We start from the raw sequence: 54,349 nt of genomic DNA, 5'->3' as shown, positions 1-54,349 counted from the left end.
TCGTACAACCTGGACGCGAAGATGAACGCCACCATGACCGAGCGCTTCAACGTCTCCGGCGCCCTGCTGGTCAAGCTCTTCGGCCGTCCCGACGCCGAGGCCGCGCGCTTCGGCGAGCGCGCCCAGCGGGTCCGCGACATCGGCGTGCAGCAGGCCATGTTCTCCCGCACCTTCTTCGTCGCCATGCTGCTGGTCGCCTCGCTGGCCCAGGCCCTGACCTACGGGCTCGGCGGCTGGCTCGCGGTCACCGGCAGCGTCACCGCCGGCACCGTGGTCACCCTGGCGTTGCTGCTGACCCGGCTCTACGGCCCGCTCACCGCGCTGAGCAACGTGCGGGTCGACGTGATGAGCGCGCTGGTCTCCTTCGACCGGGTCTTCGAGGTCCTCGACCTGAAGCCGGGCATCGAGGAGAAGCCGGACGCCGTCGCCATCCCGCCGGGCTCCGGCCGGCTGGAGTTCCGCGACGTGCACTTCCGCTACCCGAGCGCCGACGAGGTCTCCCTGGCGACGCTGGAGGACGTGGTCGCCCTCGACCGTACGGAGAACGCGCCGGTGCTGCGCGGCGTCGACTTCGTCGTCGAGCCCGGCCAGATGGTCGCCCTGGTGGGCCCGTCCGGCGCCGGCAAGTCCACCACGTCGATGCTGGTCTCCCGGGTCTACGACGTGACCGAGGGCGCGGTCCGCGTCGGCGGTGTCGACGTGCGCGACGCCACCCTGGAGTCGCTGCGCGACACCATCGGCGTCGTCACCCAGGACTCCCACCTGTTCCACGAGACGATCGCGGAGAACCTGCGCTACGCCCGGCCGGAGGCGACCGAGGAGGACATGTGGGAGGCCCTGCGCGGCGCCCAGGTCGCCGAGCTGGTCCGCTCACTGCCCGAGGGCCTGGACACGGTCGTCGGCGAACGCGGCTACCGCTTCTCCGGCGGGGAGAAGCAGCGCATCGCAATCGCCCGCCTGCTGCTCAAGCACCCGTCGATCGTGATCCTGGACGAAGCGACAGCCCACCTGGACAGCGAGTCCGAAGCCGCCGTGCAGCGAGCTCTGACCGTTGCCCTGGAAGGCCGGACGGCGCTGGTCATCGCGCACCGCCTGTCCACGGTCCGCGACGCCGACCAGATCCTGGTCCTGGACGACGGCCGCATCGTGGAACGTGGCAAGCACAGCGAGCTGGTCGCCGCGGGCGGTCTGTACGCGGAGCTGTACCGCACCCAGTTCGCGGTGGGCGACAGCCCGGCGCTGCCGTACGCGGAGGAGACCGAGCAGGTCATCGTGCAGGTCCCACACCCGATCGAGCCCTGAGCGCGCGGGCTCGCTTCAAGCGGGGGCTCGCTTTGGGTTCGCGTGCTCGTTTCGAGCGCCGGAGCTCGCCTGGAGTGCCGGGCCGGGCCCTGAGCACCCGGTTGGGACCTGGGAATTAAGCTGCGGTACCCGGCCGGGCTGTGACAGAACGATCCGATGGACCTACGCCCGGCCGGCCCGCCGGATGCCGCCCCGATCGCCGAGTTGCACGCCGCGAGCTGGCGGAGGCACTACCGGGGAGCCTTCGCCGACTCCTATCTCGACGGCGACGTCGTCACCGAACGCCGGACGGTGTGGTCGTCACGGCTGGCCGCTCCCGGAGCCGGCCTGACGCTGCTGGCGGAGGCCGGGGACGAGCTGATCGGCTTCCTCCACATCGTGATCGACCACGACGAACAATGGGGAAGCTTCATCGACAACCTGCACGTGCGCCACGGCCATCAACGCGCCGGGGTGGGCCGAGCACTGATGGCCCAGGCGGCGGAGGCTGTCGATCACCGTGCTCGCTATCTGTGGGTGCTGGAGCAGAACGTCACAGCCCAGGGTTTTTACCGGGCGCTCGGCGGACGGTGCGTGGAGAAGGCCGTGGTGTCGCCGCCCGGTGGAGTGGCGGGCCGATTGCACGGCACCCCGCACAAGCTCCGCTTCGTCTGGCCGTGACCTTCGACTGACGGTGACCCGCTGCCGCCCGCAGCAGGGTGGTTCGCCGGAGCCCCTACCCTCGCCGCCGAGATCCGATCGCCGCCCGCGCCGGGTCGCCCCGCGGCCATGGGTCAGGAGGCGCGCAGGAAGTTGATCAGCAGCGGGTTCACCACGTCGGGGCGTTCCAGGCTCGGCAGGTGGCCGGCCCAGTCCAGCTCGACATGGCCGGCCCCGGGGATCCGCTTCGCCAGCTCGGCCGACGTCTCCCGGAAGTCGATCACGTCGTGGGCGCCCGAGACGAGCAGCGTCCGGGCGGTGATGGCCGCGACCTCCGGCTCGGTGGCCGGCTGTGGGAACTCCTCAACCGCCGCCAGCTGCACCTCGAAGGCGTGACGCTGCATCTCGCGTACCTTGTCGCGGGTTGCCCGGTCCGCGGCCGGACCGACCCACATTTCCACATTGAGCTCGGTGGCCGCGGCCACGTCCCCGGCCTCCAGCAGCGCATCCTCGCGCGCACCGAAGGCCCGCACTACGGCGCTGTCCTCATGCCCCCACCACGCGGTGCAGAGCAGCGCCAGGGCGGTCACCCGCTCCGGCCGGCCGGCGGCGATCTCCAGCGCCACGCGGCCCCCGCCGGACGCCCCGATCACCGCCGCCTGCTGCGTGCCGAGCGAGTCCATCAGTTCGACGACGTCGTCGGCGTCGCTGTGGGGCCGGTCCGGGACCGGCGAGTCGCCGTACCCCCGGAAGTCGGCCCGGACCACCCGGTAGCCGGCCCCGACCAGCGCCGGGACCTGCGGGTCCCACATGCGCCGGTCGCACACCGTCGAATGCAGCAGGACCACCGTGGGGCCGTCGCCGGCCACGTCATGGGAGAGAGTCATCGGCGTCACCCTAGGCCGCCGGCCCGGCCGGCACATCGGTTTATCCGAGCAGAGCGGCCAGCGCGCCGGTGGGGATCGCGATCCAGCCCTCGGTCCGGGCCGCGGGCAGCTCCCGCTCATCGGGGCGACAAACCTGATCGCGTACGGCGGCCCGCGCGGTCAGTGCGGCGACGACGGCGTCCAGCGCATGATCGCTGTGCCGGCACAGCTCCTCGTGCCCGCCCAGGTCCAGCCAGGGCGCGGCCTGCTCGAGATGATCGACGACGACGCCGAGCGCGGCCTGGTTCCTGGCGGTCTTGTAGCCCCGCCACGGCAGACCCCACACCTTCAGCGACGCGGCGGGATAGACCTCGACGACCGCACCGGCCCCGCTGCGATCGACGCCGCATCCGGCCTGCGCCAGCCGCGTCTGCAGCGCCGCGCAGCGCATGGCCGTGTGCCCGATCCGGTCCGCTGAGACGCTCAACGGCACCAGACCGGTCATCCGGCGGGCCACCTCGTCGGTGTGCCGCCAGGCCAACCGGCGCCGCCACTGCCTGGCGTCCACACCGTCGGGGATCGGCACCCCGCCGCCACGGTGGGCGCCGACGAAGGCCACGAACGCATCCGGCCAGCCCAGCGGGCAGTCGATGCCGATCTTGCGAACCTGGCCGGCCAGCTCGACGATCGCCTGGTCGTCCGCGGGCACGGCCACCAGCCGCACCGTGGCTCCGGTGGCCGACCACTCGATGGACGCGACGGCGGTCCCGGCCGGATCGGCGGCGAGATCAACCCCGGCGGTCAGCACGCGCCGACCATACGCGCTTGTCGCGCCAGGCTGCCCGGCCGTCGCTGAGCCGTCGCAGACTCGCCGGGCCGTCGTCGGCGCGTCGCCAGCCTTCGCCGAGGCGTCGCCGGCCACGACGCGCAGCGCCGGACACCCGGCGATGACCGTCCGTGGCGGCTTGGCATGAATCCGTGAGCCGGACGGCCCCTCGACGTCGATACGGTGGGGCCTCGTCCAAGGGAAGACACGGGGAGAAATCGATGCGTCAGGTCAAGAACAAGCTCACTCTGCTGGCCCTCACCGCCTGCACCATCGCTGCCACGGCAGCCTGCTCTGCGCCGTCCGACAAGCCGTCCGATGCCCCGATCGCCGCACCGCCGGCGTCTTCGGGTGCCGGTTCCGCCGCGAGCCAGGCCGCCGGTCCCGCCCCGAGCCCCACGGTCAGCCCCACGGCGAAGGCCACGACCCGCCCGGCCGCACCGGCCGAGGAGCCGTCGGCCCCGTCCACCGGCCAGGGTGGACAGAGCACCGACACCGACTGGGCCAAGGCCGCCTTCCGGGCGCTGGGCTGCAAGCGTCACGCCGACCTGCCGAAGCGGGCTGAGCTGCAGCAGGTCGAGCACGCCGACCTCACCGGGGACGGCCGCCGGGACACGATCGTGGCGGGCTCCTGCCCGACGACCACCTCGACCAACGCGGTGCACGTCTTCGTCTTCGGCGCCGGCTCGGCCACCGGGCCGCTGCTGACCATCGGCAAGGACTCGTACCTGCGGACGGCCGACCTGCGGACGAAGGGACGGTCGCTGACCGTCGAGTCCGAGGCGCTCAGCGACGACGCCCCGCTGTGCTGCCCCGACCTGCGGATCACCCAGAGCTGGAAGTGGACCGGCTCGGCCTTCACCCGCACCGCGTTCAAGAGTTCGGCGCTCTGACGGCCGGTTCGTGCAACGAAACCGGGTCCGGCTTCGTCTTGGAGGTGGGGACCTGGGAAGCGGCCCCCGGATGCCGCCGGAGGTCAGGTCAGTGCCCCCGCTGACCTGGCTTTCGGCCGGGATCGCCGGGCTGAGCCGAGCGGAGGGACCCGCTACTCGGGTGGGATGGGCCGCAGCGCCGCCGGGTGAGCGGCGATCCGGGCCAGCAGCATCGGGATCCAGTGGTCGCCGTAGCGTTCCCGCAGGTCCGCTCGGCGCCAGTCGTCCCCGGTCACCGTGCCGCGGCACAGGGCCGTGCCGCAGCGGCACGGCATCGTGAACGCGGGCTCCGCCGTACTCGTGGCGTAGTCGTTGGTCAGCTCCTCGCCCGCGGCGATCGGGCGCCGGGTGGCCAGCTCGTACGGGCCCACCCACCACAGGTTCGGGTCGCAGCTGTGGTTGCCGTAGCCGTTCGGGCGGCGGGGCGGCAGGACCAGGTGTTCGGTCTCGCTCACGGTGATCGTGTCGACGTACGGCTGCTCCGGGTCGGCGATCAGCCGGCGCAGTTCCGCCCACGACACCAGCCGCCCACCGAGGCGCGAGACGACCGTCCCCGCCGGGTACGGCTGCCGGGCGAACAGCCCACGCCCCTCGATCGCCGACCCCCGCACCTCGATGCCGGGGTGCAGCCAGCAGTCAGGCGCGGGCGTCACCGCTGCGCCGCCTCCCGCAGCTCGGCGTACGCCGCCGCCAGAGTGTCCACCGTGTAGTGCGCGTTCAGGCCGCTCGGATTGGGCAGCACCCACACCGGCACCCCGCCGACCGTCTCGTCCTGCGGCCCGATTCGCGCTTTCGGCCGGCCGAACGCCGCGCGGTACGCGGTGACGCCCAGCACGGCGAGGTAGCGCGGCTGCCAGGTCCGGACCAGCTTCTCCAGCAGCCGGCCGCCGTCGACGAACTCGGCGGGGGAGAGCTCGTCGGCGCGGGCGGTCGCCCGGGCGACGACGTTGGTGATGCCCAGACCGAGTTCCGGCAGCTGCCACTGCACGGACGGGTGCAGCAGGGCCGGGGTGAAGCCGGCCCGGTGCAGCGCGGGCCAGAACCGGTTGCCGGGGCGGGCGAAGTGGTGCCCGGTGGCGGCCGAGTACAGGCTCGGGTTGATCCCGGAGAACAGCACCCGTAACCCGGGCCCGACCAGGTCGGCGAGGGTGCGGTCGCCGGCGGCGGCAACCTCGTCGGCCGTCGGCGGCCGGTACGCGGGCGGCGGTGCGGCGGACAGCATCGACCAAGCGTATCGACCGGAATGTGCGGTGCTCAGGCCCCCGCGGGGACGGCCAGCCACCGGGTCAGCTCGGTGCGCAGGGCCGCCGGGCCGGGTGTCATCAAGCCCACGTCGATCACGAAGGCACCGCGGCGCAGCCGGGGAGTGCGGCCCGTCGCCGGGGCGTAGGCGACCGCGTCCAGGCTGGTGGGCGTGACGACCAGCTGGGTGAACGGGCCGGCGAACCGCAGCCGCGCCGACGCGATGGCCGCCCCTGGCACGAAGGTCGCCCGGTGCCGGCTCGCCGCGAACTCCAGGCCGGCCGCGGACACCCGTACCCAGCCCGGGTTGGATTTCGCGCCGATCAGGGCACCCAGCCCGCCCGCTGCCGCCGTCACCAACGAGACGAGCACGGCTTCCACGTAGTCGCCGACGTCGAGCGAGGCGCCGGCCGCCACCGCCGCGACCATGGCCAGGCCGCGGATGAGCAGGACCGCCGGCGCGACGAGCAGCGCGACTCCCAGGTACAGCCGCCGCGGGAGCAGGCGGAAGACGACCGGCTCGGGGGCGCTCACAGCGTCCGTAGCGCACCGCCGTCGACGGGCAGGGTCAGTCCGGTCAGGTAGCTCGCCGCCGGGGACAGCACGAACGCCGCCACCTTGCCGAACTCGCCGGGCTCACCCAGCCGGCCGAGCGGGATCGCGGCAGCCGCCTGCGCGGCTGCCGCCTCGGCGTCGCCGGTGGCGTCGAAGAGCTCCTTGTTGCGGTCCGTCAGCAGCCGGCCGGGCAGCAGGCTCACCACGCGTACGCCGCGCGGGCCGTACTGGTCGGCCATGTCCTTCGCGGCGCCGGCCAGGCCGGGTCGCAGTCCGTTCGACAGGCCCAGGCCGGCGATCGGGGTGCGCGCCGACGTGGACAGCACCAGGGCGATCGCGCCACCCTCGGTCAGGGCCGCCGCGATCGTGCGCGCCGCGCGTACCGTGCCGAGAAAGACCGTCTCGAACGCCTCGCGCCACTGCTCGTCGGTCAGGTCCGCGGCCGTGCCGCGGGCCGGGCCGCCCACCGAGATCAGCGCGCCGTCGAGGCGGCCGAAGCGCTCCCGTGCCGTGCTGATCAGCAGCTCCGGCGTTCCGGCATCAGTCAGATCGGCCACCACGCCCGCCGCGCCGGCGCCGAGCCGGGCGACCGCCGCGTCGACCGCCTCCGGGGAGCGCGCGGACACGACGACTTTGGCGCCGTCGGCCACCAGGGCCTGGGCGGTGGCGAATCCGAGGCCGCGGGAGGCGCCGGTGAGGACGAAGACGCGGTCAGCGAGGCCGAGATCCATGCCGCAGATCCTGCCACCCGGGCCCCCGTCGCGCTGCCTCCCGGCGACCGAAGATCAACGGGCGCGCAGACAGGTGGCGGTGGCCGCGTCGGCCGGCAGGAACGATTCGATGGCCAGCTCGTCGAGGGTGACGTCGAGCGGGGTGCCGAGCACCGACGTGACACTGAAGAACGACAGCTCCCGGTCCGCCGCGGCGAAGCGCAGCGGCACCACCATGCCGTCCGGCCGGGCCGTGGCCTCGCCGCCGGGCAGTGCCAGCAGCTCGTCGTGCAGCGCGCGCAGCACCGGGTCGCCGGTCGCCAGCGCCTGGCGGTCCAGCCGGTGCAGAACGTGCGCCCGCCACTCGGGCAGGTTCCGGATCCGGGGTGCCATGCCGTCCGGGTGCAGCGAGAGCCGCAACACGTTCACCGGCGGTTCCAGCAGTTCGGGTGCGGCTCCGGCGGTCAGCAGCGGGACTGCCGCATTGCCGTCGACCATGGTCCAGTGCCGGTCGATCAGGACCGCCGGATACGGCTCGTGCCCGGCCAGCACGTCGCGCAGCGACGCCAGCACGGCGGCCAGGTCCGGCCCGCCGAGATCCCCTTCGGGATAGGCCGGCGCGAAACCGCCGGCCAGCAGCAGCGCATTGCGGGCCCGCAACGGTACGGCCAGCTCCTCGGCCAACCGCAGGATCATCTCCCGGGTCGGCCGGGACCGGCCGGTCTCCACGAACGACAGGTGCCGGGTCGACACCCCCGCCTGACCGGCGAGCTCGAGCTGGCTCAGCCGCCGGTTCCCCCGCCACTGGCGCAGCAGCACCCCCACGTCGCTCATGACCCCGATCGTGTCGCTCATGACCCCGATCGTAGGGAGGCCGCCGCGGCCCGCCGATTACCCACGAGGTAATCGACGGCACTACCGGCGCCCGGCGACGGTGGTCCGGCAACCAACCCGACCAGCCGAGGGAGAACCGGCATGAGTGACTTCGACACCGTGGTGCAGCGCTACCTGGCCGCCTGGAACGAGACGGACCCGCAGCGCCGCCGCGCCGCGATCGAGGAGGTCTGCGCGGCCGACGTCCGCTACGTCGACCCGCTGGCCGCGGTCGAGGGCCGCGCGGGGCTGGACGGCCTGATCGCCGCGGTGCAGGGCCAGTTCCCGGGGCTGGTCTTCACGCCCGGCGGGCCGGTCGACGCCCATCACGAGCAGGCCCGCTTCACCTGGCATCTCGGCCCGGCGGGGCAGGAACCGGTGGTGATCGGCTTCGACGTGGCGGAACTGGGCCCGGACGGCCGGATCCGCACGGTGCTGGGCTTCATCGACCGGGCTCCGGCAGGTCTCGGCTGACCCGGCGGCGGGGTCAGGTCCAGAACGTGTCGTGGCGCAGGAAGAACTCGGTGCGTTCCGTTTCCGACATCTGGGCGACCGTCGACACCCGCTCGAAGTAGTCCTCCCGGGGCGCCCCGGGGGCGAACAGGATCAGCATCGAGGCCGGCTCGCCCGACTCGTTGCGGAAGCCGTGCACGCCGCCCTCCGGCACGTACAGGAAGTCGCCGGGGTTGCCGTCCAGCCACTTGGTGCCGTTGTAGAGCCGGACCGTGCCGGAGAGGATGAAGAACGACTCCGAGATGGAGCGGTGGAAATGCGGATCGGGACCGCTGCGGGGACCCTTGAAGTCCCACCGGTAGAGGCCGAACTTGCCGTCCGTGCTCGCACCGGTGGCGAGGTAACTCGCGGTGGTCGCCGCTCCGTTCAGCTCCGGCTCGGCGCCGGCGAACCGCAGGGTCGCGGTCGCCTCGCCGCCGTCGCCGAGGTAACGGGCATCGGGATAGGACATGCCAGCGACCGTACGCGGAACCGCCCGGCCGCGCCTGCCGGTGCCCCGGACCGCCACAAGGGATCAGTCCATGGCGTGACCGCCGTTGACCGTGATGCGCTCGCCGGTGATGAACCGGGACGTCGACCGCGTCGATCACCGGCCGCAGGCCGGTGGCGTTGGGCACCAGCACGGCCACCGGGCCGAGCCGGGCCTCGACGGCCGCGACCACTGCGGTGACATCGGCCTCGTGCATCCTGCCCGCTGTCCGTGTCCCCGGGCCGGCCGCGGGATTCGAGGACGGTGGCGGGGTCCGGGGTCAGCCGTGGCGCAGGACGCGTACCCGGCCTGCGATCTGGATGACCAGGGAGCCGGCGGAGGCGCGCACAGCCGGCATCCGGCGGAAGCGCGGCACGTTTTCGCCGTCGTAGACCAGGGACGCCTCGCGGGCCGCGAGTTCCGCGCCGGCCGCGGCCGGCAGCTCCCCCCGCCCGGCCAGCTCCCGGGCCAGGTCCCAGCCGTCGCGCAGCGACCCCCGCGTCGGCCGCGTCGCCGCCCATGCCGACCACTGTCGGTACCAGCCGGTCCCCAGGGCGTGTACCAGATCCGGCCACTGCCGCGCGACCTCACCGGCCCGCTTGCGCAGCAGCGCGACCCGGGCGGCCTCGACCAGCCGGGCATCGAACCCCGGGGGTACGGCGGCCCCGGCGGTCAGCGCGGCCACCAGCTCGGCCTGCCGTTCGGCCAGCGATGTCATGTCACGGCCGGGTAGCCGGAGGCCGCCGCGATCGCGTCCAGCTCACCTCGAAGCTCTGCCGCCGACGGGTAGTCGCCGTCGCGTTCCAGCATCAGTGCCGGTGGCCGGTGCCGGGCGCACAGCTCGGTGATCAGGTCGAGCACCGGCTGGGGGACCGCGTCGGTGTGGGTGTCGTGGTAGATCCCGTCGTGTTCCGCGCCGCCGGCCACGTGCACGTACGCGATCCGTTCCAGCGGCAGCCGGTCGAGCAGGGCCAGCGGGTCCGTGCCTCGGTTCAGGGCGTTGGCGTAGACGTTGGCCACATCCAGCAGGAGCAGGGCGTCCGTGCGTTCCAGGATCTCGGTCAGGAACGCACCCTCGTCCAGCTCGTCGTCAGGCCAGTCGAACAGCGCGGCGATGGGTTCCAGGGCGATCGGCACGGACAGCTCCACCTGGGTGCGCTTCACGTTGGACACCACCGCGTCGACCGCCTCGCGGCTGCGGGGGATCGGCAGCAGGTGCCCGGCCTCCACGCCACCCGCCCGGACGAAGGCGATGTGCTCGCTGACCAGGGGCGCGCCCAGCCGTTCGGCCACCGCGGCGAGGTGGGTGACGCGGGCCGGCTCGACCGGCTCCGCGCCGCCCAGCGACAGCCGCACCCCGTGGGGCACGACGGCCACGCCGCGGTCGCGCAGCTCGGCCAGGCCCACCGGCAGGTCACCGTGCGCGTGGACGGACTCGGCGACCACCTCGGCGAACCTGAGGCCGGGGAGCTGGGCGACGAAGCCGCCGATCTCGGGCCGCCAGCCGATGCCCACCCCGTACGCGGTGGTCATCCGCCGCACCCGCCTCCGCCGCCGCACCCACCGCCGCCGCCTCCGCCGCCGCACGACGAGGAACTGCCCGAGTCGCCGCCGGAGCCGCTGCCGGAGGAGGCGTTCATGCGCTGGACCTCCGCGTCGGCGGCGAAGGCCGGGTCCATCGTGTAGAGCGTCGCGGTGCCCCAGAGGGCTACGCCCATCGCCGCGCCCGTCGCGCCGTAGGTGGCGTACGAGGGGGACTGGTGCGGTGCGAGGTAGGCGTGCTGCTGTCGCAGGGCGCGCAGGCCCTTGTCGGCTGCGCGCGTCGCGCGCCGGCTCCGGGTCAGCAGGATGATGGTCAGGACGACGGCGGCCCCGATGGCTATCACCAGGAAGCCGACGGGCTTGTCGTTCTGCAGGCCGTCGACGAGCCGGGCCACGCCGGCCAGCACGACCAGCGCGCCGACCAGGCCCCAGGCCCGGGCGGCCTTGAGCTTGGCCGGGGCGACGGCCAGGCCCTGCGCCTCCAGGCCGTCGCGCAGCTGGCGGACCGCCGCGACGACCCACTGGTCACCGGTGAGGTCGCGGGCCCGGATGCGCCGGCCCGCCGCGTTGTAGACCGCCGAGTCCAGCGGGGTGGCCCCGGCGGGCATCGGGCCCGACTGCTGCAGGGTCTTGCCGGGGCCGCCGGTGATGGCGCCGGCGCCGCGCAGTCCACCCAGCGAGGCGTAGACGGCGAGCTGGTCGCCGCCGTTGAGGTACGCGACCTGCTGCGGGCCGAGCCGGTCGACCGGGGCGCTGCGGTTGCCGGAGAACAGGACGCGCCGGTGGATCGCGGAGAGGATCAGCACCGCGACGATGGTGGCGAAGTAGAGAACGAGGAAAGCCGGTCCGGGGATGCCCCAGGTGTCGCCCTGCGCCGCGAGATTCATGTCCGACCTCCCGAACTCATCGAGTTGCTGGACCTCATTGTGCAGGTCAGTGCAACGTTCGGGTCACGGCCGGCGGACAGCTTCCTCCACGACGTCCAGGACCCGGCTCAGCTCGCCCGCCGGGCGCCCGGTGGCCAGGTGCAGGACCATCCCGTCGTACGCCAGCTCGAGGAACTGGGTCAGCACCTCCACGTTCACGTCGTCGCGCAGCACCCCGGCCTCGTGCTGGCGTTCCAGCCGCTCGCGGGTGGCCTCGGCGATCGCGGCGGAGCGTTCGGCCCAGCGCTTGGCGAAGGCGGGATCGGTGCGCAGCCGCCGGGAGACCTCGAGCTGGCTGCCGAGCCAGCCGGCGGTGTCGCCGTCGCTGGTGCGCGCCTGCTCGAGCAGGTCTCGCATCACCTGGACGAGGCCGTTACGGCGCACGGTGGCGACCATGGCGGCGGCGTCGTCCTCAGCGACGGCGAGGAACAGCGAGTCCTTGTCCCGGAAGTGGTGAAAAATCGCGCCACGTGAAAGGCCGGTGGCCTCCTCGAGGCGGCGCACCGTGGCGCCCTCGTACCCGAATCGGGCGAAGCACCCGCGCGCCGCCGCGAGGATCTCGTGGCGGCGGGCGTCGAGCTGGTCCTGGCTTACCCTGGGCACGCTGCGATCGTGTCACGTCGGTTCGGACGCTTGCAATCCGTACGTACGGCTTGCCAGCCCATCGAGATCGGTCTCGGATGGTGCCAAATCCGTCATCCGGCCTCGCCTTTGTTAACACTGTTGGACTGTCCGCGCCCGCATTCACTCACGTACAGTGCGCGGGTGCCTCTCGTCTTCCTCGCGCTGGATGACACCCTGCTTGACCGCAGCGGTGCGTTCCGACTGTGGGCGAAAGGTTTCCTCGACGAGATCGCGGCGCCGCAGGACGATCTCGACTGGTTACTGTCGGTCGACGCCGACGGCCTCACCTCCCGGTGGGACCTGGCCGATCTGATCCGCGACCGCTACCAGCTCGACATCCCCTCCATCGATCTGCTGGAGGAGCTGCACGAGGGCCCGCTGGCCTACGAGCGGCTCGACCCGCTGGTGGCCTGTGCGCTGCAGATCGCCGGGGACGCGGGGTGGGTCCCGGTGGTCGTCACGAACGGCCCGCACGAGCAGCAGGAGACCCGGATCCGGCGCACCGGGCTGGACCGGTACGTCGCCGACTGGGTCATCTCCGAGCAGGCCGGCGTCAGCAAGCCCAACCCGCGGATCTTCGCGCTGGCCGCCCAGCGGGTCCGGATGCGCCTCGGTGGCGCCTGGATCGTCGGGGACAGCCCGGAGGCGGACATCGGGGGCGCCGCCGCGATGGGACTACCCAGCGTGTGGTTGCACCGGGGCCGGGACTGGATCGACAACCGGTTCGCGCCGACCCGGGTGGTCGGCAATGTGATCCAGGGACTGTCCGCGGTGATGGCCGCCCGTTAATTCGGTTGCGCGACCGGGTGACGCCCGGGAGAGTGCATCGCGTACGCGCTCCGCAGGTTTCTCGAGAAGAAGGGGGTGAACCTCATGGCTGTCGTTGTCCTTCGCCATGCCCAGGTTCCAGTTCTTTCTTTCTTCTCCGAGGAGACCCTCCAGTGCGAGAGCACGACGCTTTCGGCCCGGCGACCATGCGCCGCGGCCGCCGCAAGTTCGACGACGACGACGCCGACTTCGTAAAGACGGGCAAGCTCGAGCCCGCTCTGGCCGAGGACCCCGACCTGCCCGAGACCGGTGACCGCTGGTCGACGTGGGACGGCGCCCTGCACGGCCCCCACCCGCGACCCGACTGGATCCGCACCGAGCACGCCGCGGTGGACACCGAGCTGGGCATGCTCAAGACCGGCAAGGAAGCGGACGTCTTCCTGGTCCGGCGGGCCGTGCCGGACACCGACCGGATCAGCATGATCGCGGCCAAGCGGTACCGCGACGGCGACCACCGCCTCTTCCACCGTGACGCGGGCTACCTCGAGGGCCGCCGGGTGCGCCGGTCCCGGGAGATGCGCGCGATGACCAACCGCACCGCCTTCGGCAAGGAGCTCATCGCCGGGCAGTGGGCGGCGGCCGAGTTCGGTGCGCTGTCCCGGCTCTGGCAGGTGGGTCAGGAGGGCGGCACGATCTCGGTGCCGTACCCGGTGCAGCTGCTCGGCACCGAGCTGATGCTGGAGTTCATCGGTGACTGGGAGACCGGGGAGGCCGCGCCGCGGCTGGCCCAGGTGCGCCCCGACCGCGACGGGCTCGAGGACCTGTGGCGGCAGATGACCGAGGCGCTCAGCGTGCTGGCCCGCACCCAGATCGCGCACGGCGACCTGTCGCCGTACAACACGCTGGTGCACCGGGGCCGGCTGGTGATCATCGACATGCCGCAGATCGTCGACCTGATCGCCAACCCGCAGGGCGCGGAGTTCCTGGCCCGTGACGTGCGCAACGTCGCGAGCTGGTTCACCGCACGCGGCCTGACGGTGGACGTCGATGCGCTGATCGAGAGCCTCAGTTACGAAGCGGGGCTGCTGTGACCGCCCGGGTGGGACCGCCCGGACCGCGGCCGCCGGACAAGCGGTGGCCGCGGCCGGGGCCGCGTCACTGGAGGTAGCCCTCGACCTCGCTGGTGCTGTGGGCCTTCTCGCTGTCCGGGTCGTTGCCGAACTCCCGGGCAGCGCGCCGCCGGCGCAGCAGGTCCCAGCACTGGTCCAGCGACTCCTCGAGCTCCTTGAGCTTGGCGTGCTCCTCGTCGCTGCTGATCTCGCCGCGGCTCAACTGCTGGCGGAGCTTGTGCTCCTCTTCGACCAGGCCGTTGATCCGGCCCAGCACAGTGTTGTCATCCATGACCTAGAGCCTCGCATACGGCTTTCACAGATCAAGCGGCACGCGCGGTGCGACCGGCTCGGCCCAGTCGCCACTGAGCATCCGGGGACTCTGCTGCGGCGGCAGCACCAGCTTGTAGCCGACCTGCCGGACCGTGCCGATCATGCATTCGTACTCGCTGCCGAGCTTGGCCCGCAGCCGGCGGACGTGCACGTCGACCGTGCGGTGGCCGCCGAAGTAGTCGAAGCCCCACACCTCGCGCAGCAGCTGGTCCCGGCTGAACACCCGGCCGGGGTGCTGGGCCAGGAACTTGAGCAGCTCGAACTCCTTGTAGGTGAGGTCGAGCTGACGGCCCTTGAGCCGGGCGGAGTAGGTCTGCGGGTCGATGGCCAGCTCGCCGGCGTTCACCGTGCTGCCGCTGCCGCCCGCGGTGCCGCCGGAGACGCGGCCGGTGGTCATCCGCAGCCGGGCCTCGACCTCGGCCGGTCCGGCCCCGGACAGCAGGACGTCGTCCAGTCCCCAGTCGGCGGCCATCGCGATCAGGCCGGCCTCCTCGACGACGGCCAGCAGTGGCACTCGCAGCCCGGTGGTGCGCAGCATCCGGCACAGGTCACGGGCCTCGAGCAGCTCACGGCGCGCGTCCACCAGGACGACGTCGGGGTCGGGGCCGGACAGTAGGGACTGGACGTCGTAGGTGCCGACCCGCAGCGAGTGCCGCAGCAGATCGAGCGCCGGCAGCGCGCGATCCTCCGCGGCAGCGCCGGGACGGGTGGCCAGCAGCAGGATCTCCATGAGGTCAGCGTGCAACACCCATGTTTCGAAACGTGTGCCGCATACGTCAGAACACCCCGCCATCCTCGGGGATGACGGGGTGTTCTTCAGCACATCCGGGTCGTCAGCTGGTCAGCATCTTGCGCAGGACGTACTGCAGGATGCCGCCGTGGCGGTAGTAGTCCGCCTCACCGGGGGTGTCGATCCGGACGTCGGCGTCGAACTCCACGCCGGTGTCGGTCAGCACCTTCACCGTCGACGGGATGCCGCCGTCGTTGAGCGCCTCGACGCCGGTGATCGTGAACGTCTCGGTGCCGGCCAGGCCCAGTGACTCCGCGTTGGTCTTGGGCGGGAACTGCAGCGGGAGCACGCCCATGCCGATCAGGTTCGAGCGGTGGATGCGCTCGTACGACTCCGCGATGACCGCGCGCACGCCCAGCAGCATCGTGCCCTTGGCCGCCCAGTCGCGCGACGAGCCCGAGCCGTACTCCTTGCCGGCCAGGATGACCAGCGGGACGCCGGCCTCCTTGTACGCCACCGAGGCGTCGTAGATGCTGCTCTGCTCGCCGGTCAGGTGGTTGACGGTGAAGCCACCCTCCACGCCCGGGACCAGCTGGTTGCGCAGCCGGATGTTGGCGAAGGTGCCGCGGATCATCACCTCGTGGTTGCCGCGCCGGGAGCCGTACGAGTTGAACTCGTGCTTGGGCACCCCGTGCTCGGCCAGGTACTTGCCCGCGGGGGAGTCCGCCTTGATCGAGCTGGCCGGCGAGATGTGGTCGGTGGTCACCGAGTCGCCGAGCTTGGCCAGCACCCGCGCGCCGGCGATGTTGGTCACCGGGGACGGGTCGGCCTGCATGCCCTCGAAGTACGGGGGCTTGCGCACGTAGGTCGACTCCGGCGCCCACTCGAAGGTCTTGCCCTCCGGCGTGGGCAGCGACTGCCACTGCTCGTCGCCGGCGAAGACGTCCGAGTAGGCCGTGCTGAACCCGATCGCGCCGATGGTGGCGGCGATGACCTCGTCGATCTCCTTGGCGCTGGGCCAGATGTCGGCCAGGTAGACCGGTTGGCCGTCCGAGCCGGTGCCCAGCGGCTCCGTCGTGATATCCAGGTCCATCGTGCCGGCCAACGCGTAGGCGACCACCAGCGGCGGCGAGGCCAGGTAGTTCATCTTGATGTCGGGGTTGATCCGGCCCTCGAAGTTGCGGTTGCCGGAGAGCACCGAGACCGCGGTGAGGTCGGCCTCGTTGACGGCCGCCGAGATGGCGTCGGGCAGCGGGCCGGAGTTGCCGATGCAGGTGGTGCAGCCGTAGCCGACGAGGTTGAAGCCGAGCTTGTCCAGATACGGCGTGAGCCCGGCCCGGTCGTAGTAGTCCATGACGACCTTGGACCCCGGCGCCAGCGTGGTCTTGACCCACGGCTTGCGGTTCAGGCCCTTCTCGACCGCGTTCCGGGCGAGCAGCGCGGCACCGATCATGACCTGCGGGTTGGAGGTGTTGGTGCAGGACGTGATCGCGGCGATGCCGACGAAGCCGTGGTCCAGCTCGAACTCGCTGCCGTCCTCGCCGACCACCCGGGTGGGCTTGGAGGGCCGCCCGGTGGCGCCGGCGGCGGCACTGAAGACGTGCGGCTTGTCGGCGTCCGAGTGCTCGTGGTTGGCCGGCGGGTCGCTGGCCGGGAAGGACTCCTCGCTGGCCTCGTCGGCCGGGCCGACGGCGCTGACGTAGTTGGCGAGCGCGTCGCGGAACATCGGCTTGGCGCGGTCCAGCGGGACGCGGTCCTGCGGGCGCTTGGGGCCGGCCAGCGAGGGCACGATGGTCGACAGGTCCAGCTCGAGGCGCTCGGAGTAGTTCGGCTCCCCGGCCGGGTCGTGCCACAGGCCCTGGCGCTTGGCGTACGCCTCGACCAGCGCGACCTGCTGCTCGGAGCGGCCGGTGAGCTTGAGGTACTTGATCGTCTCGTCGTCGATCGGGAAGATCGCCACGGTGGAGCCGTACTCGGGCGACATGTTGCCGATCGTGGCCCGGTTGGCCAGCGGCACGGCGCTGACGCCGGGGCCGTAGAACTCGACGAACTTGCTGACCACACCGTGCTCGCGGAGCATCTCGGTGATGGTCAGCACCAGGTCGGTGGCGGTGGTGCCGGCCGGCATCTCACCGTGCAGCTTGAAGCCGACGACCCGCGGGATCAGCATGCTGACCGGCTGGCCCAGCATGGCCGCCTCGGCCTCGATGCCGCCGACGCCCCAGCCCAGCACGCCTAGGCCGTTGACCATGGTGGTGTGCGAGTCGGTGCCGACGACGGTGTCCGGGTACGCCTGCATGACTCCAGACGATTCTGCCCGTGCCATGATCGTGCGGGCCAGGTATTCGATGTTGACCTGGTGCACGATGCCGGTGCCGGGCGGGACGACCTTGAACTCGTTGAACGCGGTCTGGCCCCAGCGCAGGAACTGGTAGCGCTCGCGGTTGCGCTGGTACTCCAGCTCGACGTTGCGGGCGAACGCGTCCTCGCGGCCGAACAGGTCGGCGATGACCGAGTGGTCGATGACCAGCTCGGCCGGCGCGAGGGGGTTGACCTTGGTCGGGTCGCCGCCCAGCTCCTTGACGGCCTCGCGCATGGTGGCGAGGTCGACGACGCAGGGCACGCCGGTGAAGTCCTGCATCAGCACCCGGGAGGGGGTGAACTGGATCTCCACGCTCGGATCGGCGGTGGGGTCCCAGCCGCCGAGGGCCCGGATGTGGTCGGCGGTGATGTTCGCGCCGTCCTCCGTGCGGAGCAGGTTCTCCAGCAGGATCTTCAGGGAGTACGGCAGGCGGTCATGCCCGTCGACCTTGTCGATCGTGAAAATCTCGTAGCTCGCGTCTGCGACGCGTAGCTCGCTCTTCGCACCAAAGGTGTCGAGGCTGGCCACGTCATCTCCTTCACACCCAGCGACCGTGAGTAGTCCTCATCAGTCTGTCCCACCGGTGACGGCCGCCCGCCGGTTAGGTTGTCCTAACTCAGGGTTCACGTCTTCCGTAAACCGTACGTCCGTCTTGTTATCCGGTGCAACCCGGGTCCGAGGTTTGATCCTCATGATCAACGGGAACTGCACGTCCCGTGCAGGCACCCACGGATCTGGAGCACCTGACGGACTTCTTCGACCGTTACGGCTCCGCCCTGACCAGGGGCGATGTGTCGGCGGTGGCCGGGTGTTACGCGCTGCCGGGCATGGTGGTCTCCGACTCGTACAGCTTCACCTTCGCCTCGCCGGCGGCGGTGGCCCTGTCGTTCCTCGGTGCCGCGCCGGCGTACAAGGAGCAGCAGATCGTCGCCGCGCACGCCCAGCTGCGCGATGTGCAGCGGCTCAGCCCGGCGCTGGCGATGGTCGCCGTCGAGTGGGAGTACCTCGACAGCCTCGGCAACGCGGTGCCCGGCGAGAGCTACCGCTACCTGATCCGCGTCGACGCGAGCGGCCCGCGGATCACCACGGTCATCGCGACGCACTGAAACTGACGTACCCCGGTGCCATCATGTCCGGGTGACCACGATCGAGATGGCCTCGCCTGAGGCACCGACCAAGCTCAGCAGGCCGCAATGGCTGGTCGTGCACTACCGGCGCGAGGACGAGGGCTACGGCGACTGGTCACTGCACGCCTGGGGCGACATCGCCGCGGACGCGATCACCGGCTTCCCGGGCGGGCACCCGTTCGCCGGCGAGGATTCCTACGGCCGCTTCGCCTGGGTGCGGCTGGCCGACACGGCCCGCGAGGTCGGCTTCCTGGTGGTCGACCACACCGGCGCCAAGGACGTGGCCGCCGACCGGCACGTCGACCCGGCTGTCACCCCGCAGATCTGGCTGCGCCCCGGCGACCCGGCGGTCTACTCCAGCGCCGCCGCGGCCGGACACACCACCGAGGTCCCCGCCGAGGACGACTTCGCGGTGATCCACTATCGGCGGGCCGACGGCGACTACGACGGCTGGGGCGTGCACGCCTGGGAGGGCACCCCGGCCAAGCCGCACTGGCACGCACCGCTGGGACCGGCCGCGTACGACGCCTTCGGTGCGGTGTTCCGGGTGCCGGTCCGGCCGGACGCCGCCGGGCTGCGCTTCGTGCTGCACCGGGGCGACGCCAAGGATCTCCCCGACGACCAACGGCTCGACCTGACCGCCGGGCGTGAGGTGTGGCTGCTCGCCGGCACCACGGCGCCGGTGCTGCCCGACGTACGCTCGCTCGGCCCGGAGCTGGACCCGGCCCGCGCCCTCGCGGTCTTCCTCGACCGCACCACGCTGGCCCTGCCGCCGCACCTCGCCGACCGGGCCGAGAGCTTCGCGCTGGTCGCGGCGCCGGACGGCGGCCTGCGCCGCGACGGCGACGAGCTGACCGGCGAGCGCACCATCCTGCCGCTGACCCCGCGCCCCGGCGGCCTGTTCCAGGCCCAGAGCCGGCACTTCCCGCATTTGCGGGCCTACCGCGCCTTCGCGGTGCCCGAGCTGGGCGACGCCGCGCTGGGCTATCTGCTGCGCGGGCAGCTGCTGGCGGTCGGCCGCGACCACGCCGGCCGGGTCACGGCCCTGACCGCGGTGCAGCTGCCCGGCGTGCTCGACGACCTGTACGCCGACGCCGCCGACGCCGAGCTCGGCGTGATCATGGACGAGGAGCGGCCGACCATCGCCGTATGGGCGCCCACCGCCCGCACCGTGGCTCTGGAGCTCTCCCGCACCCCGGGCGACGACGAGCCGAAGGTCCTGCCGATGGACCGCGACGCGCTGACCGGTGTCTGGTCGATCGCCGGCAAACGCAAGTGGCTCGGCCGCTACTACCGCTTCCGCGTCGAGGTGTGGCACCCGGCGGCCCAGCGCGTCGTGACCGGCACCGTCACCGATCCCTACTCGATCTCGCTGTCGGTCGACTCCACGCACAGCCAGCTCGTCGACCTCGACGACCCGGCGCTCATGCCGCCGGGCTGGACGAGTCTGGTCAAGCCGCCGGCTGTCGCCCCCGCCCGGATGCAGATCGCCGAGGTGCACGTCCGCGACTTCTCCATCGCCGACACCACCGTGCCGCCCGAGCAGCGCGGCACCTACCTGGCGTTCACCCGCGACGACTCGGCCGGGATGCGGCACCTGCGGATGCTGGCCGACGCCGGGCTCACCCACGTGCACCTGCTGCCCGCCTTCGACTACGCGACCGTGCCGGACCGCCGCGCCGACCAGTCGGTGCCCCGGTGCGACCTCGCCGCCCTCCCGCCGGACTCACCCGAGCAGCAGCGCGCCGTCCTGGCGGTCGCCGCCGAGGACGGCTTCAACTGGGGGTACGACCCGCTGCACTACACGACCCCGGAGGGCAGCTTCGCCGTCGAGCCGGCCGGCAGCGCCCGCATCCTGGAGTTCCGGGCCATGGTCGCCGCGCTCAACGCGGCCGGCCTGCGAGTGATCATGGACGTGGTCTACAACCACACGATGGCCGACGGGCTCGCGCCGTTCAGCGTGCTCGACCGGATCGTCCCCGGCTACTACCACCGGCTGCTCGACGACGGCACGGTCGCCGAGTCCACCTGCTGCTCCAACACCGCGCCCGAGCACATGATGATGGGCCGGCTGGTCGTCGACTCGATCGTCACCTGGGCCCGCGACCACAAAGTGGACGGCTTCCGCTTCGACCTGATGGGCCACCACCCGCGGGCCAACATCCTGGAGACCCGGGTCACCCTCGACCACATCGACCCCGACATCTACCTGTACGGCGAGGGCTGGAACTTCGGCGAGATCGCGTACGACGCCCGGTTCGTGCAGGCGACCCAGGTCAACATGGCGGGCACCGGGATCGGCACGTTCAACGACCGGTTGCGGGACGCGGTCCGCGGCGGCGGCTCCTTCGGCGACGACCCGTCGGAGCAGGGGTTCGCCACCGGGCTGGGCGCGGCCACCCCGCTGTCCGTGCACGACCGGATCAAGGTCGGCCTGTCGGGGGCCCTGGCGACGTACCGGTTCGTCACCCACACCGGCGCCGAGCACAGCGGGGCGCAGATCGACTACAACGGCTCACCCAGCGGGTATGCGGCCGCCCCGGGCGAATGCGTCACCTACGTGGACGCCCACGACAACGAGATCCTCTACGACGCGATGGCCTTCAAGCTGCCGCAGTCCCTGTCGATGATCGACCGCGCCCGCATGCAGGTGCTGGCCCTGTCCCTGGTGGTGCTCGGCCAGGGGGTCGGCTTCGTGGCGCTCGGCACGGAACGCCTGCGTTCCAAGTCGCTGGACCGCAACTCCTACGACTCCGGTGACTGGTTCAACCAGATCCGCTGGAACGGCGCCGACGGCAACGGTTTCGGCGTGGGCCTGCCCCCGGCGCCGGACAACGAGGACAAGTGGCCGTGGGCCCGCCCGCTGCTGGCGGACCCGGCGCTGGTCCCGTCGGCGGAGATCATGGACATGACCGCGGCCCGCTACGCCGAACTGCTGCGCATCCGCCGCTCGTCACCGGTGTTCGGCTTGCCCACGGCCGACGAGGTCCAGCGAAGGCTGACGTTCCCGCTGGGCGGGCCGCACGAGAGCCCCGGGGTGATCGTGATGTGTCTGGACGGGACCGGGTTGGATCAGCGCTGGAGGACCGTGGTGGCGGTCTTCAACGCGACCGGGGCGGCGACGACGCAGCACGTGCCCGCGTTGGTGGGTGTGCCGCTGGAGTTGCATCCGGAGTTGGTGGCTTCGGCGGATCCCGTGGTGCGGACGGCTACGGCTGAGGGGGGCACGCTGACGGTGCCGGCCCGCTCGGTCGCGGTCTTCGTCGCCGGCCTGACCTGAGTGCTCAACTGCCAACAATTCCAGCTTTCCACAAAGCGGCCGACACCTCCGGCACGTCGAGACGGCCCTCCGCAACCCCCATTACCAGGTTGAACGCGTCATCGTTGGTCATCTCCGGCTGGCCGCCCGTGTGCAAACCGCAGAACACCCACGCCGCCGCCAGGGCGATGCGCTTGTTGCCGTCCTGCAAGGGATGGTTCATGCACAACGCCACCAGCAGCGCCGCCGCCTTGTCCGCGACTGTCGGGTACGGCTCATGCCCGAACGCCCGCGTCTGTGGCCGGTGCGCCGACATCGACAACAGGCCCAGGTCGCGGATCACCACATCCTGCGGCGCCAGCACTGCCGCCGCGATATCGACGAGATCTTCCACGTCGAGATAGATCACGCGCCCTCGCCCAGACGCCGCAACGCATCGGCGAAGTTGGCCTGGACGACCTGAACCTCACGCGCAATCATCGCCTTCTTAGCGTGCCGGGCCAGGTAGTCCTCAGCCATCTTCACCAGCAGGGCCTGCACGCTGACGTGTTCTGCGTCAGCCTGGGCGCGCAGACGTTCGGCCAGCTGCTCCGGAGGTCGAAAGTTCATTGCCATGCGCGTAAAGGTACCAGAGTGGTACCAACTCGCTGACGGGCTTCCGCTGCTGACTATTCCCGCGGGCCCGACGGAGGTCGTTGTCAGGGCTCGGGCGGCGGACAGCTCGGCACGGTGACCGTGAAGGTGGTGCCGCCGTCCGGGCCTGCCGGTTCCGCCGAGAGGGTGCCGTGGTGGGCGTCGATGATGGCCTTGCTGATGGCCAGGCCCAGGCCGGTGCCCTTGATGCCCTGGGACACCGCGTTCGACGCGCGGAAGAACCGGTCGAACAGGTGGGGGCGTTGCTCGGCCGGGATGCCGATGCCGGTGTCGGTGACCCGCAGCGTCGTCGTCGCGGTGGTGTCGTCGTGGCGGCCGGTGATGGTCACGGTGCCGCCCTGCGGGGTGTACTTCACCGCGTTCGAGACCAGGTTGTCGAGGACCTGGCGCAGGCGTACCGGGTCGGCGTGGGCCGGCAGGTGCCGGGCCACGTCCACGTCGATGGTGATCTGCTTGGCCGTGGCGTCCGCGCGGCGGGCGTCGACGCTGTCCGCCACCAGCCGGATGAGGGAGAGCGGGCGCAGTTCCAGTTTCAGCTGGCCCGCGTCGATCTGGGCCGTGTCGAGCAGGTCGTCGACCAGGCCCTGCATGTGGGCGCTGTGCTTGTCGATGACCGAGGCCAGGTGGCGGTGGTCGCCGGTGAGGCCGGCGTCATCGAGCAGCATCTCGGTGTAGCCGCGGATGGTCGCCAGCGGGTTGCGCAGCTCGTGGCTGACCAGGGCGACCAGTTCGTCCTTGAGCCGGTCCAGCTCGCGCAGCCGGCGGTTCTGCTGCTGCTGGTCGTGCAGCACCTGCTCGCGACGGTCGGCCAGTTCCCGGCGTGCGGTGACGTCGGTGGCGATGCCGTCGATGTAGAAGCGGCCGCCCTCCGGGCGCGGCACGGAACGGATCCAGACCCAGCGGGTCACCCCGTCCAGGCCCCGCAGGCGCACCTCGGCGTCGGCGGGATCACCGCCGAAGACGGTGTCGCGCAGCCGGGCCATCGCGGGCCGGTCGTCCGGGTGCACGTTCTCGGCCATGGCCTTGGCGATGTCGGTGCCCAGGGGCAGCTGCCCGCCCAGGATGCCGTGGCTGTCGGGGCTGGCGTAGACGACGGCCGGCGTGCCGTCGCCCTCGATCGCGAAGGTCCACACGTAGTCGTTGACCTGGGCCACCACCCGGTCGAAGGCGCGCTGGGTGGCCGCCAGGGCCAGGGTGAGCTCCTCCGCGCGGCGGCGCTCCAGGTGCCGGCCGAGGTGGGCGCAGACGCCGTCGAGCATGGCCAGCAGTTCCGCGTCGGGCTCGTCCACCGTCGTACTCAGGAACAGCAGGACGCCCAGGATGCGGTCGTCGCTGCGGACCGGCAGACCGACCGCGGTGTGCAGGCCGGCGGCGCGGGCCTCGTCGCGGCGCGCAGCCGTACGGGGATCGTCGGCCAGCTCGGGCACCCACAGCTCGGCGCCGGTCTCCCAGACGATCCCGGCCAGCCCGGTGCCGCGCGGCATGACGAACGGCTTGTCGTTGGTCACGGCGGGCAGGGGATGGGCCGGATCGGTCCAGTGGCCGACGCGGCTGATCAGGCCGGTGTCGTCGTCGGTGCGCCAGAACTCCCCGCACGTCCAGCCCAGGGCGGTGGCGATGGCGGCCACGGTGCCGGTCGCGGCCTGCTCGGCGGTGGTGGCGTCGGCCAGGGCCCGGGCCACGGCGTGCTGGACCTGCTGCAGGGTCGCGGCCCGGTGCTGGTCGGTGATGTCGTGCAGGGCGGCGACCGCGCCGAGGTGCCGGCCGTCGACGGTGGTGATCGGGCGGGCGTTCGCGACGAACCGGCGGCGCCGGCCGTCAGCTGCCCGAACGGTGACGTCCTGCCCGTCGACGTGCTCGCCGGCGTACGCCCGGGCCAGCGGCACCTCGTCGGGGGCCAGGAGCCGCCGGCCGTCCGGGTCGTAGAGCCGGCCCGCCTCGGCCAGCGAGGCGACCATCGACGGTTCCTCACCGCATGCGTACAGGGCACGCAGGGCGCTGTTGCGCAGCACGAGCCGTCCCTCGGCGTCGCAGGCAGCCACCCCGGTGTCCAGGCTGTCGAGCAGGGTGTGCAGGAACGTCCGATCGTCGGCCGACTGCTGCTCGGCTGCTTTGCGGGCGGTGATGTCGTGCAGGAACGCGTGACAGATCAGGGTGTCGTTCTCGGCCACGACCTGCAGGGTCATCTCGATCGGGAACTCCCGGCCGGTGCGGTCCACCGCGGCCAGCTCGAGGCGCTGCCCGGACAGGTGCGAGACGCCGGTTTCGCGTACCCGGCGCAGCCCGGCGTCGTGGGCGGCCCGGAACCGGGCCGGCAGGATCAGGTCGCCGACCGGCCGGCCGATGGCCTCGGCCGCCGCGTAGCCGAAGAGCGCGGTCGCCGCGGTGTTCCAGGCCAGGATCACCCCGTCGGCGTCGGTGGAGACGAAGGCGTCGTTCGCGGTGTCCAGCACCCGGCGCATGCGCTCGGTGGCCAGCAGCAGGTCGCGGTTCGCGGTCCGCAGCGCGATCTCGGTCTCGGCGGCGGTGGCCAGGGCCTGCACGATCGCCAGTTCTTGCGCCGTCCAGGCGCGGGGCACGGTGTCGATCACGCAGAACGAGCCCAGCACCTCGCCGTCGGGGGCGTGCAGCGGGTAGCCGGCGTAGGCCGCCACCTGCAGATCCTCGATCGCCGGATTGTCCCGTAGCCGAGGGTCGGCGCGGGCGTCGGGCACGATCAGCGGGGCGTCGTCCACGACCACGTACTGGCAGAAGGAGTGCGACATCGGGGTCCCGCGCCGGGTCGCCCAGGGCTCGCCCAGCCCGACCTGGCTCGCGAAGACCTGGCGGTCCGCGTCGACCATCGAGACCAGCGCCACCGGGGCGCCGGCCTGCTGCGCCGCGGCGAACGCCAGCCGGTCGAGCGACGGATAGCAGCCGTCCTCGAGCAGGCCGGTCTCCCGCAGCCGGCGCAGGCGTACCGCGTCGATGAGCCGGCTCTGCTCGGCGGACACCGCAGCGCTGCCGTTCTCCACGTCTTACTCATCGACCGGTCGGCGCCCGGAATGAGCGTGTGGCGGGTCACCCGGGCCGGGGAACGTTGCGCCGATCTGGAAACATGGGCGCGGCCCGCCGGGTGGCGGGTCTTCTCGAACTCGGAGGTCACCGTGCGGTACGCCCGGGCAATGTGCGGCATCGCGCTCGTCGCGGCCCTGGCTGGTTGCACGGATGACAAGCCGGCCGCGGCGCCGCCCTCCTTCGTCGCCCCCGCCTCGGCGCCGGCCTGGACCGAGCCGGCGGACTACGCGTTCGTCGCCGACCGGCAGTGCGAGGGCGGGCCTTCCCTGGGCCGATATCGGGTGACGGTCACGGCCGGTGAGGTCGCCGGCGTCGAGCGGATCGACGGCAAGACCGCCTCCGGCGAGGAGGAGATCGAGGTGCCGTCGCTGGGCGGGCTGCTGGAGCTGGCCCAGACCGCGGCCGACGACGGCGGCGCGATGACGGTGAAGACGGACCCGGCGGACGGCCACCCGGTCGCGATCACCTTCGACGTCTCCGACGGCACCGACCCGGAAGCCGGCGGGGAAGGCCCCACCTGCTTCGTGATCTCCGACTACGCGCCGCGCGCCTAGAGCCCGCCGCCGGCCCGGTTACTCGGGCAGGCGGGGGCCGGCCTCACGCTGGGAGGCCAGCCAGGCCTCCACCTGGTCGGCCGAGCGGGGCAGGCCGGCCGACAGGTTGCGGCAGCCGTCGGCGGTGACCAGGACGTCGTCCTCGATGCGGATGCCGATGCCGCGCAGCTCCTCCGGGACCAGCTCGTCCTCGGGCTGGAAGTACAGGCCCGGCTCGACCGTCAGGACGTAGCCCTGGCCGAGCTCGCCGTCGCGGTAGGTCTCCTTGCGGGCCGCCGAGCAGTCGTGCACGTCGATGCCGAGCATGTGGCCGAAGCCGTGCAGGGTCCAGCGGCGGTACACCGTGGACTCCTCGGACATCGCCTCGTCCACGCTGACCGGCAGCAGGTCCAGGTCGTGCAGGCCCTCGGCGAGCACGCGCATGCAGGTCAGGTGCACGTCGCGGAACTTGACGCCGGGCCTGATCGCGTCCATGCCGGCCTGCTGGGAGGCGTGCACGATGTCGTAGACCTGGCGCTGCAGCGGGGTGAAGGTGCCCGAGACCGGCAGTGTGCGGGTCACGTCGGCGGTGTAGAACGTGCGGCCCTCGACGCCCATGTCCATCAGCAGCAACTCGCCCGGCTTGGTCACGCCGGTGTTGCGGACCCAGTGCAGGATCGTCGCGTGCGCGCCGGAGCCGACGATGCTGCCGTAGCCGACGTCGTTGCCGTCCGTGCGGGCGCGCAGCCCGAAGACGCCCTCCAGCAGGCGTTCCTTGACGCCGCGGTCGGCCGGCAGGACGCGGGCGACGTCCTCGAAGCCGCGCACGGTGGCGTCGATGGCGTCCTGCAGCTGGGCGATCTCCCACTCGTCCTTGACCAGCTTGAGCTCCGAGATCACCCCGGCCAGGGCGCGGTCGCGGCGGGCCCGCGGGTCCGGCTCGTACGCCAGGATCGCGCGGTCCACGTTGGCGTCGTGGCCACGCAGCACCCGGGTGCGGGCCGGCGCGCAGTCGGCCAGGGCCGGCCCGAGCTCGCCCCAGGGCGCCGTCTCGATGCCGAGCTCGGTCGACTTCTCCGCCAGGGTGTGCCGGCGGCCGACCCACAGCTCGCCGTCGCGGCTGCGGAAGAACTCGTCGGTCTCCTTGGAGGAGCGCTGGTGGCTGTAGAGCACGGCGTCGTGCCCGGAGCCGCTGGGACGCAGCACCAGCACGCTGCCCGGGTCGCTGTCGCCGGTCAGGTAGACGAAGTCGCTGCCCGGGCGGAACGGGTAGTCGGTGTCGTTGGCGCGGACCTTCTCGGCGCCGCTGGGGATGATCAGCGTCTCGCCCGGGAACGCGTCGGAGAGCGCGGCCCGGCGCTTGGCGTAGTTGGGAGATTCGGGCCGGGGCGTCACGCTCAGCGCGTCGTCCCGCCAGCCACCGCGCATGAACTGCAGGAACGCCTCCGGGAAGTCCGGGTCGTGCGACTCGGTCCTCGGTGTCGTGCCCTCGCTCTGCTCGGCCATGGCCGGCCCTCCCGTCATCCGCGCGGCGTCGCTCGTCCCGTCCTGACGTTACCGTCTCGCCAAGATCAAGAGCAGCCCGGCATCACCGGGTGGCCAGGGTGAGGCATGCCACCCGGGGTCCGGCCGTCCCGGCCTTGCCCGCGGCGGTACGGGTGTGCTCAGCGTGCACGATCAACGAGCGGGGCGGCTCCACCTCGTCGAACGTCCAGTTCTGGGTCGCGCTGACCGAGGCGGCGCCGCGGGTGTCGGCGGTGAAGTCCAGCCACACCTCGTTGCGCGGATTGGCGTAGGCCGGGTCGACCGAGGGCGGCGAGGCGGCGGCCTTGGGGTCGGGACGGTGCTGGTAGTGCGGCCCGGCGTCCTCCGGCGTCGCGGTGCACGGCCGGGTGTGCAGGTGGGCCCCGTACGCCCGGCGTGGCACCAGGCCGCGGGTGGTCAGCCGTACCGTCGTGCCGGCGGCCGTCCGGGACACGGTGAGCTCGGCCGTCGCGCCGGGCGGGACCACCTTGGGGTCGTAGGTGACGGCCCGGGCGCTCCGCGGGAACGGCAGGAAGGTGCCCGAGACCGTGCCCTCGGTCAGCGGCGCGGCCAGCCCGCCGGGGGAGGGGGCCGAGGACGGCAGGGCCGGGCTCGGTGCGCCGCTGACCAGCCAGGGCGTCGAGCCGGGCGGCGGTGACCCGGCGGATCCGGGCGCCTGGCCGGCCGGGCCGGCGCAACCGGTGAGGGCCGCGGTGAGCAGTAGGGGCAGGGCGTACGCGCGCGGATGCATGGCATGGATCATGTCAAACAACTACAAATCGGGCGAGCATCCGGGAGTGGCTGGCTTTCTCGCGTCCCGGGCGTAAGGCTGACGGCATCGGTTGCGGCGTTACGTGGAGGGGACTCGGATGGGCTACGCGGTGGTGCTCGGTGAGGCGTTGGTGGATCTGCTGGAGACCGAGCGCGACGGCGAGTTGATCTATCGGCAGGCGATCGGCGGCGCCCCGCTCAACGTCTCGGTCGGCGTCACCCGGCTCGGCGGCGAGGTGCAGTACTTCGGCTCGCTCGGCAACGACACCCTGGGAGACCGGATCGCCGCGTTCCTGCGCCTGACCGGGGTGGGCACGACCGGGCTGACCCGCGTACCGGTGCCGACCACGCTGGCCGTGACGACCTTCGAGGGCGCCGAGCCGACGTTCCAGTTCTACGGCGAGCCGCCCTCGTACGCGCTGCTGCGCCCGGAGGACGTCGACGAGAAGGTGGTCGCCGGGGCGGCGGTGCTCTACGCCGGGTCCATCAGCCTGATGCGCGAGCCGTTCCGGGCCGCGGCCCGCAAGGCCTGGGCGGTCCCCGGGCCCCTGAAGGTCTTCGACCCGAACGTGCGCCCGAAGCTGCTGCCCGACGCCGCCGCGGTGGCCGAGCTGCGCGACCTGGTCGACGAGTTCTTCGCCACCGCGGATCTGGTCAAGCTCAGCTCGGCCGACGCCGAGGTGCTCTGGGAGGGCGCGAGCCCGGCCGCCGCCGCGGAACGCATCCTCAAGACCGGCGCCAAGGCCGTCGTGGTGACCTGTGGCTCCCAGGGCGCGTACGTGGCCGCCGGGCAGAGCACGGTCATGCTGCCGGCGCCGACGGTCGACGCGGTGGACGCCACCGGCGCGGGTGACTCGGTGATGGGCGCCCTGGTCCGCCGCCTGCTGGCCGGCGGCGTGCCGGCCGGGCCCGAGGGCTGGCAGAGCTACGTGCGTTTCGCGCTGGCGGTGGCCGGCCTGGTCTGCGAACGCCCGGGCGGCGCGGTGGCGATGCCGACCGCCGAGGAGCTCACCGCCCGCTGGGGCGCGCTGCTGTAGCGCTGCCCGCGCCGGTCTGCGGCAGACCGGCCGCAGTGGCGATCAGGTCGACGGTCTCGTCCAGGGTCGAGGACTCCGGGACGACCTGTTCGCCGGGGCAGCCGAGCAGGTCACGCGGGACGTACCAGCCACGCATGTCGGCCGGGCTGAACTCGGTGGCCTGCGGTCTGGTGGTGTGCCGGCGCAGCGTCTCGGCCAGCGAGACGTCAAGGTAGAACACCGAGGTGCGACCGGGGTACGCCCGCAGCAGGGCGGCGAGCACCGGGCCGTACAGGTCCCGCAGCAGGATCCCCTCGAGCACCGCGTGGTAGTCGTGGTCGAGGGCGAACCGGACGGTCTGCTCGATCAGCGCCGGAGCGATACCGCCGGGCACGTCGCGTTCGCGGAGCACGATGCGGCGCAGGTAGTCCTGCTCGATGAGGGCGCAGCCGCGGCCGTACCCGCGCTGGAGGCGGCGGGCGACGGTGGACTTCCCGGAGCCCGAGTTGCCGCGGATGACGATGAGCTTCGTCGGCATCCGCTCATCCTGGGGTATCGGGAAGAAAGTTCGCCGGGTGCGATGAGTCGGCGGCGCGGCGGCAGTCACCACTGGGACAACGCACCCCGATCGTGCCCCCGGAGGACCTCGATGACCACGATTCCCGTCACCGCCCAGCACCTCGCCGTACCCGGCGCCCGGCTGCACTACGAGGTACGCGGCACCGGCCCACTCGTGCTGCTGGCCGGCGCGCCGATGGACGCCCGCTCGTTCGAGGCGCTCGCCGGCCTGCTGGCCCGCGACCACACCGTGCTGACCACCGACCCCCGCGGCATCAACCGCAGCTCGGTCGAGCACCCCGGCCGGGACTCCACCCCGCAGGAACGCGCCGACGACCTCGCCCGGCTGCTGACCCACCTGGACGCCGGACCGGCCGTGGCCCTCGGCTCCAGCGGTGGCGCGGTCAGCGTCCTGGCCCTGGCGCAGACCCGGCCCGAGCTGGTGCACACCGTGATCGCCCACGAGCCGCCGCTGCAGGAGCTGCTGCCGGACCGCGCCGAGCTGTACGCCGCCACCGAGGACATGGTCGCCACCTACCTCGCCGGTGACGTGCTCGGGGCCTGGGTCAGGTTCCTGCGGGCGGCCGACATCGACTTCCCGCCGGCGATGATCGAGCAGGTGTTCCTCAGCGACCGCTCGCCGCAGACCGTCGCCGACGAGCACTTCCAGTTCGCCCACATGCTGCGGGCCACCGCCCGGTGGGTGCCCGACCTCGACCGGCTGCGGGCGGTGCCCACCCGGATCGTGGTCGGCATCGGCGAGGACTCCACCGGGCAGCTGTGCGACCGGGCGTCCCGGGCCCTCGCCGCCGGCCTCGGCATCGCGCCGACGATGTTCCCCGGCGACCACATCGGCTTCGCCGAGGACCCGGCGGCGTTCGAGGTGCGCCTGCGGGCCGTCCTGGAAGGCTGACCATCGGGCACACTTCGTGGGGTGACCGACACCCGCGCCGACCCCGCCGACCTGGCCCGGGCCCGCAACGGCGACGACGAGGCGTTCAACCGCGTCGTCGGGCCGTTGCGCCGGGAGCTGCACGCGCACTGCTACCGGATGCTCGGCTCGACCCACGACGCCGACGACGCGCTGCAGGACGCGTTGCTGCGGGCGTGGCGCGGGCTGGCCGGCTTCGAGGGCCGCAGCTCGCTGCGCTCGTGGCTGTACACCGTGGCCACCCGAACCTGCCTGGACGCCGTCGAGGCGCGGGGACGTCGGGCCCTGCCCGTCGACGTCGGGCCGTCGAGTCCCCGGGCTGTGCTCGGTGATGTGCCGTCGCACGAGGTCGCGTGGCTGGGGCCGTACCCGGACGGGCAGCTGGGCCGCGCCCGGCCGGACGCGCGCTACGAGCAGCGCGAGGCGGTCGAGCTCGCGTTCGTCGCCGCCCTGCAGCACCTGCCGGGCAACCAGCGTGCCGCGCTGCTGCTCTTCGAGGTGCTGGGCTTCTCGGCGGCGGAGATCGCCGAGGTGATGGCCACCTCGACCGCGTCGGTGAACAGCGCGCTGCAGCGCGCCCGGGCGATGGTGGCGGCGAAGGTGCCGGCGCGCAGCCAGCAGCAGACCCTGCGCAAGCTCGGCGACGCGCGGCTGCGGGAGATCGTCACCGGCTACTCGGCGGCCCTGGAACGCGGCGACGTGGACGGGCTCGTCAATCTGCTGACCCAGGACGTGACCTGGTCGATGCCGCCGCTGCCGCACTGGTACGAGGGGCTGGCGGCCGTCACCGACTTCGCAGCCCGGGTACCGCTGAGCTCGTGCGGATCGTGGCACAACGTGCCGGTGACCGCGAACGGGCAGCCCGCGGTCGCGCAGTACCTCGACGGGCGGGCGTGGGCGATCTCCGTGCTGACCCTGCGTGACGACCGGATCGCGGAGATCACCTCGTTCCTGGGCGCGGAGCACTTCGCCGCTTTCGACCTGCCGGCCGCCCCCTCCCTCGGCCAAGATGGGGCGTGACGCGATACACGATCGACGCTCCGGCCGCGATCCGTCTCGTCCGTGAAGGCGTGACGGTGGCGGCGGAACACCAGCTCGTCGCGCCCAACGTGCTCCGTTCGCAGGCGCTCTCCCTGCTCTACCGGCAGACCCGGCAGGGCGAGATCGCCGCGGCGGACGCGCGGGTGCTGCTCGACGGGATCACCACGCTGAAGATCCGGCTGCTCGGTGACCGGGTCTCCCGGCAGACCGCGTGGCGGGTGGCCGAGCAGCTCGGCTGGGACGACACGGTCGCCGCGGAATACGTGGCTGTGGCGCAGTTGCAGGCTGACGCCCTCGGGACCCTCGACCCGGACCTGGCGCGGCAGGTCGAGGGCGCGGTGCCGCTGGCGCCGTTCGAGGCGCTGCTCGCCTAATCGCCCAGGGCTTTGGCGATGAAGCGCTGCCGGTCCAGGAGGACGCGCTCGACGCGGACCTCGGCCACCAGCTCCTCGCCGTCCCGGACAACCACGTCGAAGAGCAGCTTGCGGCCGTCCACCTTGGCCAGCGTGGCCAGCGCGGTGACCCGGTGCCCGACCGGGGTGGGCGCGCGGTGCTCGACCTCGGCGCGGACGCCGACCGTGGTGACCCCGCCGGGCAGCTGCCGGGCGGTCGCGGCGACCGTGGCGGCCTCGGCCAGCGCGAGCACCCTGGGCGTGCCCAGCACGGGCACGTCGCCCGAGCCGAGCGCCTGAGCGGTGTCCGCGTCCGTGACGGTCAGCTCCACCCGGGCGCTGAGCCCGGGGGAGAACTCCGGTAGCTCCATGCGGACAGCTTAGGGCTGCGGCGGCCGGCGCCAGTAAGCGTCATCCCCGGGCACCGATCCATCCGCGGACGCAGGCCCCGGACCTGCGGTCGGGCCGTCCGCGAACGCCGGACCTGGGGCCGGGCCGTCCGCGAACGCCGGACCTGGGGCCGGGCCGTCCGCGGGCATCGGGCTCTGCACGGCCGGTGCCGGAACCTGCTGCTGTGCGTCCGGCAGCTGAGACGTCGCCTCCCGGGCCCGGCGGGCGCGGATGGAGAGCTGCTCGGCGATCCACCAGGCCTCGGCGACGTCGCGGTCCTGGGCCACCCCGGACCGGCCGCCCGCGGTGTCGGCGTAGACCGTGGCCAGGCGCAACCACCGCTGCACCGGCCCCTGCACGACCCGCACGCTCTGCAGCCGCGCGTACGGGACCACGGTCAGCTCCTTGGTGAGCAGCCCGGACCGCGCCACGAACACCTCGGGTGTCAGCCCCGTGCCGAACGACCGCAGCGCGAACGGGTGCAGCCAGCGGGCCCGGTCCGGCGGTGGCAGGGTGGGCAGCGCGGCCAGGTCCACCCCCGGCAGCACCTCCCACACCAGCTGCCGGGCGGCCGGGAAGACGCCGACAGGCAGCAGCCGGTCCGAGCGTTTGTCGTCGTTCGACTGCGGGCCGGCGTACCCGGCGATGTCCAGGCGCATATGCAGCCAGTCCTTGGCCCGCCAGAGCAGCGGCCAGGTCACGCCGATCGACTGGACCCGGTTCAGCGGGACGATCTGGCTGCGGGTCTCCAGCAGCCCGTAGCGCACCGCGAGCCGTCCGTCGGGGTCGCGGGCCAGCCGGAAGTCCCAGTCCTGCAGCACCCGCCGGATCGGTTGCAGCAGCACACCGGCCATCGCGGTCATCGTGCTGGCGATGCCGACGAAGGTCCAGGACCCTTCGAGCACGAACTGCATGACCACGAAGGCGACGCCGACCGGCAGCAGGAAGGCCTGCGGGGTGAGCAGCTGGCTGATCAGCAGATCACGGTTACTGACCCGGAAGAGCGGCCGCTCGGGCGCGGCAGGCGCCGGCTCCGCGGCGCCAGGAGCAGCAACAACACCGGGGGTACGGCCGGCGAGGGCGAGCAACCGCTGCCGGAGCGCGGCGGCCTCCCGGACGCTCAGGTACGCCAGCGGCGCCTCGGTCTTGCCGCCGCCGACCACCTCGAGCCGCAGCTCGGCCAGCCCGGTGAGCTGGGCCAGCAACGGCCGCCGCATCTCGACGGCCTGCAACCGGTCGAGCGGGATGGCCCGGTTCCGCCGCCAGAGCAGCCCGTCCTGGATCCGCAGCTCCCGTCCGACGACGTGATAGCCGGTGTTCAGCCAGCCGACCACCGCGAAGATCACCACCCCGACCGCGACAACGGCCACGACCAGGGCGAACCGCTCGATCCCCACCTGCGACAACGTCTGCCAGCTGAGCGCGGCGACGATGACGGCGATGGACTTGGCCCCGCTGAGCAGCGGGCTGAGCGGATGCAACCGCCGCCGCGGCTCAGCGACGACCGCGTCCGCGGTCGGCGGCGAGCCGGCTTCGGTCGCCGCGCCGGTGACCAGGGAGGGCGCGGCGGAATCGAGCGGTCCGTCGGCAGCAGTCGGAGTGCTGGCCGAGGCCGGACCGCCGACATCGCCCGGGGCCGCGGCCATGGAGGGCTCGCCGTCGGGGCCGGGGTCCGGCTGGGGGCGGGAGTAGGCGGCGGTCACAGGCCTTCGGCCCGGTCCTCGCCCAGCGCCGTCAGCCTGTCGCGCAGGCGGGACGCTTCCTCCGGGAGGAGGCCGGGGATCTTGGCGTCGCTGGCCGCCGCGGCGGTGTGCAACTGGACGGTGGCCAGGTGGAAGGCGCGTTCCAGCGGGCCCGCCGTCACGTCGACGAACTGCATGCGGGCGTACGGGACGATCGACAGCCGGCGGATCACCAGGCCGTGGCGGACCAGCAGGTCGTTGTCGCGTTCCGCGTACCCCCAGGCTTTGACGGCCCGGACCGTCACCAGGGAGCGCCAGATCGCGGCGACCACGACCGCCGCCATCGCCGCCGGCCAGATCCAGTGGTCCGTCAGGACCACGCCGACCGTCAGGCCGGCCAGGACGACGACCACCCAGATCGCTCTGTTGATCAACTCCACAGTGATCAGGCTGCGGGAGACCGGCCGCCAGTCGACCGTGTCGGGCCACGGCTCGAGCGGGTCGGTCGGGGCGGGCGCCGTGGCGCTGGGCTCGGTCACGCTGAAAGCCTAAGCGGAGCCGTCGCGCTGCGGCGCCCGGAACGGGGTCACCTCGCGCAGGAATGCCCGCGCGGTCAGGAAATCGGTGAGGTATTCACGGTGGTCGTCGCAGGCCAGCCAGGTCTTGCGGTACGCCGGTTCGTGCAGCTTGGGGTTGTTCCACAGCAGCGACCAGGCGCCGGGCGCACGGCAGCCCTTGCGCGAACACTGGGGGGAAAGCTCCTCGACCACGGGAGAACAGTATCCGGTGGGAGGGATTAGAGCGCCGGGCGACCACGGGGGAAGTCGCCCGGCGACGGGCTGAATGTTACACGCTCACACGGGGCCCGCGTCTACCCACCGGAGGTGCCCGTTCGAGCGCATCGCGCAGAAAGATCGACATCCGCGCCCGCGTGACCGGCGCGTAATACGCCTCTGCCCGACGGCTCCCAGCGTGGTCGTGTAAGTCTTGAGCGTCGGCACCCGTGCCGGCGCGACCTGAGAACCGCAGAATCTCGATGGAGGACCGGTGGCCGAGCCGACCATGCCCGAGGGCACGAGCAGCGCCGATCCGGGCCGCGCCGATCAGGCCGGGCCGGAGACGGGCCGGCCGGAGCAGGGCAGGCTCGAGCAGGGCTGGCCGGCGCAGACGCGGCCCGAGCAGGGCCGGCCGGTGCCGCCCGCGCAGGACGCCACCCAGCTGGAACGGGCCATGTTCGAGGTCAAGCGGGTCATCGTCGGCCAGGACCGGATGGTCGAGCGGATGTTCGTCGCGCTGCTGGCCCGCGGCCACTGCCTGCTCGAAGGGGTGCCCGGCGTCGCCAAGACGCTGGCGGTCGAGACGCTGGCCCGGGTGGTCGGCGGCACGTTCTCGCGCATCCAGTTCACCCCCGACCTGGTCCCCGCCGACATCGTCGGCACCCGGATCTACCGGCAGTCGAGCGAGAAGTTCGATGTCGAGCTGGGCCCGGTCTTCGTCAACTTCCTGCTCGCCGACGAGATCAACCGCGCGCCCGCCAAGGTGCAGTCGGCGCTGCTCGAGGTCATGGCCGAGCACCAGGTGTCGATCGGTGGCGAAACGCATGCGGTGCCGGACCCGTTCCTGGTCATGGCGACCCAGAACCCGATCGAGCAGGAGGGCGTCTACCCGCTGCCCGAGGCCCAGCGCGACCGCTTCCTGATGAAGATCGTGGTCGGCTACCCCACCGACGCGGAGGAGCGGGAGATCGTCTACCGGATGGGCGTGAGCCCGCCGGAGCCCAAGACCATCTTCTCGTCCGAGGATCTGCTCGCCCTGCAGCGCCGCGCGGACCAGGTCTTCGTGCACAACGCGCTGGTCGACTACACGGTCCGGCTGGTGCTGGCCACCCGCGCGCCGGCCCAGCACGGCATGCCGGACGTCGCCCAGCTCATCCAGTACGGCGCCAGCCCGCGCGCCTCGCTCGGCATCGTCCGCGCCACCCGGGCCCTCGCCCTGCTCCGCGGCCGTGACTACGCGCTGCCGCAGGACGTGCAGGACATCGCGCCGGACATCCTGCGGCACCGGCTGGTGCTCAGCTACGACGCGCTCGCCGACGACATCCCCGCCGACCACATCGTCGCGCGGATCATGGCCAGCGTGCCGATGCCCTCGGTCGCCTCCCGGCAGGGCACCTCGCCCAACGGTCAGGCCGGCCACCCCAACGGTCACCCGGTGTCCGCGGTGCCGGCCCCGGCCAGCGGCGCTCCGGCGTTCGACGCGATGCCGCAGCAGCCGGCCTGGCCGGGACAGCAGTGACGGTCAGCCCGTGACGACCGCCGACCTGCCGAGCGTGGCGAAGGACGCGGCCACGACCCGCGCCGAGGCCGTGCTGTCGCGCCTGCAACTGCTGGTCACCCGCAAGCTGGACGGTCTGCTGCAGGGCGACTACGCGGGGCTGCTGCCGGGCCCGGGCAGCGAGGCGGGGGAGAGCCGCGAATACCGGCCCGGCGACGACGTGCGCCGGATGGACTGGCCGGTCACGGCCCGGACCACGCTTCCGCACGTACGGCGTACGGTCGCCGACCGTGAGCTCGAGACCTGGATGGCGATCGACCTGTCGGCCAGCCTCGACTTCGGCACGGCGACCATGCTCAAACGCGACCTGGTGCTCGCGGCCGCGACGGCGATGGCCCACCTGACCGTGCGCGGCGGAAACCGGATCGGTGCGGTCGTCGGCACCGGGTCGGGCCTGCCTGCCCCGGTGCGCAGCGGCTTCAGCTGGCGCCGGCGACGCGAGCCCAGCGCACCGGCGCCGCAGACCCAGCCGATGGTCCGGATGCCCGCCCGGCCCGGCCGCAAGGAGGCGCAGGGGCTGCTGCGCGCGATCGCCCGTACCCAGATCCGGCCCGGACGCACCGACCTGGGTGAGCTGATCGACATGCTGAACCGGCCGCCGCGCCGCCGGGGTGTCGCTGTGGTCATCTCGGACTTCCTGGCGCCGGTGGAAGGCTGGTCGCGGCCGATCCGCAAGCTCGGGGTCCGGCACGACGTGCTGGCGATCGAGGTGGTCGACCCGCGCGAGCTGGAGCTGCCGGACGTCGGCGTGCTGACCCTGGCCGACCCGGAGACCGGCGTGCTGCACGAGGTGCAGACGGCCGACCCGTCCCTGCGCGCCCGGTACGCCGAAGCGGCCGGCAATCAGCGCGGCGAGATCGCCCGGGCACTCCGGGCCGCCGGTGCCGCACACTTGAGGTTGCGCACCGACACCGACTGGCTGCTGGACGTCGTCCGTTTTGTGGCCGCCCAACGACACGCACGCACCCGGGGGACAACGCGATGATCCGTTTCCTGCAGCCGTGGTGGCTGCTCGCCGTCCTGTCCGTCCTGCTCGTGGCGGGCGCGTACATCCTGCGGCAGTTCCGCCGCCGCACGTACGCGATGAAGTTCACGAACGTGGAGCTGCTGCGGAGCCTGGCGCCCAAGGGCCTGGGCTGGCGCCGGCACGTGGCCGCGGGCGCCTTCCTGCTGAGCCTGCTGTCGCTGGCGTTCGCGATGGCCCGGCCGTCGATCGACCGCGAGGAGCCGCTGGAACGGGCGACCGTGATGCTGGCCATCGACGTGTCGCTGTCGATGGAGGCCGACGACGTCCAGCCGAACCGGATCGAGGCGGCCCAGGAGGCGGCCAAGGCGTTCGTGCAGGAGCTGCCGCCGACGTACAACCTGGGCCTGGTCTCGTTCGCGAAGGCGGCGAACGTGCTGGTCTCGCCGACCAAGGACCGCGCCGCTGTGCTGGCCGGCATCGACGGGCTGACGCTGGCCGAGGCGACCGCGACCGGCGAGGCGGTCTTCACCTCGCTGGACGCGATCCGCACGGTCCCGGCGGACGGTGCCGCCGGTGCGCCGCCGGCCCGCATCGTCCTGCTCTCGGACGGCTACCGCACCTCGGGCCGCTCGGTCGAGGACGCGGCCGCGGCGGCCGAGGCCGCCAACGTGCCGGTCTCGACGATCGCCTTCGGCACCGACACCGGTGTGGTCGACATCCGCGGCCAGCTGCAGCGGGTGCCGGTGGACCGGCTGTCCCTGCAGCAGCTGGCGGACAAGACCAAGGGCTACTTCTACGAGGCGGCGTCGGTTTCCGAGCTCAAGCAGGTGTACGAGGACATGGGCAGCTCGATCGGCCACCGGGTCGAGCCGCGCGAGGTCACCCAGTGGTACGCGGGAGTGGCCCTGCTGCTCGGACTCCTGGCCGGCGGGATGAGTCTGCTGTGGACCTCGCGCCTGCCGTAACGGGTCAGGGCGCGCTGTGCACGAGGACGAAGAGGACGACCACCCAGGCGGCGGCGATGGTGAAGGTCAGGGGAGCGACGAACTTGCCCATGGCTGTGACTTTCCGGTTGGGAGACCGACAGGAAAAGTGCGCACACAGATTCATCGCGGCCGGCATCCGGCTCCCGTCGCGGCGCGGCACGACACCACCGGGCTCTGGCAGACAGACAGAGCCACACAAGGGTGGTCGGAGCGGGATGGGTGCTGCGTCAGCGGGTCAGGCTCGGGACCGCGGCCGGTGAGGGCGCGCGGCGGTCGAGGTCAGAGCGGCTGACGAACGGCCCGGCCACGACTGGGAGGATCGCTATCTCGCACAGCGATCACCTCCGTTTGTAGTCCGGGCTCGGGAACCGTCGAAGAGCGTACCTCTTAAGCGGGGCCTAAGGTAATCGGGCTCGCCGTGGTGTCGGCCACGGGCCGCAACCGCGAGAACGATGGCGAGCACGGGCAGCCAGGCGAGGCGCTGCCCGGCCCAGCCGGCGCTGTCCGGAGCGGTCAGCAGGCCGGGCATCGCGGGGTTGAGCAGGGCCGCGGCGCCGGCCACGACGAGCAGCACGCTCTGGTGGCCGAGATACACCGGCACGGCCACCCGGTTGAGCGCGGTCACCGGTCGCCGGACCCGGTCGTGGCGCAGCAGCCGGGCGAGGGGTCCGCGGAGCATCAGGAAGACACCGATCTGGGTGACGGCCAGGGCGACGGCGGCCAGGGTGGGCGGGTCCAGATTGGAACGGGTGCCGCCGGGGACGCCGACCGCGCTGGCCGGGTAGCCGGCGATCAGGATCAGCGCGGCTAGGGCTGCGGCGCCGTTGCAGGCGAGCGCGGCGCCGATCCACGGGCCTGCGCCGGGTTGTGGTTGGTCGCCTGTCCCCGGGTTGGCGCCTATTCCTGGGCCGGCGCCCCCGGGGCCGGCGCCCCCGGGGCTGGCGCCGACGCCCGGGCCGGCGCCGGGGTGCGGCGCGCCGTCGCGTGGAGCGGTGGCGGCCGGGGCGCGGTGGCGGTCGCTGCCGGCCAGCATCATGCCGAGCAGCCAGGGGATGGACCACGCCGCGGGGATCACCACGAGGTCCGGCAGGAACCCGAGATCGCCGGCCGCGACGGCCACGAGCGGCGGCAGGACGGCCGCCACCCCGAACCGGCGGACGACCCGGCGCAGCGGACCGGTGGCGGCGCGCAGGACGAGATAGGGCAGCAGGAACCACAGCGGGCTCACGACCAGGCCGGCGATCGTGCGCAGCGTCGCGGTGGGAGTGCCGAGCGCTGCCCCCGCGAAGAGGACCAGCGCCCACCCGGCCAGCAGGAAGGTCGCCGGGCGCAGCAACCGGGCGAGCGCGCCGCGGGGCCTGCCGATCGGCCCGGCGGTGGTGGCGGGCCGGCGTGTGCGGGCCGAGCGGACGGCGGCATATCCGCCGGCGAAGAAGAGCAGGCCCAGGGTCTGCAGCAGCCAGGTAGCCGGGGCCGCGCCGGGCATCGCGGCGAGCGGGCTCGCGGTCGTCATTCCGTCCGGACCCGGGACCAGCCCGGTGACCAGCCAGTGCCCGGCGACCACCCCGGCGATCGCGTAGGCCCGGACCGCGTCGATGGTCCGGTCACGCGTTGCCGCGCTCATGCGGCGTCCGCGGTGGCGGACTGCGGGGAAGGGTTGAGGATGACCGCCGCCACCGCGCTCAATGTCGCCGAGCCGGGGCACAGATATCCGTCGTGGCCGGTCACTCCGGTGGTCGGCAGCGGCAGTGCGCCGAACGCGGGCGACGACGGCCGCCGGCCGTGGCCGAGGTGTCCCACCCGCAGCTGCGGGATGCGCCGGATCCAGTCGTCGGCTGCCAGCGCCGACCACACCCGGGCGCCGCCCAGGCCGGCCGCCGTGCTCGCACCCATGCCGGGCGCGCCCAGCGCGACGACGTCGGTGACGCGCGGCAGCTGCGGCGCGGCCAGGCCGACGACCAGCGCCCCGTAACTGTGGCCGATGAGGGTCACCGCGGCCCGGGCGGGCAGGGTGCGTACGAACGTGGTCAGCTCGGCCGCGCCGGTGCGGGCGCGCAGGTCCCGCGCGGAGTCCAGGGACAGTCCCTCCGGCGGGTCGTAGCCGAGCCAGGCCACGACGGCCACCCGTGCGCCGGGATCAGCCGCGTGCAGTTCGGCGTAGACCGCGCGGGCCTGGACGGCTGGTGCCCGGCGGGAGACGCCGCCGAGGCCGCGGTCGAAGTCCCGCAGCCGGGTGTCGACGCCGGGCACCAGCACCGCGATGCGTTCCGCGCTCGCCAGGTCGCCGAGCACCTCGACGGCCCGTCCGTCGCCGCGCGGGTCGAGGGTGAGGAACTGGCGTCCGGAGCGGGCCCAGGACGCGTACGGCTCACCGGCACGGACGGGTGCGGGAGCCGGCGGTGCCGCCTGCAGGGGCAGGGCCAGGGACAACAGCAGGAGAGTCAGGGAGATCCGCATGGCCTGCACCTTGCGGCGGGGACACCGCCGGGGGCGTCACCCCGGGGAGCTCACTGCGCGGCCCTACCGGGGTATCACTCGCCCGCGGCTATGAGACCCGACTCGTACGCGAAGACGACCGCCTGGGCCCGGTCCCGCAGGGTCAGCTTGGCCAGGATGCGGCCCACGTGGGTCTTCACCGTCTGCTCGGCGACCACCAGCTCGGCCGCTATCTCCTGGTTGGACCGGCCGCGGGCGATCAGCCGCAGCACGTCGGTCTCGCGCGGGGTCAGACCGTGCGCCGCCGTGGGCCGCGGGGGCCGGCTGCGGGGCCGCGCGGCGAACTCCGCGATGAGCCGGCGGGTCACCGACGGCGCCAGCAGGGCCTCACCGGCGGCGACGACCCGGACCGCGTGCACCAGGTCCGCCGCGGGCGCGTCCTTGAGCAGGAAGCCGCTGGCCCCGGCGCGCAGGGCCTCGTACACGTAGTCGTCGAGGTCGAAGGTCGTCAGGATCAGCACCCGGACCGACGCGCCCGGGGTCAGCAACCGGCGGGTCGCCTCCAGGCCGTCCATGACCGGCATGCGCACGTCCATCAGCACCACGTCCGGGTCGAGCCGGCGGGCGGCCGCGATGGCCGCGGCGCCGTCCGGGGCGCTGCCGACCACGAGCAGGTCGGGCTGGGCGGCCAGCAGCGCGCCGAAACCCTCGCGGACCATGGCCTGGTCGTCGGCGATGAGTACCCGGATCATCGGACCTCCGTCAAGGGCAGCCGGGCCGCGACCCGGTAGCCGCCGTCCGGCCCGGGGCCGGCCTCGAGGGTGCCGCCGAGCAGGGCGGACCGTTCGCGCATCCCGACCAGCCCGTGCCCGGGGCCGTCGGCCGCGGTGGTGGGTGCGCCGGCTTCGTTGCCGACCTCCACCAACAGCGCCTCGGCGCTGCCGCGGACCGAGACCCGGACCGGGCCGCCGGGCGCGTGCCGGGCCGCGTTGGCCAGGGCTTCCTGCACGATCCGGTACGCCGCCAGCCCGACCGCCTCCGGCACCTCGGCGACGTCGTCCTCGGCCAGGGTGACCTCGACCCCGGCCCGCTGCGCCGTCTCGACCAGCGCCGCCACGTCGGACAGCCCCGGCTGCGGCGTACGCAACGACTCGTCGGTCTCCGCGCGCAGCACGCCCAGCAGCCGCCGCATGTCGCCCAGCGCCTCCCGGGCGCCCGCCGCGATGGTGCCGAACTCGGCCAGCGCCGGCGCCGGCAGGCCGGTGATCCGGTACGGCGCCGTTTCCGCCTGCACGGCGATCATCGACATGTGGTGGGCCACCACGTCGTGCATCTCGCGGGCGATCCGGGCGCGTTCCTCCAGCACCGCCCGCCGGGCCTGCTCCAGCTCGGTCAGCTCGGCCTGGCGGGTCAGCTCCGCGCGGCTGCGCCGGCGCCGGGACACCAGGTCACCCGCGAGCCCCATCGCCACCAGCAGCATCACGACGCTCCACACGTTCTCGCGCGGGGCGAACGCCAGCACCGGCACGATGGTCAGCGCGGTCACCCAGGCGATGACGGCGGACTCCTCCTGCCGGACCAGCGCGGCCAGCACGAACAGGAAGCCGAAGATCTGCACCGGGGGCCAGGGCCAGGGCTCTTCCGAGGCCGCGCCGAGGATGCCGAGGAACAGCAGGGGATAGGCCAGGCGCCAGGCCAGCAACGGCCGGCGCACGGCGACCAGCACCGGCAGCACCGCCCAGAGCGCCAGGGCACCGGCGACGAACCGGTTGAGGTCCCGGTTGTCGAGCAGGTAGGTGGCGTCTACCAGGGCCAGGCCGACCAGCGCGAGCAGGGCCACCGGGACGCCGTACAGCCGGATCCGGGCCCAGCGGCGGGTCCGGGCCGGCGGCTGCCGGCGGTCCGGGCCCAGCAGCACGCGGCGCAGGGGACCGGTCAGCTCCATCCCGGCAGGCTACGGTGACCGGCCCCGGCCCGTCGTGCCCCCGCGGGATGATCTCTGTGCCCTACTCGGGTATGACAAGGGGTGGGCTTCGTCCTACCAGCAGGTAACGCCTAGTCTTCGAGCGGTCTGTTCCTCGAGCGAAGGAGTACGCGTGGCCCGCACCGTGTTGGTGACCGGAGGTAACCGCGGCATCGGCCTGGCCATCGCGCGGGCCTTCGCCGAGCAGGGCGACCGGGTCGCCGTCACGCACCGTGGCAGCGGCGCGCCCGAGGGTCTGTTCGGCGTCCAGTGCGACATCACCGACTCGGCCGCCGTCGACGCCGCCTTCACCACCGTGGAGCAGGAGCTGGGCCCGGTCGAGGTGGTGGTGGCCAACGCCGGTATCACCGACGACACGCTGCTGCTGCGGATGACCGAGGAGCAGTTCAGCCGGGTGCTGGACACCAACCTGACCGGCTCGTTCCGGGTCGCCAAGCGGGCCAGCAGCAAGATGCTGCGGGCCAAGTGGGGCCGGATCATCTTCATCTCCTCGGTCGTCGGCCTGTACGGCGGGCCGGGCCAGGTCAACTACGCGGCCAGCAAGGCCGGGCTGGTCGGCATGGCCCGCTCGATCACCCGTGAGCTGGGCAGCCGTAACATCACGGCGAACGTGGTCGCGCCGGGCTTCATCGACACCGAGATGACCGACGTGCTGTCCGAGGCCCGCAAGGCGGAGATCCTCAAGGCGATCCCCGCCGGGCGGCTGGCGGCGCCGGACGAGGTGGCCCGGGCGGTGACGTTCCTCGCCGGGGACGGTGCGGCGTACATCTCGGGCGCGGTCATCCCGGTCGACGGCGGCCTCGGCATGGGTCACTGAACCCCGCCCAACCCCACCAGCCCTGCGAAAACGGAGAAACGAAGTGTCTGGACTGCTCGCCGGCAAGCGGCTGCTCATCACCGGCATCATCACCGACGCGTCGATCGCGTTCTCGGTGGCGAAGATCGCCCAGGAGAACGGCGCGACGGTCGTGCTGACCGGCTTCGGCCGGATGTCGCTCGTGGAGCGGATCGCCAAGCGGCTGCCGGAGCCGGCTCCGGTCATCGAGCTGGACGTGACCAACCCGGAGCAGCTCGCCGGCATCGCCGACAAGGTGCGCGAGCACGTGGACGGGCTCGACGGCGTGGTGCACTCGATCGGTTTCGCCCCGCAGAGCTGCCTCGGTGGCGGTTTCCTGGACGCCCCCTGGGAGGACGTCGCCACGGCGCTGCAGGTGTCGACGTACTCGTACAAGTCGCTGGCCACCGCCTGCCTGCCGCTGATGGGCCCGGGCGGCAGCATCGTCGGCCTGACCTTCGACGCGACCAAGGCGTGGCCGGTCTACGACTGGATGGGCGTGGCCAAGGCGGGCCTGGAATCGGCCTCCCGCTACCTCGCGCTGCACCTGGGCAAGCAGGGCATCCGCAGCAACCTGGTGTCCGCCGGGCCGCTGCGCACGATGGCCGCCAAGTCGATCCCGGGCTTCGAGCAGTTCGAGGAGGCCTGGGCGGAACGCGCGCCGCTGGGCTGGGACCTGAGCGACCAGGAGCCGGCCGCGCGGGCGGTCTGTGCCCTGCTGTCCGACTGGTTCCCGGCCACCACGGGCGAGATCGTGCACGTCGACGGCGGGTACCACGCTCTCGGCGCCTGAACACCTGGCGGGGGTGGCTGTGGGCCACCCCGCCGGGCGAGGGAGGATGGGGTGGTGGCGTACGACGCGTTCCTCCTGCTGTCCTTCGGTGGCCCCGAGCACCCCGACGATGTGATGCCGTTCCTGCGCAACGTGACGCGCGGGCGGGGCATCCCCGAGGAACGTCTGGCCGAGGTGGCCGAGCACTACTACCACTTCGGCGGCGTCTCCCCGATCAACCAGCAGTGCCGTGACCTGCTGGCGGCGGTGACGGCGGACTTCCGCGCGCACGGCATCACGCTGCCCACGTACTGGGGCAACCGCAACTGGCAGCCGATGCTCGCCGACACCATGGCGCAGATGCGCGACGACGGCATCACCTCGGCGCTCGGCTTCGCCACCAGCGCGTACGGCGGCTACTCCTCCTGCAAGCAGTACTGGGAGGACATCGCCCAGGCCCGCGCGAAGGTCGGTCCGAGCGCGCCGGCCGTGGCCAAGCTGCGCCAGTTCCACGACCACCCCGGCTTCGTCGCCCCGCACGCCGACGCGGTCACCGCTGCCCTGGCCCAGCTGGACCCGGCCCGCCGGGCCAGCACCCGGCTGGTCTTCACCGCACACTCCATCCCGGTGTCGATGGCCAGGACTGCCGGCCCCGACGGCGGCCGTTACGAGGCCCAGCTGCACGAGACCGCCGCGCTGGTGCACGCCGCCGCCGCACCCGACCTGCCCTGGGACCTGGTCTGGCAGAGCCGGTCCGGCCCGCCGCAGGTGCCGTGGCTGGAGCCGGACATCAACGACCACCTGACCGCGCTGGCCTCCAAGGACGTCACCGACGTGGTGGTCAGCCCGATCGGCTTCGTCTCGGACCACCTGGAAGTGCTCTGGGACCTGGACAACGAGGCCCGGGACACCGCCGCGGAGCTCGGCCTGGGCTACGCCCGCGCGGGCACCCCCGGCACCGACCCCCGGTTCGTCACGATGGTGCGTGAGCTGGTCGAGGAGCGGACGAACGGCGTCGCCCGGGAACGGCTCGGTACGCTGCCGGTCTGGGACCAGTGCCCCGCCAACTGCTGCCCGCCCCCGCAACGCCGAGGAGCCTGATGACCGAGCGCAAGGCTGTCGAGAGCTGGCTCACCGACATGGACGGGGTCCTCGTCCACGAGGGCGAGCCGGTCCCGGGTGCGCCCGAGTTCGTCAACCGGATGAAGCAGTCCGGCAAGCCCTTCCTCATCCTCACCAACAACTCCATCTACACCCCTCGCGACCTGCAGGCCCGGCTGGCCCGGATGGGCTTCGACGTGCCCGAGCAGTCGATCTGGACGGCGGCCCTGGCGACCGCGCAGTTCCTGGCCGACCAGCGCCCGGGCGGCACCGCGTACGTGATCGGCGAGGCCGGCCTGACCACGGCGATGCACGCGGTCGGTTACGTGCTGACCGACTACGCGCCGGACTACGTGGTGCTCGGCGAGACCCGCACGTACAGCTTCGAGGCGATCACCAAGGCGGTCCGCCTGATCAACGACGGCGCCCGCTTCATCTGTACGAACCCGGACCCGACCGGCCCCTCCAACGAGGGCGCGCTGCCGGCGGCCGGCTCGGTGGCGGCGATGATCTCGAAGGCGACCGGTGTCGACCCGTACTTCGTGGGCAAGCCGAACCCGATGATGATGCGCTCGGCGCTGAACGTGATCGGCGGGCACAGCGAGAGCACGGCGATGATCGGCGACCGGATGGACACCGACGTGCTGTGCGGCCTGGAGGCGGGGCTGGAGACGATCCTGGTGCTGACCGGGATCAGCACGCGGGCGGAGAGCGAGCGGTATCCGTACCGGCCGTCGCGCATCGTGGACAGCGTCGCGGACCTGATCGCGGAGATCTGAGGCACGCCGGGGTCGCTACCTCCTCACCGAGCCCGGCATCGGCTACCGCTTCACCACCTGAGCGCCGCCGAAATCCGACTCCGGCGGTCCTGGGCTTCCCGGCCTCCGATGGGCACAATGCGGGCATGGTTTTGACTGTCGGTAGTGGACCTGTTCACGTTCTGGCGTTGCACGGCTGGTTCGGCTCGGCGCGGGGGTGGGGTGGCCTGCCCGGGCTGATCGACGGCTCGCGCTTCACGTACGCCTTTCCCGACCTGCGCGGCTACGGCGAGCGCCGGGACGTCCCGGGCGCGTACACGATCGCGGAGGCCGCCGCCGACATGCTGGCGGTGGCCGACGAGCTCGGCTGGGAGCGGTTCTCGCTGGTCGGCCACTCGATGGGCGGCATCGTGGCGCAGCGGGTGCTGGCTGACGCCCCGGAGCGCGTCGAACGGCTGGTGGGCATCAGCCCGGTGCCCGCGAGCGGCGTGCCCTTCGACGAGCAGGGCTGGGCGCTGTTCAGCGGGGCCGCCGAGTCGCCGGCCAACCGGCGGGCCATCATCGATCTCACCACCGGCAACCGGCTCGCCGGCAGCTGGCTGGACCGGATGGTGCGGGCGTCGCTGGACGGTTCCGACGCCAAGGCGTTCGCCGCGTACCTGCCGGCCTGGGCGCGGACCGACTTCAGCGCCGAGATCGCCGGCAACCCGGTGCCGGTGCTGGTGATCGCGGGCGAGCACGACCCGGCCCTGGGCGAGGCGGCGATGCGGGGGAGCTGGCTGGCCCACTACCCGGACGCCCGCCTGGAGGTGCTGGCCAACGCCGGGCACTACGCCATGGACGAGACCCCGGTGCGCCTGGTCACGCTGCTGGACGCATTCCTGTCAGCAGAGCGGTGAGCACCCGGCCGTACCCGGCGGAGCTGCCGGTACCGGCGGGCAGCTGAGCGCCGGCGGCGGTCTGGCAGGGTGGTCGCATGGCACTGTCCTGGGACGAGTCCTACTTCGGGCAACTGCGGGCCCTGGCCGGCAGCGGCCGCACGTTGATCAGCGTCGGCTCCCGCTGTGTGCTGCGCGACGACACCGGCCGGGTGCTGCTGGTCCGCCGCTCCGACAACGCGACGTGGGCGCTGCCCGCCGGGATGATGGAGCTCGGCGAGTCGCTGCGCGACTGCGCGGTGCGCGAGGTCCGCGAGGAGACCGGCCTCGAGGTCCGCGAGCTGACCACCTTCGCGATCTACACCCGTTCCCCGGACCGGGGACCCGACATGTACGGCCACACGTACCAGCACATCACCATGACGGCGCGGATCGACGCGTACGAGGGGGAGCTGCTGCGCGCCACGGACGAGACCACGGACGCCGGGTGGTTCGCGCCCGGCGCCCTGCCCGAGCCGTTGCGCGAGGGCGTCCGGCGTACCCTGACCGACCTAGCGGCGTTCGAGACCGCGGGCACCTTCACCCTGGAGTGACGACAGTGGGACTGTCCTGGGAAGAGTCGTACATCGGCGGCCTGCGGACGCTCGCCGGTGACGACCGCGTGCTCATCTCCGTCGGCGCGCACGGCGTCGTCCGCGACCCGGACGGCCGGATCCTGCTGATCCAGCGCTCCGACGACCGGACCTGGGCTCTGCCCGGCGGCACGATGGAGCTGGGCGAGACCTTGCGCGAGTGCGCGATCCGGGAGGTACGCGAGGAAGCCGGCCTGGTGGCGCGCGACGTCACCCCGTTCGGCCTCTACACCCGGGCCCGGGACTGGTTCCCGAACCCGTACGGCCACAGCTACCAGTACATCTCGCTGATGTGCCGGGTCGACGGCTACGACGGCGAGCTGGAACGGGTCACCGACGAGAGCGTGGACGCGGGCTGGTTCGCCCCGGACGCGTTGCCTGAGGGCTCGGGCGGCCTGGTGCTGCGGGCCCTGGAGGACCTGGCGGCGTTCGAGGCGAAGGGCACCTTCGCGCTGGACTGAGCCCGGTGCCTACATGCCCGCGGCGACCTGGGCGAAGTAGTGGTTGGCCACCCGGGTGTGCAGGTCGAAGCCCAGCGCCTGCGGAGCGTGCAGCACCTCCCAGCCCAGGGCCTCCTCGTTGGGCACCACGGGCGGCAGGTCGTCCGGCGAGGACAGCGCCGGCAGCAGGCCGAAGATCAGCAGGGTGCCGTCCGGGGCGCTGATCGTGTCGTACAGGCGTACCGTCTCGGGGTCGGTCCGCAGGCCGACCTCCTCGCCCAGCTCGCGCGACGCCGCCTGCTGCCAGGTCTCGCCCGTCTCGATGAAGCCGCCCGGCAGGGCCAGGGTGTCGCGGGCCGGCGGGATGCCGCGGCGCACGACCAGCAGGCCACCGCCGACCGGCTGCACCGCGACGGCGACGGGTTTCGGGTTCAGGTAGCTGGTCTCGCCGCAGGCGCCGCAGCGGCGCGGCCAGGGCTGTCCGGGCACGAAGCGCGCGCCGCAGAAGGTGCAGTGCGCGTACCGGTCAGGCATGCAGCGGGGCGTTGCAGGCCGCGACCAGCGCCTGCCGGCAGGCCGTGGTCAGCGGGCGCAGCGCCGCGTCGCGCTGCTGCGCCTCGTAGCCGTTCACCGCGCCGCCGGGGGCGTTGTGCTCGGCCAGCACCAGGACCTGGTCGAGGATGCTGGCCCGGGCGAACAGCCGGCGCGAGCGCGGGTCGAAGCCCGGCGGCAGCGTCGCGGTGCTCTCCGGGCGGCGCAGCGCCTGCAGGGCGCCGGCCAGCTCGGGGCGCCACTGTGCGACGTCCAGGCGGGTCAGCTGGGTCGTGGCCTCGGTCAGCGCCGTGGTCAGCTCGATCTCGGCCTCGGCCGAGCCCATCTGGAACGTCGGCTTGAACGCCGGCACCGGATAGAAGCGCCACAGCACGGTCTCGAACTCCACGCCCGAGCCGGAGGTGTGCCGGCGGAGCTCGGGGACCACCCCGAACGACGGCGTCACCACGGCCTCGCCGGCCAGCAGTGCCGCGCCGGTGAGCTCACCCGGGCCGGGCAGCCCGCGCGGGTCGCCGGGGGCCGGCAGCACCAGCCGGATGTCGTCGGGGTGCAGCTTGGCGAACGCGGGCAGCGCGCTGCTCAGCGGCACGTCGGTCCACGTGCCGGGGGCATCGGCGACGAGGTGCTCCTCGTCGCCGGCGATCTCGTCGGCCAGCTCGTCGAACGGGACGAGGCCGGCCCGCCAGGCGCGTACCCACGCCACGAACCGGGTGGACCGGCGTGCCGTGAGTGTCGCCGCATCTGCTGCGGGGGACATGCGAGCAAGGGTACGTGGCGCGCGCCGGGCTTGTCTCGGTCGGAGCGTCGGAAGCCGCGTGTCCGTCTGGAGGGTTTAACGTGCTCGACATGTATGGGGAGGATGTGCTCTCGGGGAACTGGCGGCGCCGCAAGGTGATACCCGAGGTGGACGCCGAGCCGGACCTGGTCGTCGAGGACGTGGATTCGGGTTTCTGCGGTGCGGTCGTCGGCTTCGAGCTGGGTGCGGTCGTGCTGGAGGACCGGCGTGGCAAGCGTCGCAATTTTCCGCTGGAGCCGGCCGCGTTCCTGTTGGAGGGTCAGGTCGTGACCCTGCGCCGGCCGGTGGCCCGGCCGGCTGCCCCGGCCCGGCAGCGGACCGCCTCCGGGTCGGTCGCGGTCGCGGGGGTACGCGCCCAGGTCGCCAAGGCCAGCCGGATCTGGGTCGAGGGGGTGCACGACGCCGCCCTGGTCGAGCGGATCTGGGGCGACGACCTGCGCATCGAGGGCGTGGTGGTCGAGCCCCTGGACGGCATCGACGACCTGGCCGGTGCCGTGCGTGAGTTCCGGCCGGCCCGCGAACGCCGGGTCGGCGTGCTGGTCGACCACCTCGTCGCCGGGTCCAAGGAGAGCCGGATCGTGGCCGCGGTCACCGACCCGAACGTGCTGATCACCGGGCATCCGTACATCGACGTGTGGCAGGCGGTGAAGCCGGAGCGGGTCGGGCTGAAGGCGTGGCCGGTGATCCCGCCCGGGCAGCCGTGGAAGGAGGGCGTCTGCCGGGCCGTCGGCATCGCCGAACCGTACGAGATGTGGCGGCGCATCCTCGGCAGCGTGAACAGCTACAAGGACGTCGAGACGCCGCTGATCAACGCGATGGAACGGCTCATCGACTTCGTCACCGAGCCGAGCTGAGCAGCGCCTCCGCGAGCGCCGTCCGCACGTTGAGCACGCTGCGGCCCTGCCGGTGCGCGGCGACTAGCCCGGCCGCCCGCAGAGCGCTCAGGTGCTGGGACACGCCACCGGCGGTCATGCCGGTGCGCCGGGCCAGCTCGGTGGTGGAGCTGGGCGCGTCCAGCTCGATCAGCAGCCGGGTGCGGCCCCGGCCGAGCACCGCGCCGAGCGCGTCCGTGCTCTCCCGCCGTGGCTCCCACAGCGTGGCGACACCCCGGGCCGGATAGGCCAGCTGCGGCACGTCACCGGCGAAGATGCTCAGCACCGCCGGCCAGACGAACACCGACGGCACCAGGACCAGGCCGGTGCCGTCACTGACGTCCTCGGCGGTGCAGTAACGCTGGCTGATCGACAGCGTGCCGGCCTCCCAGCGGACTCTCTCGTGCAGGTCGTTGAGCAGGCCGGCGGCGCCGTTGCCGGCCAGGGCCCGGGCGCGGGCGAAGATCTCGGCGTCCAGCAGCAGCTGGATCCGGGGCCAGTCGGCGGCGATTGCGGTGTGCCAGAACGCCTCGATCTCGGTGCTCAGGCGGGCCAGGCCGGTGGCGGGGTCGGCGTACAGCTCGCGGACGGCGGGGGTGCGGTGGCCGTACAGGTCGAGGTGCCCGCGGACCACCGCGGCGGGCGTCGCCCGCAGCCGGGCGAGCTCCACGCCCAGCTCGGGGGTCAGGCCGGTCGGCGGGGGAGTCAGAAAATCCGGCAGGTACGCCGGTTCGCGCGGCACCAGTTCCCAGAGCAGAGTGTCGTGCGGCACAGCGACCCGGCGCACCCAGGGCAGGTGGACCGCGTGGCTCCCCGGATCGCGCAGCACCCGGACCGCGGCCACGACCTCCCACAGACAGGACACGGCGAAGCGGATGCGCGCCACGGCCCCGGCCGACAGCCCGATCGCCACCATGCCGACCCCCGACGTTTCAGCTCCAGCTGAATCATTATCGCGACCGGTCCGCCCGCGCCGACACTGGCCGCATGACCGACTTCCGTGACCTGCACGTGCCCGGCAAACCGCTGATCCTCGTCAACGCCTGGGACGCCGCGAGTGCCCGCCTCGTCGAGGCCGCCGGCGCGGCGGCCGTCGCCACCACCAGCGCCGGGGTGGCCTGGAGCCTGGGCGCGCCGGACGGCGACGCCCTGGACGTGTCCGCCGCCGTCGCGGCGGTCGCGCGGATCACCGCGGTGGTGTCGGTGCCGGTGACCGCCGACATCGAGAAGGGGTACGGCGACGTGGCGCGAACCGTCCGTGCCGTCCACGCGGCGGGCGCCGTGGGCGTCAACATCGAGGACGGCGCCACCGCTGAGCCGGACCGGATCGCCACCGCCCGGGCCGCCGCGCCGGGGCTGTTCCTGAACGCACGCATCGACACGTTCCTGGCCGGGGTGGGCGGGCTCGACGAGACGGTCGAGCGGGCCACGGCGTACCTCGCGGCGGGTGCGGACGGCATCTTCGTGCCCGGAGTCACCGATCCGGTGACCGTCGCCGCCCTGGTCGACCGGATCGATGCCCCGCTGAACGTCATGGCCGGACCCGGCGCGCCCGGCCTCGCCGAGCTGGCCGCGCTGGGCGTGGCCCGGATCAGCCTGGGCTCGTCGGTCGCCCAGGCCGCGTACGGACTGGTGGCGCGGGTCGCGGCGGCGGCGCTGGGCGACGGCGGCTACGGCGAGCTGACCGGCGCGGCCGACTACGGGACGCTCAACGCCCTGCTCACGCCAGGTGCATCGGGTCGCGGCTGAACACGAAGGTGGCGATGTCGAGCCGCTCGACCGCGCCGTCCGGGCCGCGCAGCACGCTCAGCACCTCGCCGGCGTTCATGCCGGCCGTGCCCCGCCAGCGGTCCCGCGACTCCCGGACGAACCGCCACGGCGGCTTCCCCGGCGCCGTCACCTGGCGCATGACCAGGCCCGGGCCGTCGGCGAGCACTTCGTACTCGCGGCCCATCCACCACCAGCGGCCGCACACCTGGGCGACGTCCGCGTCCGCCGGCGGTGCGGGACGCCATGGTTCGGCCGGCGCCGGCTCGTGGTCCAGCACCGTGGTCAGCACCTCCAGGGCCAGCGACCGGACGCTGGTGCCGCGCAGGCTGTACGAGTTGGCGAAGGCGATCACGCCGGTGCGGCTGGGCCGGTGCACGGCCAGCTGGGAGTTGTAGCCGGGCATCGAGCCGCCGTGGCCGACGTACACCCGCTCGCCGACGCGCATCAGCTCCGGGCCCAGGCCGTGCCCGGCGGTCCAGGCCTCGTCCTGGATGACCACCGGGGTGCACATCTCGTCGACGGTCTCCCGGCTGAGCACGGCCGGCGCCGGATCGGCCAGGAACGCCGCCCACTTCGCCATGTCGGTGACCGTCGACCAGAGCTGCCCGGCCGGGGCCATCGCGCCGGTGTCCGGCCGGGGCTCCTCGTGCAGACTGTCGTCCAGCTCGTGCACGACGTACCCGCGGGCGTACGGCTCGACCGGCGCGTACGTGGTGCGCTTCATGCCCAGCGGGTCGAGCACCCGCTTGCCGACCAGGTCGGTCCAGGACTCCCCGGTGACGCGCTGCAGCACCGCCCCGAGCAGCCCGTAGGCCAGGTTGGAGTAGTGGTAGGTCCGGAACGGCGGCCCGGCGATCTTGTCGGCCAGCTCGGCCAGCAGCTGGTCGACGTCGCCGCCGGTGCTGCGCTCCCACCACGGGCCGTCCGGCTCGCGCTGCAGCCCGGAGACATGCCCGAGCAGCTGGCGCAGCGTCAGTCCGCCGACCGAGGTGCCCGGCAGGTGCCGGTAGAGCAGGTCATCCAGGGCGAAGAAGCCCTCGTCGCGCAGCTGCATCACCATGGTCGCGGTCAGTGTCTTGGTGATCGAGCCGAGCCGGTACTGGGTCTTGGGGTCGGGCGGCGGGGTCTCCCCGGCGCCGGTGAAATGCAGCAGCGAGCGGTCGCGCACGACCGCCAGCGCCAGGGACGGCGCGCGGCCCGTGGACTGCGCGCGGGCGACGATCCCGGTGACGCGTCGGCCGGTTTCCGGCAGCAGGGACACGGTGAGCCTCTCTCGGGCGGGGACGGTCCAAGGTTTAACTGAGCGGCGCCGATCTGGCTACGGAAGAACCTGAGGTGACAGGACGTCGCCGTGCGAGCGCGAACGTGTCACGATCTGAGTATGGAAAGCGTTCTCTGGATCGTCCTCGCCATCGCCCTCGCGATCGCCGAGGCCTTCACCGCGTCTTTCCTCGTCATCTTCTTCGCCGTCGGCGCCCTCGCGGCGGCCGGTGCGGCGGCTCTGGGCGCGCCCGTGCTGCTGCAGGCCATCGTCTTCGCCATCGTCTCCGGTCTCTCCGTCGCCGCGATCCGGCCCATCATCATGCGGCACGCGAAATCCGCCGCCGAGACCGGCGACACGCCTTTCGGCATCGAGGCCATCGAGGGTTCGCAGGCGACGGTGCTCGAGGAGGTCACCGCCGACCACGGCCTCGTGAAGATCGACGGTGAGCTCTGGACGGCCCGCTCCTTCGACGGCGAAGAGAAGTACGCGCCGGGCGACCGGGTCCGGGTCATCAAGGTGAAGGGCGCCACGGCGATCGTGTGGCGCGACGACCATCCGAATCTCTGAGCCACGTCACATACAAGAGAAAAGAGGACGCCATGGAAGTTGCTGTCGGTGTACTCATCTTCGTGATCGCCCTTTTTGCGGTTATCACGCTGGTTCGGTCGGTCCGCATCGTCCCGCAGCAGCGGCACGATGTGGTGGAGCGGCTGGGT

59 protein-coding genes (1 of these 59 cut by a window edge) are annotated in these 54,349 nt (G+C 72.8%); 26 read left to right on the top strand and 33 right to left on the bottom strand.

What is annotated here, in order from left to right:
* A protein-coding gene (locus Aau02nite_RS35640; protein ID WP_212993029.1) for an ABC transporter ATP-binding protein crosses the window boundary here: on the top strand, positions 1-1,302 show its 3' portion. The gene continues 648 nt to the left of window position 1, outside the view; the window shows 1,302 of its 1,950 coding nt (coding positions 649-1,950); the start codon falls outside the window, past its left edge; it ends in the stop codon at positions 1,300-1,302.
* Positions 1,303-1,458: 156 nt separating this feature from the next.
* A complete protein-coding gene (locus tag Aau02nite_RS35635) occupies positions 1,459-1,962 on the top strand; it encodes a GNAT family N-acetyltransferase (protein WP_212993028.1) in 504 nt (167 codons plus the stop codon).
* A gap of 113 nt (positions 1,963-2,075) precedes the next feature.
* On the opposite strand, the gene Aau02nite_RS35630 is transcribed toward Aau02nite_RS35635, so the two are convergent.
* Both Aau02nite_RS35630 and Aau02nite_RS35625 read right to left on the bottom strand, forming a co-directional pair.
* The gene (locus Aau02nite_RS35630) at positions 2,076-2,828 is read right to left on the bottom strand and encodes an alpha/beta fold hydrolase (RefSeq protein WP_212993027.1); all 753 of its coding nucleotides are present in this window, start codon (positions 2,826-2,828) and stop codon (positions 2,076-2,078) included.
* Between the two features lie 40 nt (positions 2,829-2,868).
* Positions 2,869-3,615, bottom strand: a complete 747-nt coding sequence (locus Aau02nite_RS35625; RefSeq protein WP_212993026.1) for a DUF429 domain-containing protein — start codon at positions 3,613-3,615, stop codon at positions 2,869-2,871.
* 239 nt (positions 3,616-3,854) lie between these two features.
* Between Aau02nite_RS35625 and Aau02nite_RS35620 the strand changes: the two genes are divergently transcribed.
* Complete coding sequence (locus Aau02nite_RS35620) at positions 3,855-4,526, top strand: hypothetical protein (protein WP_212993025.1); 672 nt, start codon at positions 3,855-3,857, stop codon at positions 4,524-4,526.
* Between the two features lie 152 nt (positions 4,527-4,678).
* Here the strand turns inward: Aau02nite_RS35620 and Aau02nite_RS35615 are convergent, their stop codons facing one another.
* Genes Aau02nite_RS35615 through Aau02nite_RS35595 form a run of 5 tightly spaced genes read right to left on the bottom strand, consistent with a single transcriptional unit; the run spans position 4,679 to position 7,927 of the window.
* Positions 4,679-5,218: an SET domain-containing protein gene (locus Aau02nite_RS35615; RefSeq protein WP_212993024.1), complete on the bottom strand. Its 540-nt coding sequence runs from the start codon at positions 5,216-5,218 to the stop codon at positions 4,679-4,681.
* Positions 5,215-5,787: a G/U mismatch-specific DNA glycosylase gene (mug, locus tag Aau02nite_RS35610; RefSeq protein ID WP_212993023.1), complete on the bottom strand. Its 573-nt coding sequence runs from the start codon at positions 5,785-5,787 to the stop codon at positions 5,215-5,217. The genes Aau02nite_RS35615 and mug overlap by 4 nt, the downstream gene beginning before the upstream one ends.
* 32 nt (positions 5,788-5,819) lie before the next feature.
* Entirely contained in the window at positions 5,820-6,341 is a 522-nt protein-coding gene (locus Aau02nite_RS35605; protein ID WP_212993022.1) for a hypothetical protein, read from the bottom strand.
* Positions 6,338-7,093, bottom strand: a complete 756-nt coding sequence (locus Aau02nite_RS35600) for an SDR family oxidoreductase (protein ID WP_212993021.1) — start codon at positions 7,091-7,093, stop codon at positions 6,338-6,340. The genes Aau02nite_RS35605 and Aau02nite_RS35600 overlap by 4 nt, the downstream gene beginning before the upstream one ends.
* 54 nt (positions 7,094-7,147) lie before the next feature.
* Positions 7,148-7,927, bottom strand: a complete 780-nt coding sequence (locus Aau02nite_RS35595) for a helix-turn-helix domain-containing protein (RefSeq protein ID WP_246595679.1) — start codon at positions 7,925-7,927, stop codon at positions 7,148-7,150.
* A 120-nt stretch (positions 7,928-8,047) separates the two neighbouring features.
* Here Aau02nite_RS35595 and Aau02nite_RS35590 point away from each other — a divergent pair, with 120 nt between their 5' ends.
* Positions 8,048-8,419: a nuclear transport factor 2 family protein gene (locus tag Aau02nite_RS35590; RefSeq protein ID WP_212993020.1), complete on the top strand. Its 372-nt coding sequence runs from the start codon at positions 8,048-8,050 to the stop codon at positions 8,417-8,419.
* A gap of 13 nt (positions 8,420-8,432) precedes the next feature.
* On the opposite strand, the gene Aau02nite_RS35585 is transcribed toward Aau02nite_RS35590, so the two are convergent.
* From Aau02nite_RS35585 to Aau02nite_RS35565, 5 genes are all read right to left on the bottom strand, one after another.
* The gene (locus Aau02nite_RS35585) at positions 8,433-8,909 is read right to left on the bottom strand and encodes a cupin domain-containing protein (RefSeq protein WP_212993019.1); all 477 of its coding nucleotides are present in this window, start codon (positions 8,907-8,909) and stop codon (positions 8,433-8,435) included.
* A gap of 298 nt (positions 8,910-9,207) precedes the next feature.
* On the bottom strand, positions 9,208-9,645 hold the full coding sequence (locus tag Aau02nite_RS35580; protein ID WP_212993018.1) for an SCO6045 C-terminal-like domain-containing protein: 438 nt from the start codon (positions 9,643-9,645) through the stop codon (positions 9,208-9,210).
* Complete coding sequence (locus tag Aau02nite_RS35575) at positions 9,642-10,460, bottom strand: MbnB/TglH/ChrH family RiPP precursor modification enzyme (protein WP_212993017.1); 819 nt, start codon at positions 10,458-10,460, stop codon at positions 9,642-9,644. Before Aau02nite_RS35575 ends, Aau02nite_RS35580 begins: the two co-directional genes overlap by 4 nt.
* Positions 10,457-11,356, bottom strand: coding sequence for a TIGR04222 domain-containing membrane protein (locus Aau02nite_RS35570; protein ID WP_212993016.1), 900 nt, complete (start codon positions 11,354-11,356; stop codon positions 10,457-10,459). The genes Aau02nite_RS35575 and Aau02nite_RS35570 overlap by 4 nt, the downstream gene beginning before the upstream one ends.
* 63 nt (positions 11,357-11,419) lie before the next feature.
* Entirely contained in the window at positions 11,420-11,998 is a 579-nt protein-coding gene (locus Aau02nite_RS35565; protein WP_212993015.1) for a TetR/AcrR family transcriptional regulator, read from the bottom strand.
* Positions 11,999-12,160: 162 nt separating this feature from the next.
* Between Aau02nite_RS35565 and Aau02nite_RS35560 the strand changes: the two genes are divergently transcribed.
* Together Aau02nite_RS35560 and Aau02nite_RS35555 are read left to right on the top strand one after the other, a co-directional pair.
* Complete coding sequence (locus Aau02nite_RS35560; protein ID WP_212993014.1) at positions 12,161-12,808, top strand: HAD family hydrolase; 648 nt, start codon at positions 12,161-12,163, stop codon at positions 12,806-12,808.
* Positions 12,809-12,960: 152 nt separating this feature from the next.
* Positions 12,961-13,878, top strand: a complete 918-nt coding sequence (locus Aau02nite_RS35555; protein ID WP_438841205.1) for a serine protein kinase RIO — start codon at positions 12,961-12,963, stop codon at positions 13,876-13,878.
* 64 nt (positions 13,879-13,942) lie between these two features.
* On the opposite strand, the gene Aau02nite_RS35550 is transcribed toward Aau02nite_RS35555, so the two are convergent.
* From Aau02nite_RS35550 to acnA, 3 genes are all read right to left on the bottom strand, one after another.
* A complete protein-coding gene (locus Aau02nite_RS35550) occupies positions 13,943-14,188 on the bottom strand; it encodes a DUF2630 family protein (protein ID WP_212993013.1) in 246 nt (81 codons plus the stop codon).
* 24 nt (positions 14,189-14,212) lie between these two features.
* Positions 14,213-14,959: a winged helix-turn-helix transcriptional regulator gene (locus Aau02nite_RS35545; protein WP_212993012.1), complete on the bottom strand. Its 747-nt coding sequence runs from the start codon at positions 14,957-14,959 to the stop codon at positions 14,213-14,215.
* A 103-nt stretch (positions 14,960-15,062) separates the two neighbouring features.
* Positions 15,063-17,849 (bottom strand): aconitate hydratase AcnA, encoded by a 2,787-nt coding sequence (gene acnA / locus Aau02nite_RS35540; RefSeq protein WP_212993011.1) that lies wholly within the window; start codon positions 17,847-17,849, stop codon positions 15,063-15,065.
* Between the two features lie 188 nt (positions 17,850-18,037).
* Between acnA and Aau02nite_RS35535 the strand changes: the two genes are divergently transcribed.
* Entirely contained in the window at positions 18,038-18,427 is a 390-nt protein-coding gene (locus Aau02nite_RS35535; protein ID WP_212993010.1) for a DUF6841 family protein, read from the top strand.
* A 31-nt stretch (positions 18,428-18,458) separates the two neighbouring features.
* Positions 18,459-21,728 carry a pullulanase-type alpha-1,6-glucosidase gene (pulA, locus tag Aau02nite_RS35530; RefSeq protein WP_246595678.1) on the top strand — a complete coding sequence of 1,090 codons (3,270 nt, stop codon included), beginning with the start codon at positions 18,459-18,461 and terminating at the stop codon, positions 21,726-21,728.
* Between the two features lie 4 nt (positions 21,729-21,732).
* Here the strand turns inward: pulA and Aau02nite_RS35525 are convergent, their stop codons facing one another.
* The 3 genes from Aau02nite_RS35525 to Aau02nite_RS35515 form a co-directional block, all read right to left on the bottom strand.
* Positions 21,733-22,116: a type II toxin-antitoxin system death-on-curing family toxin gene (locus tag Aau02nite_RS35525; protein WP_212993009.1), complete on the bottom strand. Its 384-nt coding sequence runs from the start codon at positions 22,114-22,116 to the stop codon at positions 21,733-21,735.
* Entirely contained in the window at positions 22,113-22,322 is a 210-nt protein-coding gene (locus tag Aau02nite_RS35520) for a hypothetical protein (protein WP_212993008.1), read from the bottom strand. The genes Aau02nite_RS35525 and Aau02nite_RS35520 overlap by 4 nt, the downstream gene beginning before the upstream one ends.
* An 83-nt stretch (positions 22,323-22,405) precedes the next feature.
* Positions 22,406-25,375 (bottom strand): PAS domain-containing sensor histidine kinase, encoded by a 2,970-nt coding sequence (locus Aau02nite_RS35515; protein ID WP_212993007.1) that lies wholly within the window; start codon positions 25,373-25,375, stop codon positions 22,406-22,408.
* 30 nt (positions 25,376-25,405) lie between these two features.
* Between Aau02nite_RS35515 and Aau02nite_RS35510 the strand changes: the two genes are divergently transcribed.
* A complete protein-coding gene (locus tag Aau02nite_RS35510; protein ID WP_212993006.1) occupies positions 25,406-25,972 on the top strand; it encodes a DUF6174 domain-containing protein in 567 nt (188 codons plus the stop codon).
* Between the two features lie 18 nt (positions 25,973-25,990).
* Here the strand turns inward: Aau02nite_RS35510 and Aau02nite_RS35505 are convergent, their stop codons facing one another.
* Together Aau02nite_RS35505 and Aau02nite_RS35500 are read right to left on the bottom strand one after the other, a co-directional pair.
* Positions 25,991-27,457, bottom strand: a complete 1,467-nt coding sequence (locus Aau02nite_RS35505) for an aminopeptidase P family protein (protein ID WP_212993005.1) — start codon at positions 27,455-27,457, stop codon at positions 25,991-25,993.
* Positions 27,458-27,539: 82 nt separating this feature from the next.
* A complete protein-coding gene (locus Aau02nite_RS35500; protein WP_212993004.1) occupies positions 27,540-28,226 on the bottom strand; it encodes a superoxide dismutase family protein in 687 nt (228 codons plus the stop codon).
* A gap of 118 nt (positions 28,227-28,344) precedes the next feature.
* Between Aau02nite_RS35500 and Aau02nite_RS35495 the strand changes: the two genes are divergently transcribed.
* Entirely contained in the window at positions 28,345-29,283 is a 939-nt protein-coding gene (locus Aau02nite_RS35495; RefSeq protein WP_212993003.1) for a carbohydrate kinase family protein, read from the top strand.
* Here Aau02nite_RS35495 and Aau02nite_RS35490 read toward each other — a convergent pair.
* Positions 29,255-29,800, bottom strand: a complete 546-nt coding sequence (locus tag Aau02nite_RS35490) for a kinase (protein ID WP_212993002.1) — start codon at positions 29,798-29,800, stop codon at positions 29,255-29,257. The two genes, Aau02nite_RS35495 and Aau02nite_RS35490, sit on opposite strands and share 29 nt — an antisense overlap.
* A 111-nt stretch (positions 29,801-29,911) precedes the next feature.
* Here Aau02nite_RS35490 and Aau02nite_RS35485 point away from each other — a divergent pair, with 111 nt between their 5' ends.
* The 3 genes from Aau02nite_RS35485 to Aau02nite_RS35475 are packed head-to-tail and all read left to right on the top strand — an operon-like array spanning position 29,912 to position 32,166.
* The gene (locus Aau02nite_RS35485; protein WP_212993001.1) at positions 29,912-30,733 is read left to right on the top strand and encodes an alpha/beta fold hydrolase; all 822 of its coding nucleotides are present in this window, start codon (positions 29,912-29,914) and stop codon (positions 30,731-30,733) included.
* Positions 30,734-30,754: 21 nt separating this feature from the next.
* Complete coding sequence (locus Aau02nite_RS35480) at positions 30,755-31,771, top strand: sigma-70 family RNA polymerase sigma factor (RefSeq protein ID WP_246595677.1); 1,017 nt, start codon at positions 30,755-30,757, stop codon at positions 31,769-31,771.
* Complete coding sequence (locus tag Aau02nite_RS35475; protein WP_212993000.1) at positions 31,768-32,166, top strand: PIN domain-containing protein; 399 nt, start codon at positions 31,768-31,770, stop codon at positions 32,164-32,166. Before Aau02nite_RS35480 ends, Aau02nite_RS35475 begins: the two co-directional genes overlap by 4 nt.
* Here the strand turns inward: Aau02nite_RS35475 and Aau02nite_RS35470 are convergent.
* From Aau02nite_RS35470 to Aau02nite_RS35455, 4 genes are read right to left on the bottom strand one after another with little or no spacing between them, the layout of a single operon-like run.
* The gene (locus Aau02nite_RS35470) at positions 32,163-32,555 is read right to left on the bottom strand and encodes a thioesterase family protein (protein WP_212992999.1); all 393 of its coding nucleotides are present in this window, start codon (positions 32,553-32,555) and stop codon (positions 32,163-32,165) included. The genes Aau02nite_RS35475 and Aau02nite_RS35470 overlap by 4 nt on opposite strands.
* Positions 32,556-32,564: 9 nt before the next feature.
* A complete protein-coding gene (locus Aau02nite_RS35465; protein WP_438841207.1) occupies positions 32,565-34,220 on the bottom strand; it encodes a PH domain-containing protein in 1,656 nt (551 codons plus the stop codon).
* A gap of 53 nt (positions 34,221-34,273) precedes the next feature.
* Positions 34,274-34,795, bottom strand: a complete 522-nt coding sequence (locus tag Aau02nite_RS35460; protein ID WP_212992998.1) for a PH domain-containing protein — start codon at positions 34,793-34,795, stop codon at positions 34,274-34,276.
* Between the two features lie 9 nt (positions 34,796-34,804).
* Complete coding sequence (locus Aau02nite_RS35455) at positions 34,805-35,026, bottom strand: hypothetical protein (RefSeq protein ID WP_212992997.1); 222 nt, start codon at positions 35,024-35,026, stop codon at positions 34,805-34,807.
* Between the two features lie 277 nt (positions 35,027-35,303).
* Between Aau02nite_RS35455 and Aau02nite_RS35450 the strand changes: the two genes are divergently transcribed.
* Genes Aau02nite_RS35450 through Aau02nite_RS35440 form a run of 3 tightly spaced genes read left to right on the top strand, consistent with a single transcriptional unit; the run spans position 35,304 to position 38,522 of the window.
* Entirely contained in the window at positions 35,304-36,551 is a 1,248-nt protein-coding gene (locus Aau02nite_RS35450) for an AAA family ATPase (RefSeq protein WP_246595675.1), read from the top strand.
* A 10-nt stretch (positions 36,552-36,561) separates the two neighbouring features.
* The gene (locus Aau02nite_RS35445) at positions 36,562-37,575 is read left to right on the top strand and encodes a DUF58 domain-containing protein (protein ID WP_212992996.1); all 1,014 of its coding nucleotides are present in this window, start codon (positions 36,562-36,564) and stop codon (positions 37,573-37,575) included.
* Positions 37,572-38,522: a VWA domain-containing protein gene (locus Aau02nite_RS35440; protein ID WP_212992995.1), complete on the top strand. Its 951-nt coding sequence runs from the start codon at positions 37,572-37,574 to the stop codon at positions 38,520-38,522. Before Aau02nite_RS35445 ends, Aau02nite_RS35440 begins: the two co-directional genes overlap by 4 nt.
* Positions 38,523-38,865: 343 nt before the next feature.
* On the opposite strand, the gene Aau02nite_RS35435 is transcribed toward Aau02nite_RS35440, so the two are convergent.
* The 4 genes from Aau02nite_RS35435 to Aau02nite_RS35420 all read right to left on the bottom strand — a co-directional run bounded on the left by Aau02nite_RS35435 (position 38,866) and on the right by Aau02nite_RS35420 (position 42,924).
* Positions 38,866-40,167 (bottom strand): acyltransferase family protein, encoded by a 1,302-nt coding sequence (locus Aau02nite_RS35435; RefSeq protein ID WP_212992994.1) that lies wholly within the window; start codon positions 40,165-40,167, stop codon positions 38,866-38,868.
* Positions 40,164-41,000, bottom strand: coding sequence for an alpha/beta hydrolase (locus tag Aau02nite_RS35430; RefSeq protein ID WP_246595674.1), 837 nt, complete (start codon positions 40,998-41,000; stop codon positions 40,164-40,166). The genes Aau02nite_RS35435 and Aau02nite_RS35430 overlap by 4 nt, the downstream gene beginning before the upstream one ends.
* A gap of 74 nt (positions 41,001-41,074) precedes the next feature.
* Complete coding sequence (locus Aau02nite_RS35425) at positions 41,075-41,731, bottom strand: response regulator (RefSeq protein ID WP_212992993.1); 657 nt, start codon at positions 41,729-41,731, stop codon at positions 41,075-41,077.
* A complete protein-coding gene (locus tag Aau02nite_RS35420) occupies positions 41,728-42,924 on the bottom strand; it encodes a sensor histidine kinase (protein ID WP_212992992.1) in 1,197 nt (398 codons plus the stop codon). The genes Aau02nite_RS35425 and Aau02nite_RS35420 overlap by 4 nt, the downstream gene beginning before the upstream one ends.
* A gap of 151 nt (positions 42,925-43,075) precedes the next feature.
* Here Aau02nite_RS35420 and Aau02nite_RS35415 point away from each other — a divergent pair, with 151 nt between their 5' ends.
* The 7 genes from Aau02nite_RS35415 to Aau02nite_RS35385 all read left to right on the top strand — a co-directional run bounded on the left by Aau02nite_RS35415 (position 43,076) and on the right by Aau02nite_RS35385 (position 48,400).
* A complete protein-coding gene (locus Aau02nite_RS35415) occupies positions 43,076-43,780 on the top strand; it encodes a beta-ketoacyl-ACP reductase (protein ID WP_212992991.1) in 705 nt (234 codons plus the stop codon).
* Between the two features lie 43 nt (positions 43,781-43,823).
* A complete protein-coding gene (gene fabI / locus Aau02nite_RS35410) occupies positions 43,824-44,591 on the top strand; it encodes an enoyl-ACP reductase FabI (protein WP_212992990.1) in 768 nt (255 codons plus the stop codon).
* Positions 44,592-44,645: 54 nt separating this feature from the next.
* Entirely contained in the window at positions 44,646-45,671 is a 1,026-nt protein-coding gene (locus Aau02nite_RS35405; RefSeq protein WP_212993098.1) for a ferrochelatase, read from the top strand.
* Positions 45,671-46,450: an HAD-IIA family hydrolase gene (locus Aau02nite_RS35400; RefSeq protein WP_212992989.1), complete on the top strand. Its 780-nt coding sequence runs from the start codon at positions 45,671-45,673 to the stop codon at positions 46,448-46,450. Before Aau02nite_RS35405 ends, Aau02nite_RS35400 begins: the two co-directional genes overlap by 1 nt.
* A 125-nt stretch (positions 46,451-46,575) precedes the next feature.
* On the top strand, positions 46,576-47,328 hold the full coding sequence (locus Aau02nite_RS35395; RefSeq protein ID WP_212992988.1) for an alpha/beta fold hydrolase: 753 nt from the start codon (positions 46,576-46,578) through the stop codon (positions 47,326-47,328).
* Between the two features lie 77 nt (positions 47,329-47,405).
* Entirely contained in the window at positions 47,406-47,900 is a 495-nt protein-coding gene (locus Aau02nite_RS35390; RefSeq protein WP_212992987.1) for an NUDIX domain-containing protein, read from the top strand.
* A 5-nt stretch (positions 47,901-47,905) separates the two neighbouring features.
* The gene (locus tag Aau02nite_RS35385; protein WP_246595673.1) at positions 47,906-48,400 is read left to right on the top strand and encodes an NUDIX domain-containing protein; all 495 of its coding nucleotides are present in this window, start codon (positions 47,906-47,908) and stop codon (positions 48,398-48,400) included.
* Between the two features lie 9 nt (positions 48,401-48,409).
* Here Aau02nite_RS35385 and Aau02nite_RS35380 read toward each other — a convergent pair whose 3' ends face one another.
* The gene (locus Aau02nite_RS35380; protein WP_212992985.1) at positions 48,410-48,913 is read right to left on the bottom strand and encodes an NUDIX domain-containing protein; all 504 of its coding nucleotides are present in this window, start codon (positions 48,911-48,913) and stop codon (positions 48,410-48,412) included.
* Positions 48,906-49,688 carry an Rv1486c family protein gene (locus Aau02nite_RS35375; RefSeq protein WP_212992984.1) on the bottom strand — a complete coding sequence of 261 codons (783 nt, stop codon included), beginning with the start codon at positions 49,686-49,688 and terminating at the stop codon, positions 48,906-48,908. Before Aau02nite_RS35375 ends, Aau02nite_RS35380 begins: the two co-directional genes overlap by 8 nt.
* Before the next feature lie 89 nt (positions 49,689-49,777).
* Between Aau02nite_RS35375 and Aau02nite_RS35370 the strand changes: the two genes are divergently transcribed.
* Positions 49,778-50,581, top strand: coding sequence for a DUF3097 domain-containing protein (locus tag Aau02nite_RS35370; RefSeq protein WP_212992983.1), 804 nt, complete (start codon positions 49,778-49,780; stop codon positions 50,579-50,581).
* Here Aau02nite_RS35370 and Aau02nite_RS35365 read toward each other — a convergent pair.
* Positions 50,565-51,515, bottom strand: a complete 951-nt coding sequence (locus tag Aau02nite_RS35365) for an ArsR family transcriptional regulator (protein WP_212992982.1) — start codon at positions 51,513-51,515, stop codon at positions 50,565-50,567. The two genes, Aau02nite_RS35370 and Aau02nite_RS35365, sit on opposite strands and share 17 nt — an antisense overlap.
* A 71-nt stretch (positions 51,516-51,586) precedes the next feature.
* Here Aau02nite_RS35365 and Aau02nite_RS35360 point away from each other — a divergent pair, with 71 nt between their 5' ends.
* A complete protein-coding gene (locus Aau02nite_RS35360) occupies positions 51,587-52,348 on the top strand; it encodes an isocitrate lyase/PEP mutase family protein (protein ID WP_212992981.1) in 762 nt (253 codons plus the stop codon).
* Here the strand turns inward: Aau02nite_RS35360 and Aau02nite_RS35355 are convergent.
* Positions 52,320-53,630, bottom strand: a complete 1,311-nt coding sequence (locus Aau02nite_RS35355) for a serine hydrolase domain-containing protein (protein ID WP_212992980.1) — start codon at positions 53,628-53,630, stop codon at positions 52,320-52,322. The genes Aau02nite_RS35360 and Aau02nite_RS35355 overlap by 29 nt on opposite strands.
* Positions 53,631-53,750: 120 nt before the next feature.
* Between Aau02nite_RS35355 and Aau02nite_RS35350 the strand changes: the two genes are divergently transcribed.
* Positions 53,751-54,200, top strand: a complete 450-nt coding sequence (locus Aau02nite_RS35350) for an NfeD family protein (RefSeq protein ID WP_212992979.1) — start codon at positions 53,751-53,753, stop codon at positions 54,198-54,200.
* Positions 54,201-54,349: the final 149 nt, after the last annotated feature.

The sequence above is a fragment of the Actinoplanes auranticolor genome, from assembly GCF_018332655.1.
In the GTDB taxonomy this organism is placed as follows: domain Bacteria; phylum Actinomycetota; class Actinomycetes; order Mycobacteriales; family Micromonosporaceae; genus Actinoplanes; species Actinoplanes auranticolor.
Note: the sequence above shows the minus strand (reverse complement) of the source record. Positions and strands in the feature narration are given on the sequence as shown.

Bases quoted from the DNA above. Each gene is read 5' to 3' on its own strand.
- Aau02nite_RS35635 (WP_212993028.1), top strand. From the start codon at position 1,459: ATGGACCTACGCCCGGCCGGCCCGCCGGATGCCGCCCCGATCGCCGAG.
- Aau02nite_RS35630 (WP_212993027.1), bottom strand. From the start codon at position 2,828: ATGACTCTCTCCCATGACGTGGCCGGCGACGGCCCCACGGTGGTCCTG.
- Aau02nite_RS35620 (WP_212993025.1), top strand. From the start codon at position 3,855: ATGCGTCAGGTCAAGAACAAGCTCACTCTGCTGGCCCTCACCGCCTGC.
- mug (WP_212993023.1), bottom strand. From the start codon at position 5,787: ATGCTGTCCGCCGCACCGCCGCCCGCGTACCGGCCGCCGACGGCCGAC.
- Aau02nite_RS35600 (WP_212993021.1), bottom strand. From the start codon at position 7,093: ATGGATCTCGGCCTCGCTGACCGCGTCTTCGTCCTCACCGGCGCCTCC.
- Aau02nite_RS35595 (WP_246595679.1), bottom strand. From the start codon at position 7,927: ATGAGCGACACGATCGGGGTCATGAGCGACGTGGGGGTGCTGCTGCGC.
- Aau02nite_RS35590 (WP_212993020.1), top strand. From the start codon at position 8,048: ATGAGTGACTTCGACACCGTGGTGCAGCGCTACCTGGCCGCCTGGAAC.
- Aau02nite_RS35585 (WP_212993019.1), bottom strand. From the start codon at position 8,909: ATGTCCTATCCCGATGCCCGTTACCTCGGCGACGGCGGCGAGGCGACC.
- Aau02nite_RS35580 (WP_212993018.1), bottom strand. From the start codon at position 9,645: ATGACATCGCTGGCCGAACGGCAGGCCGAGCTGGTGGCCGCGCTGACC.
- Aau02nite_RS35575 (WP_212993017.1), bottom strand. From the start codon at position 10,460: ATGACCACCGCGTACGGGGTGGGCATCGGCTGGCGGCCCGAGATCGGC.
- Aau02nite_RS35570 (WP_212993016.1), bottom strand. From the start codon at position 11,356: ATGAATCTCGCGGCGCAGGGCGACACCTGGGGCATCCCCGGACCGGCT.
- Aau02nite_RS35550 (WP_212993013.1), bottom strand. From the start codon at position 14,188: ATGGATGACAACACTGTGCTGGGCCGGATCAACGGCCTGGTCGAAGAG.
- Aau02nite_RS35545 (WP_212993012.1), bottom strand. From the start codon at position 14,959: ATGGAGATCCTGCTGCTGGCCACCCGTCCCGGCGCTGCCGCGGAGGAT.
- Aau02nite_RS35520 (WP_212993008.1), bottom strand. From the start codon at position 22,322: ATGGCAATGAACTTTCGACCTCCGGAGCAGCTGGCCGAACGTCTGCGC.
- Aau02nite_RS35510 (WP_212993006.1), top strand. From the start codon at position 25,406: ATGAGCGTGTGGCGGGTCACCCGGGCCGGGGAACGTTGCGCCGATCTG.
- Aau02nite_RS35505 (WP_212993005.1), bottom strand. From the start codon at position 27,457: ATGGCCGAGCAGAGCGAGGGCACGACACCGAGGACCGAGTCGCACGAC.
- Aau02nite_RS35500 (WP_212993004.1), bottom strand. From the start codon at position 28,226: ATGCATCCGCGCGCGTACGCCCTGCCCCTACTGCTCACCGCGGCCCTC.
- Aau02nite_RS35495 (WP_212993003.1), top strand. From the start codon at position 28,345: ATGGGCTACGCGGTGGTGCTCGGTGAGGCGTTGGTGGATCTGCTGGAG.
- Aau02nite_RS35490 (WP_212993002.1), bottom strand. From the start codon at position 29,800: ATGCCGACGAAGCTCATCGTCATCCGCGGCAACTCGGGCTCCGGGAAG.
- Aau02nite_RS35485 (WP_212993001.1), top strand. From the start codon at position 29,912: ATGACCACGATTCCCGTCACCGCCCAGCACCTCGCCGTACCCGGCGCC.
- Aau02nite_RS35470 (WP_212992999.1), bottom strand. From the start codon at position 32,555: ATGGAGCTACCGGAGTTCTCCCCCGGGCTCAGCGCCCGGGTGGAGCTG.
- Aau02nite_RS35465 (WP_438841207.1), bottom strand. From the start codon at position 34,220: ATGGCCGCGGCCCCGGGCGATGTCGGCGGTCCGGCCTCGGCCAGCACT.
- Aau02nite_RS35440 (WP_212992995.1), top strand. From the start codon at position 37,572: ATGATCCGTTTCCTGCAGCCGTGGTGGCTGCTCGCCGTCCTGTCCGTC.
- Aau02nite_RS35435 (WP_212992994.1), bottom strand. From the start codon at position 40,167: ATGAGCGCGGCAACGCGTGACCGGACCATCGACGCGGTCCGGGCCTAC.
- Aau02nite_RS35430 (WP_246595674.1), bottom strand. From the start codon at position 41,000: ATGCGGATCTCCCTGACTCTCCTGCTGTTGTCCCTGGCCCTGCCCCTG.
- Aau02nite_RS35425 (WP_212992993.1), bottom strand. From the start codon at position 41,731: ATGATCCGGGTACTCATCGCCGACGACCAGGCCATGGTCCGCGAGGGT.
- Aau02nite_RS35420 (WP_212992992.1), bottom strand. From the start codon at position 42,924: ATGGAGCTGACCGGTCCCCTGCGCCGCGTGCTGCTGGGCCCGGACCGC.
- Aau02nite_RS35400 (WP_212992989.1), top strand. From the start codon at position 45,671: ATGACCGAGCGCAAGGCTGTCGAGAGCTGGCTCACCGACATGGACGGG.
- Aau02nite_RS35395 (WP_212992988.1), top strand. From the start codon at position 46,576: ATGGTTTTGACTGTCGGTAGTGGACCTGTTCACGTTCTGGCGTTGCAC.
- Aau02nite_RS35390 (WP_212992987.1), top strand. From the start codon at position 47,406: ATGGCACTGTCCTGGGACGAGTCCTACTTCGGGCAACTGCGGGCCCTG.
- Aau02nite_RS35380 (WP_212992985.1), bottom strand. From the start codon at position 48,913: ATGCCTGACCGGTACGCGCACTGCACCTTCTGCGGCGCGCGCTTCGTG.
- Aau02nite_RS35375 (WP_212992984.1), bottom strand. From the start codon at position 49,688: ATGTCCCCCGCAGCAGATGCGGCGACACTCACGGCACGCCGGTCCACC.
- Aau02nite_RS35370 (WP_212992983.1), top strand. From the start codon at position 49,778: ATGTATGGGGAGGATGTGCTCTCGGGGAACTGGCGGCGCCGCAAGGTG.
- Aau02nite_RS35365 (WP_212992982.1), bottom strand. From the start codon at position 51,515: ATGGTGGCGATCGGGCTGTCGGCCGGGGCCGTGGCGCGCATCCGCTTC.
- Aau02nite_RS35360 (WP_212992981.1), top strand. From the start codon at position 51,587: ATGACCGACTTCCGTGACCTGCACGTGCCCGGCAAACCGCTGATCCTC.
- Aau02nite_RS35350 (WP_212992979.1), top strand. From the start codon at position 53,751: ATGGAAAGCGTTCTCTGGATCGTCCTCGCCATCGCCCTCGCGATCGCC.